Origin of the sequence: Kribbella sancticallisti (assembly GCF_039530625.1) — a bacterium.
GTDB classification, from domain to species: domain Bacteria; phylum Actinomycetota; class Actinomycetes; order Propionibacteriales; family Kribbellaceae; genus Kribbella; species Kribbella sancticallisti.
This window is the reverse complement of record NZ_BAAAOS010000074.1, coordinates 1-40,946: the sequence shown is the minus strand read 5'-3', so window position 1 is coordinate 40,946 and position 40,946 is coordinate 1. Positions and strand designations below refer to the sequence as shown.

Annotated in this window: 36 protein-coding genes and 1 pseudogene; 6 read left to right on the top strand and 31 right to left on the bottom strand. The window is 66.2% G+C overall.

Features of this window, described 5'->3' with window-relative positions:
- Positions 1–201, top strand: a pseudogene (locus ABD255_RS43300) (hypothetical protein); the annotation flags it as partial.
- A gap of 85 nt (positions 202–286) precedes the next feature.
- Here the strand turns inward: ABD255_RS43300 and ABD255_RS43295 are convergent.
- From ABD255_RS43295 to ABD255_RS43255, 9 genes are all read right to left on the bottom strand, one after another.
- A complete protein-coding gene (locus tag ABD255_RS43295; protein ID WP_344222718.1) occupies positions 287–1,189 on the bottom strand; it encodes an alpha/beta hydrolase in 903 nt (300 codons plus the stop codon).
- Between the two features lie 32 nt (positions 1,190–1,221).
- Positions 1,222–1,950, bottom strand: coding sequence for an SDR family NAD(P)-dependent oxidoreductase (locus tag ABD255_RS43290; protein ID WP_344222717.1), 729 nt, complete (start codon positions 1,948–1,950; stop codon positions 1,222–1,224).
- Complete coding sequence (locus ABD255_RS43285; RefSeq protein WP_344222716.1) at positions 1,947–2,669, bottom strand: SDR family NAD(P)-dependent oxidoreductase; 723 nt, start codon at positions 2,667–2,669, stop codon at positions 1,947–1,949. The genes ABD255_RS43290 and ABD255_RS43285 overlap by 4 nt, the downstream gene beginning before the upstream one ends.
- A complete protein-coding gene (locus ABD255_RS43280; protein WP_344222715.1) occupies positions 2,666–3,844 on the bottom strand; it encodes a 2-oxo acid dehydrogenase subunit E2 in 1,179 nt (392 codons plus the stop codon). The genes ABD255_RS43285 and ABD255_RS43280 overlap by 4 nt, the downstream gene beginning before the upstream one ends.
- 2 nt (positions 3,845–3,846) lie before the next feature.
- Positions 3,847–4,854: an alpha-ketoacid dehydrogenase subunit beta gene (locus ABD255_RS43275; protein ID WP_344222714.1), complete on the bottom strand. Its 1,008-nt coding sequence runs from the start codon at positions 4,852–4,854 to the stop codon at positions 3,847–3,849.
- Entirely contained in the window at positions 4,851–5,819 is a 969-nt protein-coding gene (locus tag ABD255_RS43270; protein WP_344222713.1) for a thiamine pyrophosphate-dependent dehydrogenase E1 component subunit alpha, read from the bottom strand. Before ABD255_RS43270 ends, ABD255_RS43275 begins: the two co-directional genes overlap by 4 nt.
- Positions 5,816–7,600 carry a hydantoinase B/oxoprolinase family protein gene (locus ABD255_RS43265; RefSeq protein WP_344222712.1) on the bottom strand — a complete coding sequence of 595 codons (1,785 nt, stop codon included), beginning with the start codon at positions 7,598–7,600 and terminating at the stop codon, positions 5,816–5,818. The genes ABD255_RS43270 and ABD255_RS43265 overlap by 4 nt, the downstream gene beginning before the upstream one ends.
- Positions 7,593–9,650, bottom strand: coding sequence for a hydantoinase/oxoprolinase family protein (locus ABD255_RS43260; RefSeq protein WP_344222711.1), 2,058 nt, complete (start codon positions 9,648–9,650; stop codon positions 7,593–7,595). Before ABD255_RS43260 ends, ABD255_RS43265 begins: the two co-directional genes overlap by 8 nt.
- 104 nt (positions 9,651–9,754) lie before the next feature.
- Positions 9,755–11,146 (bottom strand): aspartate aminotransferase family protein, encoded by a 1,392-nt coding sequence (locus ABD255_RS43255; protein ID WP_344222710.1) that lies wholly within the window; start codon positions 11,144–11,146, stop codon positions 9,755–9,757.
- Between the two features lie 151 nt (positions 11,147–11,297).
- Here ABD255_RS43255 and ABD255_RS43250 point away from each other — a divergent pair, with 151 nt between their 5' ends.
- Positions 11,298–12,098, top strand: coding sequence for an IclR family transcriptional regulator (locus ABD255_RS43250; protein ID WP_344222709.1), 801 nt, complete (start codon positions 11,298–11,300; stop codon positions 12,096–12,098).
- Here ABD255_RS43250 and ABD255_RS43245 read toward each other — a convergent pair.
- The 12 genes from ABD255_RS43245 to ABD255_RS43190 form a co-directional block, all read right to left on the bottom strand.
- Positions 12,095–12,982: a TIGR03619 family F420-dependent LLM class oxidoreductase gene (locus ABD255_RS43245; RefSeq protein WP_344222708.1), complete on the bottom strand. Its 888-nt coding sequence runs from the start codon at positions 12,980–12,982 to the stop codon at positions 12,095–12,097. The genes ABD255_RS43250 and ABD255_RS43245 overlap by 4 nt on opposite strands.
- On the bottom strand, positions 12,979–14,010 hold the full coding sequence (locus ABD255_RS43240) for an ABC transporter permease (protein ID WP_344222707.1): 1,032 nt from the start codon (positions 14,008–14,010) through the stop codon (positions 12,979–12,981). Before ABD255_RS43240 ends, ABD255_RS43245 begins: the two co-directional genes overlap by 4 nt.
- A complete protein-coding gene (locus tag ABD255_RS43235; protein ID WP_344222706.1) occupies positions 14,007–16,520 on the bottom strand; it encodes an ATP-binding cassette domain-containing protein in 2,514 nt (837 codons plus the stop codon). The genes ABD255_RS43240 and ABD255_RS43235 overlap by 4 nt, the downstream gene beginning before the upstream one ends.
- Before the next feature lie 45 nt (positions 16,521–16,565).
- Positions 16,566–17,672 carry a substrate-binding domain-containing protein gene (locus ABD255_RS43230; RefSeq protein WP_344222705.1) on the bottom strand — a complete coding sequence of 369 codons (1,107 nt, stop codon included), beginning with the start codon at positions 17,670–17,672 and terminating at the stop codon, positions 16,566–16,568.
- Between the two features lie 209 nt (positions 17,673–17,881).
- Positions 17,882–18,517 (bottom strand): MSMEG_1061 family FMN-dependent PPOX-type flavoprotein, encoded by a 636-nt coding sequence (locus ABD255_RS43225; protein ID WP_344222704.1) that lies wholly within the window; start codon positions 18,515–18,517, stop codon positions 17,882–17,884.
- Entirely contained in the window at positions 18,510–19,148 is a 639-nt protein-coding gene (locus ABD255_RS43220) for a flavin reductase family protein (RefSeq protein WP_344222703.1), read from the bottom strand. Before ABD255_RS43220 ends, ABD255_RS43225 begins: the two co-directional genes overlap by 8 nt.
- Positions 19,149–19,470: 322 nt before the next feature.
- Entirely contained in the window at positions 19,471–20,625 is a 1,155-nt protein-coding gene (locus tag ABD255_RS43215; protein ID WP_344222702.1) for an alkene reductase, read from the bottom strand.
- A 179-nt stretch (positions 20,626–20,804) separates the two neighbouring features.
- Entirely contained in the window at positions 20,805–21,887 is a 1,083-nt protein-coding gene (locus ABD255_RS43210; protein WP_344222701.1) for a branched-chain amino acid ABC transporter permease, read from the bottom strand.
- 35 nt (positions 21,888–21,922) lie between these two features.
- Positions 21,923–22,807: a branched-chain amino acid ABC transporter permease gene (locus ABD255_RS43205; protein ID WP_344222700.1), complete on the bottom strand. Its 885-nt coding sequence runs from the start codon at positions 22,805–22,807 to the stop codon at positions 21,923–21,925.
- On the bottom strand, positions 22,804–23,559 hold the full coding sequence (locus tag ABD255_RS43200) for an ABC transporter ATP-binding protein (protein ID WP_344222699.1): 756 nt from the start codon (positions 23,557–23,559) through the stop codon (positions 22,804–22,806). Before ABD255_RS43200 ends, ABD255_RS43205 begins: the two co-directional genes overlap by 4 nt.
- Positions 23,556–24,263: an ABC transporter ATP-binding protein gene (locus ABD255_RS43195; RefSeq protein WP_344222698.1), complete on the bottom strand. Its 708-nt coding sequence runs from the start codon at positions 24,261–24,263 to the stop codon at positions 23,556–23,558. The genes ABD255_RS43200 and ABD255_RS43195 overlap by 4 nt, the downstream gene beginning before the upstream one ends.
- 61 nt (positions 24,264–24,324) lie before the next feature.
- Positions 24,325–25,533, bottom strand: a complete 1,209-nt coding sequence (locus ABD255_RS43190) for an ABC transporter substrate-binding protein (RefSeq protein WP_344222697.1) — start codon at positions 25,531–25,533, stop codon at positions 24,325–24,327.
- Positions 25,534–25,944: 411 nt separating this feature from the next.
- Between ABD255_RS43190 and ABD255_RS43185 the strand changes: the two genes are divergently transcribed.
- Complete coding sequence (locus ABD255_RS43185) at positions 25,945–26,835, top strand: 2-oxo acid dehydrogenase subunit E2 (protein ID WP_344222696.1); 891 nt, start codon at positions 25,945–25,947, stop codon at positions 26,833–26,835.
- Between the two features lie 21 nt (positions 26,836–26,856).
- Here the strand turns inward: ABD255_RS43185 and ABD255_RS43180 are convergent, their stop codons facing one another.
- The 7 genes from ABD255_RS43180 to ABD255_RS43150 all read right to left on the bottom strand — a co-directional run bounded on the left by ABD255_RS43180 (position 26,857) and on the right by ABD255_RS43150 (position 35,812).
- Entirely contained in the window at positions 26,857–27,666 is an 810-nt protein-coding gene (locus tag ABD255_RS43180; RefSeq protein WP_344222695.1) for an IclR family transcriptional regulator, read from the bottom strand.
- A 152-nt stretch (positions 27,667–27,818) separates the two neighbouring features.
- A complete protein-coding gene (locus ABD255_RS43175; protein ID WP_344222694.1) occupies positions 27,819–29,576 on the bottom strand; it encodes a hydantoinase B/oxoprolinase family protein in 1,758 nt (585 codons plus the stop codon).
- 2 nt (positions 29,577–29,578) lie between these two features.
- A complete protein-coding gene (locus ABD255_RS43170; protein ID WP_344222693.1) occupies positions 29,579–31,699 on the bottom strand; it encodes a hydantoinase/oxoprolinase family protein in 2,121 nt (706 codons plus the stop codon).
- A gap of 70 nt (positions 31,700–31,769) precedes the next feature.
- Positions 31,770–32,813, bottom strand: coding sequence for an NAD(P)H-dependent amine dehydrogenase family protein (locus tag ABD255_RS43165; protein WP_344222692.1), 1,044 nt, complete (start codon positions 32,811–32,813; stop codon positions 31,770–31,772).
- Positions 32,814–32,900: 87 nt separating this feature from the next.
- Entirely contained in the window at positions 32,901–33,833 is a 933-nt protein-coding gene (locus tag ABD255_RS43160; RefSeq protein WP_344222691.1) for an alpha/beta hydrolase, read from the bottom strand.
- Positions 33,834–33,861: 28 nt separating this feature from the next.
- Positions 33,862–34,839, bottom strand: coding sequence for an alpha-ketoacid dehydrogenase subunit beta (locus tag ABD255_RS43155; RefSeq protein ID WP_344222690.1), 978 nt, complete (start codon positions 34,837–34,839; stop codon positions 33,862–33,864).
- Positions 34,817–35,812: a thiamine pyrophosphate-dependent dehydrogenase E1 component subunit alpha gene (locus tag ABD255_RS43150; RefSeq protein WP_344222689.1), complete on the bottom strand. Its 996-nt coding sequence runs from the start codon at positions 35,810–35,812 to the stop codon at positions 34,817–34,819. The genes ABD255_RS43155 and ABD255_RS43150 overlap by 23 nt, the downstream gene beginning before the upstream one ends.
- A 158-nt stretch (positions 35,813–35,970) precedes the next feature.
- On the opposite strand from ABD255_RS43150, the gene ABD255_RS43145 reads away from it, so the two are divergent.
- Entirely contained in the window at positions 35,971–37,056 is a 1,086-nt protein-coding gene (locus tag ABD255_RS43145; protein ID WP_344222688.1) for a TIGR03619 family F420-dependent LLM class oxidoreductase, read from the top strand.
- Positions 37,057–37,414: 358 nt separating this feature from the next.
- Here ABD255_RS43145 and ABD255_RS43140 read toward each other — a convergent pair whose 3' ends face one another.
- Positions 37,415–38,284, bottom strand: a complete 870-nt coding sequence (locus tag ABD255_RS43140; protein ID WP_344222687.1) for an alpha/beta fold hydrolase — start codon at positions 38,282–38,284, stop codon at positions 37,415–37,417.
- An 84-nt stretch (positions 38,285–38,368) separates the two neighbouring features.
- On the opposite strand from ABD255_RS43140, the gene ABD255_RS43135 reads away from it, so the two are divergent.
- Entirely contained in the window at positions 38,369–38,974 is a 606-nt protein-coding gene (locus ABD255_RS43135) for a CGNR zinc finger domain-containing protein (RefSeq protein WP_344222686.1), read from the top strand.
- Positions 38,975–39,672: 698 nt separating this feature from the next.
- Complete coding sequence (locus tag ABD255_RS43130; RefSeq protein WP_344222685.1) at positions 39,673–39,951, top strand: hypothetical protein; 279 nt, start codon at positions 39,673–39,675, stop codon at positions 39,949–39,951.
- Here the strand turns inward: ABD255_RS43130 and ABD255_RS43990 are convergent.
- Both ABD255_RS43990 and ABD255_RS43125 read right to left on the bottom strand, forming a co-directional pair.
- The gene (locus ABD255_RS43990) at positions 39,948–40,145 is read right to left on the bottom strand and encodes a GNAT family N-acetyltransferase (protein WP_425554650.1); all 198 of its coding nucleotides are present in this window, start codon (positions 40,143–40,145) and stop codon (positions 39,948–39,950) included. The two genes, ABD255_RS43130 and ABD255_RS43990, sit on opposite strands and share 4 nt — an antisense overlap.
- Positions 40,100–40,363, bottom strand: a complete 264-nt coding sequence (locus ABD255_RS43125) for a GNAT family N-acetyltransferase (protein ID WP_344222684.1) — start codon at positions 40,361–40,363, stop codon at positions 40,100–40,102. Before ABD255_RS43125 ends, ABD255_RS43990 begins: the two co-directional genes overlap by 46 nt.
- Positions 40,364–40,946 lie beyond the last annotated feature (583 nt).

Sequence of the window (40,946 nt, the reverse complement as noted above, 5' to 3'; positions counted from 1 at the left end):
GCACCCACGAACCGGCAGCGACCCCGCTCGCCTCACCCAGGCAGCAAACGACTGACACAGCGGCACCTGCCCACGGGCGGGATCGAGATTCATTTTCCGATCGACGGCCGTCCCCAGTTGCTTTGTCCGCTGACCGGTCCGGAGATCGAGGTCATTCCGGCGCACACCACCATCTCGGAGCCCGCCGCGCTCCAGAACTAAACCCCATCCCGCCGGGGCCTGTCTCCCGTCGAGGTCAGCTGCAGGGATCGTCGTCGTACTGTCGTACCTGCCCTCGAACGCCGCCTCACAGATGGCGCAGGAACCAATCACTGCACACCGTGGCTGCCTGCCTCGTCTTCTCCGGATCCCGATAGAGCTGATGGTGGTCGGTGTCCGCGACAACGTGGAGCCGTTTGTCCGGTGTGGGAATCGCCTGATAGGCACGGGTCTCAAGATCTGACCAGGTGAAGTCGTCGTTGTCCGCCAGCACCATGAGTGTCGGCGTGTCGACGAGCTGGCGGATGTGCGGCTCGACGGCGTACTCCATCAATAGCTCAGCGGACGCAACCGTGTTCCGGTTCTCGTAGGCCGGCGCTTCGGTTTCCTTCAGCATCTGAAAGAGCGGCGGGCTACCCGGGAACGGCCAGGTGCACAGCTCGCTCTCTGGTGTCGTGGAGGAATGCTTCATGTAGTCGTGCTCACCGGTCGCATACAGCTTGCGACGACTCTCCAACGTGGCTTGACGCAAACGGCGGAACCCCATCGTGCCGTGCGCACGACGCATGGTCTCGAGACCATCGACGACTGGCACGACCGAAGCGACGGCCCGCACGCGGGAGTCCAGTGCTCCCACGATCAGCGAGTGCCCGCCACTGTAGGAGATGCCCCAGACCCCGATCCGCTGAGCGTCGATGTCGTCGAGAGTCTCGACGAAGCTGATCGCGTTGCGGTAGTCCTGGATCTGCCCCTGGGGATCCAGGTGCTGCCGCACTTCACCGGCGCTGCCCCCGAACCCCCGGTAGTCGAAGATCAGTGAAGCAAAACCCGCTTCGGCGAAGACCCTCGCGTACCGTGGCTGGACGAGTTCCTTGACATAGCACCACCCTCCTGCCATCACGATGACCGGATGCGGGCCAGGGCCGTCCGGACGAAAGAACAACGCCTCGAGCTCCACGTCCTCGCTGGTGAAGTGAACGATCTCCGACACGTCGGAACCCCTTGCTCTAGTGGTGATGGCGGTCAGGCAGTGAGCCAGCCACCGTCGACGGGTAGCACCGCACCCGTGATGTAGGAGGCCTCGTCAGAGGCGAGGAAAGCGACAGCGGACGCCTGCTCCGACGCTCGCCCGAACCGCTTCATGGGTATCTGGGCGGCAAGCGCGCCGGCCTTGTTCAGATCCTCACGGAGGGACAGGTTCATTCCTGTCTCGGTGACTCCGGGCGCGATCGCGTTGACGCGGATACCGCTGGTCGCCAACTCGAGGGCGAAAGACCGGGTCAACATCAGAACCGCTGACTTCGACGTCGTGTAGGCGATGTGGTTCGGCGCGGCTGTGAACGACTCGATCGAGCAGATGTTCACGATGGCTCCCGGTAGCCCCAACCGCAGACGCTGACGGACGAACAGGCTTGCGAGCCGGTAGGGCGCCTCGACGTTCACCGCCATTGTCCTGTCCCAGTCGGCGACACTGTGGTCGATGATCGGGCTGCGGTGCAGGATTCCGGCGGCGTTGACCAGGATGTCGACGGGGCCCAGATCGTCGACGAGTTGATCATCGATCGGTTCACCGAGATCCACCAGAAGCGAGGTCGCCCGATCTCCGGCCTCGACCAGCCACGGGTCCGTGACGACGTTGCGGTCCAGCGCGATGACGCGGGCGTTCTCGGAGAGCAGCCGCTCGCAGACAGCCTGACCGATCCCGGATCCGGCACCCGTGACGAGGGCGACCTTGTCAGTGAAGCGACTCATGGCAGTCGGTACCCTCCGTCGACGTAGACGATTTCGCCGGTCATGTACGACGCGTCGCGGCCGCACAGGAACGAGACCACTCCAGCGACGTCCTCCGGTCGACCGAGCCGGTTTTGGAGAGGCACCTTCTGCATCAGTTCTGCGTCGTTAGGCGGCGCACAGTCGGTGCGGATGATTCCGGGGGCGACCCCGTTGACGCGGATCCCTGAGCCGGCCCAGTCATAGGCCATGGCACGCGTCAGACCCGCGAGCCCGCCCTTGGTCAGGGCATAGCCGGCCTGCGGCGGGTCCTCCCAGGCGACCTCTGACTCGATGGAGCAGATATTGACGATGGTGCCGACCGTTTCAGTGGCCAGCCAGTGCCGGCCCAGGTCGCGCCCGAGGACGAAGGGGGCGGTCAGATTCACCGCCATCAGTTCGCGCAGTGTCTCGGGAGCCAGTTGCCAGCAGGGGCTGTAGGCGATGGCGCCTGCGTTGTTGACGAGAACGTTCACCTGATGGCCGTCGGCCAGGATGCGCTCGACGAGTTCGTCGCGGGTCGAGGCGTCACCGAGATCAGCGCGCAGGTCGAGAAAGCCCGGCCCTCGAAGGCCGGGGCTGCCACTGCGACTGATTCCGATCACCTCATACCCGTCGGCCAGAAGCCGCGCCGCGATGGCTTCACCAAGGCCGCGGCTGGTGCCGGTCACCACGGCGACCCCGCTGGTTCGCTCGGTCATGATCGGCCCCCTACGCCAGGCTCGCCGTCGTCGATGGTCAGGAACAGCTCGGCAAGGGTCGCGAGGAACCTCGCTGCGTCAGCGCCGTCCAGCACCCGATGGTCGGCTACCAGCACCGCGCAAGCGACCGTCTCGCCCCAGCCTGGACGCGTGCGCCCCAGACCCAGCACGGCGACCTGAGGTGGTGTCAGCATCGGCACGACCGCGTCACCGCCCAAGGCACCGACGTTTGATATCGCGAAGGTGCCGCCGGCCAGATCAGACGGCAGCAGCCGGCCGTTGCGAGCCCCTTCGACCACCCGCCGACGCTCGCGTGCCAGATCCTGCCAAAGTAGGCGGTGCGCTTCGCGAATGACGGGCGCGACCACTCCGCCAGGGCTGGCCGCCGCTAGCGCGATCGCGGGCTCGGCATACCTGAAGACGTCGTCGTCGACGAACCGGCTGTTCAGCTCCGGGTGCTGCAGCAACGCTGCGGCAGTGACCCGGAGAACCACATCGGTCAACGTCACCGGATGCCCTTCCGCGCGCAGCCGCTCGACTGTCCTGACGGCTTGCAGCATGGGAAGGTCTCGCTGGACTGCGAACTGCGGAATCCTGGCCGACTCCGTCATGAGTCTTGCAAGCGCGCGACGGTGTCGCGACAGCGGCTCACGCGTCGGAGAAGCGGCAGCCGCGGACGACGCTCCGCCCACAGAGGGGATGCGTGCCATTCGCTTGCGCAGAGGCACCCCGTACAGCTCCCCCGCTGCGGCGAACTGTGACGCGCTGCTCGACAGCTCCTCCGCCTTGCCTCGCGCGGCAGGTGGTGGCACCGGGATCGGCGGCACATTCGCCACCAGGGCTGGTTCCGCAACGGTGGACGCCACAAGGGAGACGACGGAACTGTCGGTCCGCGTTGTGGAGCCAACTGGCCCTCGGTCGGTGTCGTACGATTCTCCGGGCCGCGCGAGTCGTGCCACCAGATCGCCCGCCAGCACAGTGTCTCCGGCTTTGCGGACCTGGACGGCCAGCACCCCCGGGTCCGTGGCCTCGATCTCCATGCTGGCCTTGGCGGTCTCCACCTCGAGTAGCGGCTGGCCCTCCTCGAAGGTGTCCCCTTCCGCCAGGAGCCACTGCGTGACGATCATCTCCTCGTCGTCGCTCATCGCGACCTTGGGCATCAGGAAATCGTCCACGGTCACTCCTCCCACCCGTGGAGCCGGCGGGCGGCTTCCACGACGCCCTCGACGGTGGGAAAGACGAGTCGCTCGAGGTCAGGCGCGTAGGGCGTCGGCACTGGCCGGCTGCCGAGCGACAGGACGGGGGCGCGGAGGACGTCGTGTGCTTCGGTGCCTGCCACCATCGCGATGGTGGCGGCTACGCCGAACAGCGGTGGGTCATCGGCGAGGCAGAGGACGCGCCGCGTGTGACGCGCTGTTGAGGCGATGCCTGCCACGTCGAGCGGCGCCAGACTGTTCAGCCCGAGGACCTCGACTTCGATGCCTTCGGCTGCCAGCACCTTGGCCGCCTGCAGCGCCAGGATCACTCCGTGCCCGTAGGTGACGACGCTGAGGGAAGTACCTTCACGGTGCAAGGTCGAGGTGATGTCGTCCGGCGCCAAGCCGCGCACGAGGGTTCCCTGCTGGCGGTACAGCCTCATGTCCTCGAGGACTACCACGGGGTCATCGTGCACGAGCGCCCAGCGCAACGCGTCATAGGCAGCCTGGACGGTCGCGGGCGCCAGTACGGTCAGGCCGGGGACGGCCGCAAGATAGGCGTGTTGGGTCTGCGAGTGCTGCGCGGCAAAGGAACCAAGTGGGCCTTGTCCGACCCTGACAACCAACGGGATCGAGACCTGGTCGCCACTCATGTAGCGGAGTTTGGCCCCGTTGTTGACAAGCTGATCGAGGCCGAGCAGCAGGAAGCCCGAGAAGTCCACCTCGACCACGGGCCGGATGCCGGCCAGCGCGGCCCCTACCCCGCATCCCATGGTTGCCGCCTCGGAGATCGGGGTGTTGATGACCCGGTCCGGACCGAACTCGTCGACCAGCCCCTTGGTGGCTCCGAAGGGGAACCCCGCGCGGATGTCCTGGCCGAGCAGGACGATCGACGGGTCCAGACGCATCGCATCTTCGTGGGCAGCGCACAGGGCCTCCGCGAAAGTGGTCTGGACCTCTTGCACGGTCGGGGCCGAGACCCTCGTCATGCGCGCACCCCTCTCATCAGTTCGTCCTCGGCCGGTACCGGGCTCTGTACCGCGAAGGCGAGCGCGGCTTCGGCCACGGCCGCGGCCTCGGCGTCGAGCGCTTCGACGGTGGCAGGGTCAAGACCTGCCGCGTCCACGAGCAACGTCAGCGGATCTCGTTGGGTCCACTCGCTGAGCTCGGCCTTGGTGCGGTAGACACCGTGCGGCGGGTCTCCACGCGAATGACCCATGAATCGGTAGGTGAGCGCCTCGATCAGAGCCGGCCGGCCGGCTCGAGCACCGCTGATCAGCCTCGCGGCTGTCTCCTCCACCGCGATGACGTCCTGACCGTCGATGGACTCGGCCTGTACTCCGAAGGCCTTGGCTCGGGCGACGACACCTTCTCCGGCGGTCGACTCGTCGGCCGACGTTGTGATGGCGTAGGAGTTGTTCTCGCAGACGAACACGACCGGCAACGACCACAGTGCTGCAAGGTTCAGGCTCTCGTAGAGAACGCCCTGGTTGACCGCACCGTCTCCGAAGAAGGCGACGCAGACGCTGTCGATGCCCTTGACCTTGTTGGCCAGCGCGACGCCGACCGCAAGGGGCACGGCGCTGCCGACGACCGCCATGGTTCCGAGGAAGCCGTTGGCCACGTCGGTCGAGTGCATCGACCCGCCCTTGCCGCGGGAGACGCCGTCGACGCGGCCGCACAGCTCGGCCATCAACTGGCCCGGGTCCACACCCTTGGCAAGCGCGTGGCCATGACCGCGGTGGTGACTGAGCACGGTGTCTGCTTCACCCATGGCGCCGATCACTCCTACGGCCACAGCCTCTTGTCCGATGCTCACGTGAACGGTTCCGTGGACGTCGCCGCGTTCGTAGGCGCGGTACGCCAGTCGTTCGAATCGGCGGATCACCGCCATTCGGCTGTACAGGTCTCGGGCTGTGTCCGGATCGACGCGGGCCTGGACCTGGGCCGTCACGCTCTGACCTCGCGCTGGACCGGCTGCTGGCCGCGGATGCTTCGCAGCCGCGCGGTCCGGGGCTGATCGACCTGACCGTCGTCGGTGAGCTCCACCAGGTACACGTCCCGCGCTTGGCCGGGCGAGACGTAGCCGTCGCGGACGTCGCAGGCCACCGCCGCAGGGTCCCGCTGGGCCGGGTCGCCCCAGCCCCCGCCGCCCGCGGTCCACTGCGAGATGACCTCACCCGCGCGTAACGGGGCGTCATGGACCTTGCTTCCGAACTCCGGCGCTGCCGGCCTCTCCTGAGCGGTCCCCGGGTTGATCACAAAGGCGGCCGCGCCGCCACTGTGACCGCCGTCCAGCCCCCACGGCGGGATCCTGACCCGATTCGCGACGATGGACAAGGTGGCGTCGTGGCCGAGGACGCGGTGGTCGCGACGGATTCCGAGACCACCCCGGTGGATGCCCGGACCGCCGCTGTCGGTCCGGATCTCGTAACGCTCGACGCGAACCGGGAAGCGCTCCTCGACCACCTCCACCGGCACGTTCCACGTGTTGCCGACGATCGACCAGATCGCGCTCAGCCCGTCACGGTTCCGGTTGCCTCCCCATCCACCCTCGGGGTACTCGTAGATGACGTACCGCCCCTGGGTGCGTGGATCGTGTCCACTGATGATCATGTTGTTCGACGACCCGTGGTCACACGCCATCACGTTCGGCCCACCGTCATCGCCCGGTGGGATGGTGGCCAGCGCCCGGAAAACGGTGTTGTGGATGATGCAGGTGACCTCGTTGCCACCGGTGCAGGCCGCGGGGAACCGCGGGTTCACCACTGTGCCTTCCGGGGCGATGATCTTGATGGCGCGGTAGCAGCCGGCGTTCGGCTGGATATCGGGGTCCGTGGCCGCCTGGAAAACCATGTAGACGCCGGCGTAGGTATAGCCCAGCACACTGTTGAGCGGCCCTTCGACCTGCGGTGAGGAGCCGGTGAAGTCCACCTCGGCCCGGTCGCCGCGGATCCGCACCGTGACCTTGATCGCGCGCGGGACATCGGTCAAGCCGTCGTTGTCGATGTAGTCGGTCGCCTCGTAGTCACCGTCCGGCAGCCGTTCCAGCGCCTCGCGGGTACGGCGCTCCGACTGGTCGAGGATCATCGTCATCGCAGCGTCGATCTCGTCGGGGCCGTAGCGCGCCGCCAGCTCGGTCAACCGCTTGATGGCTGTCCTGTTCGCCGACATCTGCGCTTCCAGGTCGACCCGCAGCTGCGCTGGGAGTCGGGAGTTGCCGATGATGAGGTCGAGCAGATGGCGGTCGAGGATCCCGGCCTTGACGAGTTTCACCGGTGCGATCCGCAGCCCTTCCTGGTAGTTCTCCCGCGCCGCAGCGTAGAAGCTGCCGGCTGCCGTTCCACCGATGTCGAGGTGGTGGGCACGGTTCACCGCGAACCCGAGAAGCGCGCCCTCGAAGAAGATCGGGGCCACCAGTGTGACGTCCGGCAGGTGGGTCCCGCCCAGGAACGGATCGTTGAGGATGACCATATCTCCTGGCTCCAGGCCGTCAGCGGCGAAGGCTGTCGTCACAGCGTCGGTGGCGAAGGCCATCGACCCCAGATGGATGGGCAGGAACTCACCATGACTGACCATTTGACCGCGGGCGTCGAAGACGGCGCAGGAGTAGTCGTTGCCTTCGTTGAAGATGGGCGAGCAGGAGGTCCGCGACAGCGTTACCCCCATCTCGCGCGAGATCGAGGTGAGCGCGTGCCCGATGACCTGCAGGGTGATCTGGTCGATGTCAGCCATGGGCGCGACCTCCCGGTACTTTCGCGATGATCAGGTTCCCCGTCTTGTGCTGCTCAGCGCGCCATCCAGGCGGCACCACAGTGGTGGCGTCCTCCTGGTGGATGACCGCTGGACCCACGAGCGCGGCTCCTGGCTCGAGTGCATCTCGAGCCAGGACAGATGTCTCGACGAAGTCGTCCACGGACTCGAAGTAGACCGGTCGGGTGCCGGCGTCGTCGCGGGTCCGCACGCTCGCCCAGTCCCAGAACACCTCGGGCGCAGCCTGCAGACCCAGGCCGGTCACCCGCAAGGTCACCAGCTCCACCGGTACGTCGTCGAAGGAGTGGCCGTACTGGCGAGCATGGAGGCTCGCGAAGGACTGGCCCAGACGCTCCAGCGATTCGGCCGTGACGACGGCACCTTCGTGGCGGACGGTGAGCTCGTGTGCCTGGCCTTGATAGTGCAGGTTCGCCGAGACTTCGACACTCACCGCCTCCCGGTCGAAGCCCTCAGCGGCAAGCTGTCGGTAGACGTCCTCGGCGAGTGTCCGCACGGTGCTCGAGACCTCGGCCGCGGCGAGGCTCTCGATCGTCTTGCTCACCGACCGCAACGCGTCGCGTCGCGGTCGGGCGAGCGCCGCTCCGAAGGCGGAGGTACATCCCGGGAACGGAGGAACGATGACCGTGTCGACGTCCAGTTCCTCAGCGATGTCCAGCGCGTGAACCGGACCACCACCCCCGAAGGGGACGAGCGCATATCCCCGCGGGTCCCGCCCCCGCTCGACCGAGATCGCGCGCACCGCGTTGACCATGTTGGCGTTGACCAGTCGCAGAATTCCGGCGGCCGCACGCTCGACGCTCAGGCCGAGGGGCTCTGCCACGTCGGCGGCGATCGCCGCTCGTGCGGCCTGGAGATTCAGGTTCAAGGATCCGCCGAGGAGCGTTCCCTCGGCGTAGCGCCCGAGCACCAGGTTGGCGTCGGTGACGGTCGGGTGAATTCCACCGCGCCCGTAACAGGCGGGCCCCGGCGTACTGCCCGCTGAGGCAGGGCCGACCCGCAGTGCGCCACCGGTGTCGATCCAGGCGATCGATCCGCCGCCTGCCCCGATCGTGTGAAGGTCGAAGGTCGGGTACGCGATGTCGAGGCCGCCCAGCGTCATGTCCAGGCGCTCGTCCGGTGCCCCGTCCTGAACCCCCGACACGTCGCAGCTCGTGCCGCCCATGTCGAGAGTCAGCACATTGTCGTACCCCAACTGCCCCGCGAGCCACCTCGCCCCGGAAACTCCGCCCGCGGGCCCCGACAACAGCGTCGGGACGGGTGCGGTAGCTGCCGCTTCGGCAGCAAGAGAGCCGCCCGAATTCGTCATCACCGAGAGACGACCCGGGATGACGCCCCTCGCGTCGAGGGCGTCGGCCAGCTCGGCGACGAAGTTGCGTACCACGGGCGCGACGTAGGCCGCGGTCACGGTCGTGGCGGTCCGCTCGTACTCCCGCAGCACAGGGAGCACCTCGGATGACAGGAAGACGACGTCGGCACCGCCCTCCTCGAGGATGATGTCGCGGGTCCGCCGCTCGTGCTCACCGTTGCGGAACGAGAACAGGTACGCGACGGCCACCGCGGTGACGCCCTCATCACGGAGCTGTCTCCAGGCTCGGCGAACGTCGTCCTCATCGAGGGGGTGCACCACCCGACCGTCGGCGTCGACGCGTTCGAGCACCTCCTTTCGCCAGCGCCGTGGAACCAGCGGCTCGGGGAGCGACTCATCGAGGTCGAACAGCCGGTCGCGGTGGGTCCGGCGGATCTCCAGCACGTCGCGGAATCCGGCGGTGGTGAGCAGACCGGTCGGTGCGCCACGCCTGGTCAGGATCGCGTTCAGCCCGAGCGTCGTACCCAGCTTGACGTGGCTGATGTCGGCGCCATCGACATCCGCGGCGTCGAAGGCCCGGAGGATGCCGTCCGCGGGCTGCCGGTAGTCGGTGGCTGCCTTGAAGCAGCGGGTCCGGCCGCTCGCCTCATCGAGGACGACGACATCGGTGAACGTTCCTCCGACATCGATACCGATTCGCTTCACTCTTCACTCCTCGACTGGCGTGCTGAACGGGGCACCCGTCTCTGCAGGCTGTATCGCTCACCGAGTTGCCATATCGGTAAACGTAACGACCGGACATTCCGCCGTCAAGGCTTTGCCGGTCTCTCGACGACACGCGCAAGTGCGCCATCGACGGCGTGCAGTACCCGATCGATGTCAGCGTCTGTGTGTTCACTCGAAGTCACCGCGGGGTGGATCGGCGGCCACAGGACGCCGTCGGCCACGCACCCGAGCAGTACGTCGGCCGTTTGGCGAAGGTCGCCGCTCAGCACGTCCCGACGGTTGTGCACCTCACTCACGCCCAGGTGCAGCTGCACGATCGACCCGACACCGGTAACAGTGGCCGTGGCGCCGCTCTCGAGAAGCAACTGCCGCAGGCCATCTCGCAACCTCTCCCCCGCCTTGTCCGCTCGGGTCAGCGCGTCCTCGGTCTCGAGGACCGTGAGCGAGGCAGCACCGGCGGCGACCGACAGGGGATTTTCGGTGAACGTCCCCGACTGGAACACCTTCCGAGCGCCGGCAGCGACACCGAGAGTGCCATCCATCAGGTCGGCGCGACCACCGAAGGCTGCGAGGGGAAGGCCGCCGCCAAGAGCTTTGCCGATGCAGACCAGGTCCGGTGTCACCCCGAGGTACGCAGGAGCCCCGGCGAGGCCCAACCTGAGTGCGCACAGGACCTCGTCAAAGATCAGCACGATGCCGTGGGCCGCCGTCGCGGCACGGACGGCGGCGGCGAACTCGGGGCGTGCAGGCACACCGCCGCCGCTCGAGAAGCTGACCGGCTCCATGATGACGGCTGCCAACTCGGAGCCGTGCTCGGCGATGAGGGCGGCTGCGCTCTCGGCGTCGTTGTACGGCAGGACGACGACTTCGTCCAGCAACCGCGGGCTGAGGCCGGCGTAGTCGAGGACGGGCTCGGGGCGCTGCGGCGTTCCCTGCAGGCGTGAGCTGTGGGTGGAAACCAGGAAGGCGTCGTCACTGCCGTGGTAATTGCCCTCGAACTTGGCGATCTTGAGACGGCCGGTCGCTGCTCGAGCGACCCGAACCGCCGATCGCGTCGCCTCAGAACCGGTGTTCGTGAATCTCAGACGTTCGAGGTGCGGCATGTGTGCCTGGAGCCGCTCGGCATACTCGATGGATGCGCGGGTCGGCATCATCGGGTTCACCATGCTCACCGCCTGCTTGCGAACGGCCTCCACAACTGCCGGGTGTCCGTGGCCCAGCAGCAACGGGCCGGCTCCCATCAGCAGGTCGACGTAGTCGCGGCCGCTCACATCGGTCACGTACGCCCCTTGGGCGCTGGTGACGAAGACGGGGTAGGGCGTGAAGAACTTGGCCTGTCCGCTCACCCCTTGTGGAAAGATCCGCTCAGCCCTGGTCCACAGATCCTTACTGGCCGCGGTGGCGGACTCGAAGTGTCGGCGGGCACCTCCGTGATCGTGCGAGTTGCCCGCGGGCAATGGCGTTGTCGTCGACATGGATTCTCTCCTTCAGCACTGTGACCTTGTATCGTTGGGCGAACCCAGGTGATGCGGAACGAAATGTCTGTGAGGCGTCTGCGTCCGAGTTGTGCGTTGCGGCCGGCTCGCGTGAGTCCGGGGCCGGAACGATCTAGTCGAAAGGCGATCGATGACTCTGCCGACTGTCGAACCTGACCCGCGCTACCACCTGGAAGCGGCGGCAAGGACCATCGAGCTGCTGCAGGCGGTAGGGAATGACAGCCCGGTGACCATCGCCGGCCTGAGCGCGCGCCTCGGGTGGACGAAGCCGATGGTGTACCGACTGGTTCGCACGCTGCATTCCTGCGGTGCACTGAAGGTCGGGGACGACGGGTACAGCCTCGGGCCGATGATGATTTCGCTCGGGTACGCCGCACTGCAGTCGGTTCGCCTGGTGGAAGCGGCCCGTCCGTTGTTGAACAGGATTCATGAGCAGACCAATGAGTCGGTCGTGCTGACAGTCCTCGACGGCACGGACATCGTGTACGTTGACTTCCTCGAGACCGATCACCTGCTGGTGTTCCGGGCACGGCTGGGCACCCGCCTGCCGGCCTCCCACACCTCCAGCGGACATGCCCTCCTGCGCTCCCACACCCATGAAGAGCTCGCGACGCTCTACGCCGGATACGAGTTCGAGCCGCCCACCGTGCATGCCGTGTCGTCTCTCGACGTCTTGGAGCGACGTCTGGAGGCTGTGCGAAGGAAGGGCTACGCGCTCGTCGACCAGGAGGTGGCACGGGGTCACCGGTCGGCTGCAGGTTCGATCTTCGACCACACCGGCCGCGTTGTGGCCGCCGTCAGCATCTCGGTCCCGGCGGCCCGGGTGTCCTTGCCTCAACTTCGTCGTATGGCGGAGGCCGTGCTGCTGCCTGCGGTAGCGGAGCTCAACGCCGAGCTCGGCTACGTCCCCGGGCAGGATGCCTCGCTCTAGCGCCATGAGCTGACCAGAAATTCCAGCAGGCCACATGCTTCGTCGACACCTCGTGACCACGGCAACTCGACGATCACTTCGTCGAAATGTAGCTCGGCTGCTTCGGCCAACCGCGTCGGCAACTGCTCGAAAGCAGCTGGCGAGCAGTGCAGCTTCAGGACCTTCCGAGCCGAGCGAACACGTCCGGCGACTGCCGTCTCAGCCTCGAAGAAGGCCACGGACTCCACCATCTTCGACCTGGTCCACGTGTCGACGAATCCGAGAGCGAGCCAGCCGTCCCCGGTTCGAGCCGCGCGCCGGATGGCCGGGGCGCTCATCCCGCCGATCAGCAGGCTGGGCCCGTTCTCCTGCTTCGGCACCGGGCTCAGCAAGAGACCCTCGGGCACGTCAAGCTCGGCACCCCGGAATCCGGTCGTGCGCCCGGACCAGCAGTCGCGCAGGACCGTGATCATTTCATCCAATCTGACTCCGCGCGTGTCGAAGCGGTGACCCAGCACCTCCATCTCCACCTGGTTCCAGCCGGCACCGAGCCCGACCGCAAGTCGCCCCGCGGACAAGTGGTCGATCGTCGCAAGCTCTTTGGCCGTCTGCAGGACGTTGCGTTGCGGAAGCACGAGTACCGCCGTGCCGATCACACAGCGTGCGGTGACTCCGGCGAGAAACGCGCAGGTGCTGAGCGCCTCGAGGTAGGCGTCCGAGGCGTTCCAGGTGATCCGGCCGTCGGCGCTGTAGGGGTAGCCGTCTATCGGGTCACCTTGGATGACGATATGGTCGCTGACCCACAGGCCATGGGCACCGGCGCGTTCCGCGGACCGCGCCATCGCCTCGATTCCCAGCTCCAGCGCCGGAGCACCGCTGTTGGGAAGGTTGCAGGAGATTTTCACGTCCGCCCTTCACTGCGAGTCGCGTACGGGCGCCATGCGGTCAGCCGCATGGACCTCAGCAGGACGGCCAGAACGATGGCGAGGCTCTGGACAAGCAGCTGGGACGACGTCGGCGCGCCCAGTGCCAGAGTGATCTGGACCAGTTGGGTCAGGAAGAGCGCCGCCAGCGCGGTCGCCACCACGCTGCCGCCGCCCCCCTTGAGAGGCGCACCACCTACGATGACGGCGGCGACAGCGGGCAACAGGTACGGGTCCCCGATGTTGAGGGTTGCCGTCCCTGCGTATCCGGCCAGCAGGACGCCGGCCAGGCCTGCGCAGGCGCTCGAGGCCACGTAGGCGGCGGTGACGTGCCGATTCGTCAGGATGCCCGCCGCTCGGGCCGCGGTCGGGGACGCCCCCGCGGCAAGGAAGTTGCGACCGGCAACCAAGCGGGTCTGGAAGGCGGCGAGCACCGCAACGATCGCGAGGGCGATCAGCGCCACCGTGGGCAGTCCGATCGGGGTCCTCCGCACGAACTGAGCCAGTGCGTCCGGGGCGGCCACTGGTAATCCGTCGGACAGCGTCCAGACGACACCCATGACCAGCGCATTGGTGGCGAGCGTGGCGACCAGTGGCGTGATCGCCAAGCGGACGACGAGAAGGCCGTTCAGCAGACCCACAGCGACCACCGCTGCCGTCGCCAGTCCGAGGGTCGCCGTCAGCTCCCGTCCCGTCGCGACGCTGGTGCAGGCGATCATGGCAGTCAGTGACATGGTGCCCGGCACCGAGAGATCGAACCCGCGCTGCTGGACGACCAGGGTCTGACCAGCGGCTGCGATGGCAAGGGCGCCGGCGAGGGGAAGCATGGAGTACAGGCTTGCCACCCGCAGGGTTCCCGGAGCCACCAGCAGGCTGAGGATGACGAGCACGATCAGCGCGGCCCAGATGCCGAGGTGCGGTAGGTGAAATCGCGGTGTGTCCGGGTACAGCTGCCCAAGGTCAGGTGCCTGGAGCTGCTGCGAGTCTTGGACAGGCGCGGGGTGATTCATGTGACCACCGCCAGGTCTCGGCTCTTGCTGTACGCAGCGACCGAGATCAGAAGCGCACCGCCCAGGATGTACCAGTTCCAGGCGGTGTCGAGCTGCACGAAGGCTGTCACAGCGTTGACTTGGCTGAGCAACAGAGCTCCAAGGAGTGCGCCGAGGAACGAGCCCCTGCCGCCGAAGATGCTCGCGCCCCCGACAGCGACAGCAGCGATGCTGCTCAACATGTAGGTCAAGCCCGCCGAGGCGTCCCCGGATCCGATCTGGCTCATCAACGGGATCCCGGCCAGGGCTGCCAGTACCGAGCAGCCGACGTAGGCCAGCAGCCGGTACTTCTTGTCGGAGATCCCGACGGTTCGGGCAGCCTCGGGGTCTGAACCCACCGCTCGCAGTCGGACACCCGTTCGCGTCCACAGCAGCAGCGCCTCGAGGATCAGGGCCAGCACGACGGCGACGATGAACGTCACCGGTATGAATCCGACGCGGGTGGAAATCGTGTCGATGAGCTGCCCCGAGATGAAGCCGCCGGGAACCGGCCGGAGAATCAGGGAGACAGCCTGCAACGCCATGTACGTGGCCAGCGTGGCAATCACCGGTGATAGTCCGCCAAGATCGACCAAGGCCCAGTTGAGCGTCCCGACCGCGACGCCCGTCAGCAGCAGCAACAACCACCCGAACGCCTGATCCGTCGCGGTGGCCCCGTCCACTAGGTAGAACGACTCGAGGACCACGACGAGACCCATGAGTGGTGCTACCGAGAGATCGATGCCTCCGGTGAGCATGACCAGTTGCTGGCCGAAGGCGACCAGTCCGAGAGTCGCGGTCAGGGCCAGGATGCCGCCCAGGTTCACGGCGGACAGGTACCGCGGGTCCGCATAGGTGCCGAGCAGTCCGAGCAGGACGATGCCGATCCCGACCAGGCCGAGTGGCGCGGTGTGGCCGGCAAGCCACTGCCCCAAGCGGCTGGCCCGAGTGCGGTGGCTGACCCGCTCGGTGGTGGCGGTGACGATCGACCGTGCGATGTTCGGCTCGGTGAGGTCGGCGCCCTCGTACGTCGCGGCCACCTTGCCGCGAGAGAAGACATGGACTCGGTCGCAGAGGCCGGACAGCTCTAGGGAGTCCGACGACAACACCACGACGGCAGTACCGGCTTCAGCGTATCTGCGCAGATGTCGGTAGATCTCGGACCTCGTACCGACGTCGACGCCTTGAGTGGGCTCATCGGCGAGAATCACCTTCGGCTTGGTGGCCAGGACACTGGAGAGGACGACCTTCTGCTGGTTGCCGCCCGACAGTGTGCCCACCGCGACATCGAGCGAGGGTGCCTTGACCTTGAACTCGGCGCTGGAACAGCGGGCCTGGTCACGTTCGCGACGCGGCAACAGCACGCCGTACCTGGAATGATCGCCTCGGCTGCGCATCGTGAGATTGGTGCGCACGTCGTACCCCGCGATGATTCCTTCCTGAGAGCGGTCGCCCGGCACATAGGCCACCCCCGCCCGTAAGGAGTCGCGGACGCTCCCCAGCGGCGCAGCGGCTCCGTCCACTGTGACGGAGCCGGACGCTGGAGTCAGACCAGCCAGGGCGCGGAGGAAGGCACGCTGCCCGTTGCCTTCGATGCCCGCCAAGCCGACGATCTCCCCTTTGCGGACGCGAAGGTCCACATCGTCGAAGTGCGCCCCGCAGAGCCCTGTCACCTCGAGGGTCACGCGGCTTTCGGTACCGTCGGACTTGGCTGGGAAGATGGCGTCGAGGGGCCGCCCGGCGATGAGGTTGACGATCTCCTGCTCGCTGAGGTCGCCGGCGTCGAAGGTTCCGCGAGCTCGGCCGTCGCGCAGAACCGTGATCCGGTCCGCGACCGCCCGGACCTCGTGGATCCGGTGCGAGATGTAGACGACCGCGGTCCCGTCCGCGGCGAGACTTCGGATTCGCGCGAGCAACCCGGCCACGTTCGCCGCTCGCAGGTGTTCAGTGGGCTCGTCGAGGACGAGGACCTTCGGCTTCTGTGCCAGGGCTTTGGCGATTTCCACGATGAAGCGTTGTTCTGGAACAAGCGTCTCGACCCGCGCTGTCGGCTCGATCCGAACGTCGTTCCCCGCGGCGCGGAGCAGCGGCTCGGCCCAGGCCCTGGCCCGGCGCGCCGCGCCAGGCGTGGGCTGCGCGATGAGCATGTTCTCCGCGATCGAGAGATCTGCCGCCAGGGCAGGGTGCTGGCGGACGATGGCCAGCCCCAGCGCGCGTGCTGCCTTGACGCTGGGCCTGGCCAGGTCGACGTCGGAAATCATCACCGCCCCCGAGTCGGCTCGGAGGGACCCGGCGGCGATTGCCATCAGCGTCGACTTTCCGGCCCCGTTCTCACCGACCAGAGCATGAATCTCGCCCGGCCTGGCCTCGAAGGTGACGTCATCGAGGGCGAGGACGCCTGGGAATCGCTTGCTCACTCCGACCAGCGACAGCCCTGCGGTGTCTGCCGAGGTGGGCGATGGGTCGTGCGGCGTACTGGTGCTTGACGTCACTAGGGTCTCCTTGTCGTGCGAGTGCTCGTCCGCCGGGGACCGGGCTCAGCGGAAGAGACGAGCCAGCTCCTCCTCGGTCAGGGGTGAGGAGAGGTCGGCGTCGGGCGGCAGGCTCTGCACGCACCGCGGCTCCTGGCCGTTGGCCGAGTCGATGAAGGGCGGCATGCGGAAGATCTCCGACCGGGCGGTGTCGCGATCGTTAGCGGCCGCGACCCCCTTGCGAATCGCCAGTTGGGCCATGTCGTTGGTGGAGTCGACCGAGAACATGGGGAAGTCCTCGCCCTCTCTCGTCAGCTTCTGCCACATGCAGCCCAGCTCGTTGCTGGTGGCCAAGGATGCGATCGCCGGGATCTTCACGTTCGCGTTGGCGAAGGCGTCGATGGCTGCCGCCGCAGTCACGCCGTAGTCGGTGATCACGCCGTCGATCTGGGGATACTTCGCAATCAGGCCACTGACCGCCCGCTGGGCATCGACCTTGTTCCAGTTCGTCGTCACCGGCTCGTCGACCAGTAGCTTGACGTCAGGATGCTGGCGCAGCGCCGCTTTGATTCCGGTTAGCAGCTGTGCGCTCGTCGGAGCCCCGGGGTTACCACCGAGGAACACGATGTTTCCCTTGCCGATGGTCTTGGCGGTCCAGCTGCCGAGGTCCTGTCCTCCCGTCTCGGCACCCATGACGACCTTGGCTGTGTAGTCCTCCCCCGGCGTTCCGCCGGGGTCTCCGTCGTACGGAATCACGATCACGCCGGCACGAGCGGCGGCGCGCAGCGCGGGAAGCTGCGCAGGCCCGAAGTCCGGGTAGACGATCAGCACGTCCACACCCTGGCTCACCAGGCCGTTGATGTCACCCGTTGCCTTCTGCGGGTCGCCGTTGGCGTTGGTGTAGAGGATGTTGCCGTCTACGGCAGGGCACTTGGCGACCTCCTTGCGGATGACCTCGAGCGAGATCTTTCGCCAGGCGTTGCCTCCGAAGCCGTCGGAAAGCCCGACCTTCAGCGGCTTGTCGCCGCACCAGTCCGCGGCGTCGACGTCACGCGCGACCGAGACCGTTGCGGCCTGGCTGGGACTCGTCGAGTCTTGAGAGGCGCTCTGTGATGTGCAGGCTGAGAGGGAGAGGAATCCCATCACAGCCGCGGTTGCGGTAAAGACCTTCATGGTGACCCTCCATGCTGACGTGCCGGGTAACCGCCGACGGGCTGTCGGTGTCGTGCCGCTCGCCCCCGGTTGCAGGGATACAAGCTGCTTGGCGTAACGTCTGTCAATACAGTGGTTCGGTCAGCGATACGCGTGGAACGGGTGTTCAGCTGATGGCGCAGCGCAGCCCGGCTGACGGCTGTACTGGTCCCGGCCCGCATCCGGCGTACTCACAGTTCGTTGGTGTATCCCTCGCGCAATAACTCGCGAACGATGGCCGCGTTCACGTCCGCCTTCGGTCGCTCGGCGTTTTCCAGCGCGAAGACATCCCGCCCGAGAGTGGCAGCGGCTGTCAGCATCTCGTGTGTCTCCCACAGGCCCGAGCGAATGATCGACTTTCCGCAATGGAAGAAGACCTCTTCGACGCCAACCACCAGTGCGAGCCGGACCGGTCGGGCAGTGGGCTCGAAACGAGCGAGCACCCCGGGGTCGTCGGTGACGATGCCCTGCCCGTTCACGCGCAAGGTTTCGCTGAGACCCGGAACGAAGAAGAGCAGTCCCAGCTGAGGACGCTGTGCCACGTTCCTGAACGTGTCAGCGAGGTTGTTACCTGCCCGATCCGGTAGGGCCAGCGCCTTCTCGGTCAGCACTTTGGCGAATCCCGGTCCGTCCCCACGGGGGCTGCAGTCGGCACCTTGTGAGGAGGCCGAGGCGACGCACGCGAACGGCGAGTGAGCCAGGAACCGACGGGCCGTCAGCCCGATTTCCGAGGAGATCTTGGCCTTGGCCAGGTGCTCTGGCGGTTCCAGTTCTGCCTCGAGGTCGTCGAGGCTCAGACGACGGAGGGACTCCAGTGACTCAAACATCCAGCACCAGTGCCTCCCCGGACGCACTGCGGCTGACGCAGGTCAGCATCAGATCGTCCGTGTCATGCTGTTGCGGCGTCAGGACATCGTCTCGATGCTCGACCTGTCCGCTCAGCACCGGCACGGCGCACGCGCCACACAGACCGTTACGGCACCCCGACGCGACGGCCACGCCCGCCCGTTCGAGTGCCGTCAGCAGACTGAGCTCAGCGGGCACCTCCAAGGTCAGCTGCGAGCGCCTGGCTTCAACCCTCATCGGACGCGGCGGTGACAGCTTCTTGTCGCGCGGCTTGAATCGCTCCACGTGCACCAGTTGAGGAATCCCCACCGCGGCAGCCGCGGCTTCCACCCCGGCCACCATGTCGGCCGGGCCACAGCAGTAGATCTCCACGCCCTTGGGAACCCGCGCCAGGACCGCGGCGATGTCCATCCGCTTCCCGGCGTCGCGGGGGTAGAGATGCACACGGTCGGCGTACCTGTTCAGTTCCTCGCGCAACGCCATCGCGCTCAGGCTTCGGCCTGCGTAGTGGACGACGGTGCCGCGCTGGGCCGCCCTGGCCTCGCGGACCATCGAGGAGATCGGGGTCACGCCGATCCCACCCGTGATGAACACGTACTGCGAAGCGCCCACGAGTGCGAAGTGGTTCCTGGGCCCACGAATGGTCAGGAACTGTCCTGGCCGGAGGAACATATGGATGTACTCACTGCCGCCTCGACTCGCGTTGTCGCGGTTCACAGCGACCTGGTACCACGACAAGTCCTCAGCGGCAGCTATGAGTGAGTACTGCCTGGTCAACCCGTTCGGTAGAACCACATCGATGTGTGCACCAGCTGACCAGGATGGCAGCGGCGTGTCGCCCACCGCTCTCAGTTTGACCGCCACGACCGTTTCGGCGAGGTGAGTCAGCTCGGCGACCTGCACGGAGAGGGGGGTGGGAGCTGTGCCGACCACGTCATTTCCCAACCGTGGTAGCAGACCCCAGGAATGGGTAGTCGGTATAGCCGATGTGGTCGCCGCCGTACCACGTGGACCGGTCGCTGGGCGCGATCGGCAGGCCCTCGCCGATCCTCGCGACGAGGTCCGGGTTCGCGATGAAGGGCCGTCCGAACGCCACGGCATCCGCCTCGCCGCCGGCCAACGCACGGGAAGCCCGCTCTTCGTTGTAATCGTGAGCAAGGATGACCGAGCCGTGGAACACGCGCCGGATCTCAGCCTTGAAAGCTGAGTCCACCAGGTGCGTGGGGCTGGAGCTCGCCCCCAGGTAGTTGGCGTTGTTCGACTCGACCAGATGGACGTAGGCGACGCACTGGGTCTCGAGGTCTTCGACCGCTCGCAGGGTCGTCTCCAAGATCTCCGGGTCGAGCGTGTCACCGAAGTCGACATCGGGCGAGAGCCGGACACCGACGCGGCTCGGACCGGTCACCGCCACGACGGCTTGGACGACTTCGCGCAAGAATCGGATGCGTTCAGGAATTCCGCCACCGTAAGCGTCGGACCGGCGATTGGTGGTGGAGCGCAGGAACTGGTCGATGAGATAGCCGTTGGCCGCGTGGATCTCCACACCGTCCATCCCGGAGTCGAGGGCCCGGCGGGCTGCCTCCTTGTACTGCGTGACGACTTCGTCGATGTCCTCCTGCGACATTTCTCTGGGCGGTGAGCACGGAATGTTCCCCTGCCAGCCGTCGGCACGCTGATACCAGACTTTGGCGGTCGGAGACACGACCGCGGACGGGGCGATCGGCCGGCCGCCGGCGATCTGGTCGTTGGAGATGCGCCCGACATGCCACAGCTGCATGAAAATGCGGCTTCCCTCCAGGCGGTGCACCGCTTCGCTGACCGCCGACCAGCGTTCGATCTGCTCGGATGAGTAGATCCCCGGTGTGAGTGAGTATCCCTTGCCAAGAGGGCTGATCACCGTGCCTTCGGTGACGACCAGTCCCGCCGATGCACGTTGCTGGTAGTAGGTCGGCGCCATCACCGATGGAAGGTCTCCGGGCTCCTCGGCGCGCGATCGCGTCATCGGTGCCATGACGATCCGGTTGCTCAGACTCAGCCCGCCTCTGAGGACTAGCGGGTCGAGCAGCCTGGGAGCTTCGGGATGAGTCACTGGGGATCCTTTCGGTTGTTGCTCATGGCAGGCCCCTGGACGCCTTGTGGGGTGCGTGCACCCAAGGGCAGGCCGGACCGATGATTCGGATGCGTGGCTCGGCGCGAGGCGCCGGCTGAGCCGGTGTCGTGTTCTCGGTGAAGTCCTGGCACGTCGTGGTCCGCGCCCGCGACGATGTCCTAGGGATGGATGGGGACTTGGTCTCTCACCTGCGGTTCCTCCGGCGGTCCCGCCGCCGAGCTGTGGTGCCGCCGCTCGGGTCCGCCCAGCATCAACTCGCGGTGTCCCAACAGACCTTCCGGTCGCCACCTCAAGGCGGCGATCAGCGCGGCGCCCATGACTGCCGAGGAGACTCCTGCCGGCAGGTCCACGGTTGCACCGAATACCGAGACTCCACCCTCGAGCCTGCGCAAGACCTCGTTGAGCGCAGTGATGAGCGCGGCACCGCAGAGTGCACCGGTGACGCTGCTGATGCCGCCGATGATCGCCATAGTGACGACCAGGACAGTCTGGGCGAGGTAGAACGACCCCGGGGAGAACGCCGTCAGCAGTTCGGCGTACAGCGCACCGGCGAGACCGGTGATGAACGCTGAGACAACGAATGCGATGGTCCTGGCACGGACAACGGAAATGCCCGCGGCGGCTGCCGCAATCGGCTGGTCGCGCACGGCCCGGGCACTTCGACCCTGCTTCGACCATTTGTACAGTGAGCTCAGCGCCACGCTGACCGCCAGGCAGACGAAGACGCCGGCGAAGGTGGTCGTCTTGGGTACTCCGAAGAACGCCTGAGGGCCGCGGGTGATGGGGGTGGCCTGCGCGATCACGTTGTTCACGATCACAAGCAACCCCAGGGTGGCAATGGAGGCGGCGGCACCAGTGAGCCTCATGAGCGCGGGTCCGGCGATCGTCGCCAAGGCGGCGGCGACGAGCCCGCCGATGAGCAACGACAAAGGAGTTCCCACGTCCCAGCTTGCGAGCAGTGACGGCATGTCCGGCAGGAACACTGCCTTATCGGCTACTGGCATCGCCGCAATGCCGCCGGCATAGGCGCCTACGGCCATGAAACTGACATGGCCGAACGACACGATGCCGGTGGACCCGGCGAAAGCCTGGTAACCGATCGCCAAAATGGCGTTGATCCCGAAGAGCAGGACGATCACCGACATACTGGGAACGCTCCACACGACTGCCGCGGCAACGGTCAACAGCAAGCTTGTCAGCACCGCACCGGCGACAGCGCCGCTGGGGCCGGCCGCGTTCACCGGATGGTCCCGCCTGAGGGCAACGACTCGCCTCATCACGCCTCCGCCTCCTTTCCGCCCGCAAGCCCTTGGGGCCTGAACAGCAGAATCCCGATCACGACGGCAAAGACGATCGCGGGAGTGAACGGGACTGCCGGAGACGGGAGCACCGAACTCATGGTGACTTCGACGATCCCCAAGGCCAGGCCACCCGCGACAGCGCCGGAGATCCGTCCCAGACCGCCGAGCACGAGCGCGATGAACGCCTTCAAGGTCGGCTCGAGATCCGATCTCGGGGTCACCGCTCCGATCTTGGTGAACCACAGGACACCGACGACGCCGGCGAGGACCCCGCTGATCGCGAAGGCGATCATGAGGACCCGATTGGGTCTGATCCCCATCAGCCTGGCGACATCGGGCAACTCGGCCGCAGCGCGCAACTGCGCGCCGAAGGACGTCTTGCCGAGAAGGAGGTAGAAGGCTGCCAGGGTGACAAGGGCTGCCGCGATGGTCATCAGTTGAAGGACTGGGACGCGCAGGTCGCCCAGTTGCAGGACGTGGTTGAGGATCTCGGGTGCTTGAAGAACCCGAGGGCTCTCGCCAAAGATCAGGATGGCAACGTACTGAACCACGAGCAGTACACCGAAGGAGGTGATGAGCAACGTGCTTGACGGGGCACCGATGAACGGCTTGAAGGCGAGGAACCCCATTCCGAGGGACAGCGCGGTGACGAACACGATGACGATGAGTACCGCAGCAACGAAGTCGACACCCGACCCGGTCAGCACGATCACCCCGTAGCCGGCCCCGATGAGGAGAAAACCGTAGGCGAAGTTGATCAGGTTCATGACGCTGAAGACCAACGTCAGCCCCAGTGCCAGCAGTGCGTACATAGATCCGATGCTGAGGGCATCCAGGCCGCCCTGGATCAGAGCGGTCATGACGCCACCGCGGTGTTGATACCGAAGTACGCCTGGATCAGCCGGTCGTCCTCGCCGGCTTCGGCAGAAGTTACATCGAGAGCCTTGCGGCCCAGCTTGAGCACACAGGCGCGATCGGCGAAAGCGAGAGCACGTCGGGAGGACTCCTCGACCACGATGACTCCGCGCTCGGCATCGCTGAGTGAGACCAGGGCCTCGTACATCTCGCCGGCCACCTTCGGGGCCAGCCCCAGGCATGGTTCATCGAGCAGGAGCAGTGACGGGCGGGCCATCAACGCCCTGCCGATGGCAAGCATCTGCTGCTGGCCACCAGACAGGTTGCAGCCCTTGTCCGAGCGCCGCTTGGCGAGTACGGGGAAGGCGTTGTAAACCTGGTCGAGGCCATCGAGCATCATCCGGCGGCCCTGCCCTCGGCCGAACCGGCGACGAACCGCCAGGGCCCCCATTTGCAGGTTCTCCTCGATGGACAAGGTCGCGAAGATGCCTCGCCCTTCGGGCGCCAGCGCGATGCCGAGTGACGACCGGTCCTCGGCTGACAGTCGGGTGATGTCCTCGCCGCGGAAGTGCACCGCGCCGTCCCACGGCCGAAGCAGGCCTGCTATCACCTTCATCATCGTGGTCTTCCCGGCGCCGTTGGCACCGAGTAGCGCCAACGAGGATCCGTTCTCGAGGTCCAGGGAGACGTCCTTGAGCACCGCCGTCGCGCGGTACCCCACGGTGACGTCTCGGAGGCTGAGCAGGGGTGTGTTCATGAGGCACCTAGGTAGGCGTCGACGACATCCTTCTGCTGGAAGGCGTCGCTGGGTGAACCCTCGAAAAGGGTCTTGCCTTCGTCGAGGACCTGGATCCGGTCACTGATGGTGGTCACCAGTTCCATGTCGTGGTCGATCAGGATCACGCTGCAGTCGAGGTCCGCCCGGATCCGCAAGATGAGTTCCCGCAGCGTCTGCGTCTCGTCGTCATTCAGCCCGGCGGCAGGCTCGTCGAGAAGCAGGACGCGAGGCCTGCCGGCCAGCGCCCTGGCGAGCTCGACGCGCCGCTGGTATCCGTAGGGCAGAGACTTGACGACCTCTCTGCTCACCTCGCCAAGGGTGAGCAGGTCGAGAAGCTCATGCAGATGCGCCAGGGATCCACGCGTGGACGATGCGTTCTCACCGACGCGCACGTTCTCCCAGACCGTCATCTCTGCGAAAAGCTTCAGGTTCTGGAAGGTCCGGCCGAGGCCGTACCGGGCCCGCACTCTGCTGGAAGCACCGGTCACATCGCGCCCCTCCAGAATGATGGAACCGCCGTTCAACCGGTGAACGCCCGAAATGCAGTTCATCAGCGTTGTCTTTCCCGACCCGTTGGGGCCGATGAGCCCGAGTACTTCACCACCGGTGAGCCGCAGGTCGACGCCATCCAGCGCGGCCACCCCGGCGAAACGCTTGACCGCAGCGCGGACGTCGAGCCGCACAGCCGGTACGGCCGAATCGTCGTCCAGGGCAAGGGTGTCGGCATCGATGTCGAGCATGGTGTCACTTCGCCTTCTCGCGCGCCTTGTACGTCGCCTCCACGCTCCACTTTCCGCGGTCGAGCTTGACCATGGTCGGGTCCCACACGGCGTAGCCGTCCTGCCAGCGGCTGAGCGTGCCCCCGGCGACAGGCAGACCGGTCTGCTGGCGGATCGCGGCGGCGGCCGACCTCGCGTCGACGACATCCTTCTGTTGCAGGGCCTGATTGACGGCCATGAAGGTCTGGTAGGCCCCCGGAGCGTTGGCCTGCTCAGGGAACGTCCCGAATCGGCGTTTGTAGCTGTCCACGAACTTCAGGATGCCGGGATCGGTCTTGGCGTCGATGCCTGCGCCGTCGAAGTAGACCTGCGCGGCGTAGTGGATGTCGTTCGACTGGTTCACTCCCACGAGCTGGGGGAGCTCACGTGTCTGTAGTGTGATGTTGCCCAGCACGGGAGCCTTGACCCCCGCGGCCCGCAGTTGCTTCACGAATGTTCCGACCGACGGATACACTGCCAGCGCCTGGACAACGTCGGGATTCGCGGCCTTGACCGCCGAGATCACCGAACTGAAGTCAGCCTGACCTCCGAGCGAGTCGACGCGTTCAGTGCCGACGACCTTCCCGCCCTTGCCCTCGTAGAGCTTTCGGTACGCCTGATCCTGTTCGGTGAAGTAGGCAAGCCCTGTGTCGATCACCTGGAAGGTGCTCTTCCAACCGCGATCTACCGCGAGCTGGGCCTGCGCGTCTCCTAGCTCCGTGGTCGTGATGCCGCCGCTGAAGAACAGGTCGCCGACCGCCTTGCCGAAGACCGTCGAGGAGGCCGCCAGCGACAGCGTCAGCACACCCGCGTTCTGGCCGACCCGGGCGGCCGCGACACCGCTGTCGAAGTCATCGGCTACGACCAGGATCTGAGCGCCGTCATCGATCAGCGTACGAGCGACCTGAGCACCCACGGCGGGATCGGACTTGGTGTCTCGCGCGTCGACCTTGAGCGGACATCCCTTCACCCCGCCGGCAGCGTTGATCTCGTCGACGGCGACCTCGAGCCCGCGCCGGCCGGCGACGTCGAAGAACGAGGCGAAGCCGCTCTCGGCCTTTGCGACGCCGATCAGGATCTTGCCGTCTCGGCACTCCAGGGAGCCTGACCCCTGGCTCGCACCCGGCTGACCACCGTCGGCGCCGCACCCCACTGCGCCCGCTGCGACGCACAGCCCGATCACGGTGGCCTTCATCCAGTTCCTTGAAAGCTCTAGCACCATTTCCTCCAGGTTCGGGATGCGAGCGACCGCTCGAAACGTGATTTGAAGTTACGACTTCCCTCCAGCGGAGTCAAGCAATTGGGTCACCCACGTCTGACGACAGGCGATCCGCACCCGGGGCCCGGCCGCCCGCCTGGACCGACAGGCCCCACTTCGCCCCGCCATCGAGGAGCGCGGACAACTGCAGCTTTGGTATTGCGCATTATGAGCGATTGCTCATATAGTGAGCAGTCTGCAAGACTATCCCTCCGCCATGCCGAGAAGCCGAGATAGCGAGATCGAACCCGCATGTCCATCGAAGTGCGCCCTCTTGCGCCGGGTGAACCCGTCCCCGAAGGAACCATGACATCGGCTCCTGCCATCCGGCCCCGGCACACTCGGTTGGTGCGGACGCTCGCGAAGGAGCTCCGCGTAGATCTCGACACGGTCACCGGAACCGGTACTGCGGGGAGGGTTCGGAAGCAGGATGTCCTCGCTGCGGCGACTGACTCCAGCCATCTCAGTTCACCTGCTGTTGGAACGCCCGAGTCGACTCCCACAACCTCATTGGGCGGGCACTCCGAATTGGTCGGGCGCGCCGAGAAGCTCTCGCCGCTGCGCAAAACGATCGCCAAGAGGATGGTCGAATCCCTACGGACGAGCGCCCAGGTCACCCAGGTCGTCGAGGTCGATGTCACCAAGCTGTCGCGCCTGTTGGAGTCGGTCCGGGCCGACTTCGCCGTCACCGCGGGCGTCGAGCTGACCTGTTTCTCTTTGGTCGCCAAGGCCACCATCGATGCACTCGGGGCACATCCGTCAGTGAACGCGACGATCGATACCGACAAGGGTGAGGTGACATACGCCGATGCCGAACACCTCTCGATCGCTGTTGATACACCTCGCGGCCTGCTCAACCCCGTGATCAAGGACGCGGGAGACCTGAGCCTGGCCGGCCTGGCCCGCAAGATCGCCGACCTGACCGACCGCGGCCGCAACAACAGGATCGCCCCCGCCGAACTGTCCGGCGGCACGTTCACGATCACGAACAACGGAAGTGCCGGTGGGCTGTTCGACACGCCGATCCTGAACCACCCGCAGGTCGCCATCCTCGGAACCGGGGCGGTGGTCAAGCGGCCGGTGGTCATCGACGACCCGAAGCTCGGAGAAACGATTGCGGTCCGGCAGATGGTCTACCTGTCCCTGACCTACGACAACCGACTGGTCGACAGCGCGGACGCTGCCCGGTTCATGACCGACCTCAGGCAGCGTCTCGAAACCGGGCGGCTCGAGGCCTGAAACCCTCACCAAGGGGCGCTTTCAGCGGCCGAACCGGTCGATCTGCTTGGCCCGCTCACCGATGTCCGCCGCCGCCGCCAGTAGCCGTGGCGCCAGATTGGACTCGACCTCACCCGGCTGGATGGGCCGGGCGATGGACAGGTTGACCGCCGCGATCGGCATCGAGTCAGCGCCGATCACCGGCGCGGCAACCCCTCGTACTCCCACCACGATCTCCTGGTCGTTGAAGGCGTAGCCACGGTCTCGAGTCTTTTGCAGTTCGTCAGCCAGCTTCTTCCGATCGGTGATGGTGTTGGGGGTCATCTTCTGGAAGTCGCTGCGTTCCATGATCTCGACCACGCGCTCTTCCGGCATGAATGCGAGCATGGCGCGACCCAACGACGAGTTGACCATCGGCAACCGGCTCCCCACCACCAGCCGCAAAGCCAGCAGGTCGTCATTGAGCAGCCTGACGACGTAGACGACTTCGGCGCCGTCAGGCATCGCGAAGTTCACCGTCTCACCCGTGTCGTGGCGAAGGGCCTGCAAGGTCGGCATGGCCATGTCAACGAGACCGATGCCGCCGAGCACTGCCTGCGCCAGGGACAGCACCTTGAGCCCAGGCCGGAACGTGCTCTGCCGTATCTCTTCGAGATATCCAAGTCGGCGGAGGGTCTGGCAGAAGCGATAGGCGGTCCCACGGTTCAGACCGGTCAGCTCAGCCACCTGATTGGTGTTCAGGGAGGAGCGCCGTTCGTCGAAGAGCTCCAAGATGGACAGGGCGCGAGCCACGGACTGGATGCCGCCGTCGGCACCGCCACTTTTCGAACCATTGTTCGCTTCGTGAGCCACGAGTTCAGGATACCCAGACAGCGAGGCGCCAAGCGCGGTTGACGGCCGTGTCGAACACCCGGTGGAGTCCGCACACCTCGCAGGCCCTGTGGATGCCCATCTGGTGCCCACGCGGTCGCCCGGAAGAGCCGCGATTGCTCCTGCCGGAACCGTCAGGCCATGGCATCGACCAAGGAGGCCCGCAGCGCCTGTGTCCCCTCGACATCGATTCCTCCGTCCCGGCTCAGCAGGACGCCATAGATCTCAGCCGCGCGTTCGACGGAGATCCAGTGCTCTGCAACGTCTCGGCGGACCTGCTCGGCGGGTCGCTCCCGCGGCTCCCCGTAGCCGCCTCCGCCGGCGGTGATGGACACGATCGTTTCTCCGTCCTGCAGCTCGATCAGCCCCTGGGAGCCGAGTGGCGTGAGCTCGCCGTCGATCCCACGGCGGAAGTGTTGGCTCAGTCCGCCGGGCAGGCCGCCCCGGACGCCGAGGGCAGGGTGGAGAGCACCGTCGGTCCCGTAGGCCACAGACAAGGTCGTCCCCACCGGCCCGTACTCGACACGGGCGGAGGGAGCTCCTCGATAGCAGCCCGCCCCCTCAGTGTCCGCCACGAGCTTCTGGGTGTGGATGCGCACGGGGTGCGCCATCTCGGCTCCCTCGATACTGTCGCGTCGCAACATGCCGCCACAGCCGACGTGGAACATGGTGAGCCAGGCGTCGGTCCACGGGGTACCGGCGCCGCCGGTGACCGCGAGAAATATCTGGTTCACGAAGTTGTTGCCGGACCGAGGGTCTCGTCCCGAGATGACGGCGGCTGCGGCGGGGATCACCGCGCCGCACTCGGCCATGCCTGCATTCTCCGCGACCGCGGCGAACGAACGCTGAACCAGGTTCGACACCCGGTCTGCCAGGTTCGTCGTGGCGGCCGAGCAGCTGTACGGGTGCTGCGGTATCCCGACCGCACAGTTCTTTCGCAGCTCTACCTCGATGCGACGCAGACTTCCCGCATTGGGTGGCACCCCGTCACCGATCGAGTTGAACACACCGAGCATGGCGGCGGTCCGAGCTGTCGACTCGGTGAGATTGAGCCCGTTGGGAAGACAGTCCACGTTGTCGCGCAGATCGATGCGAATGCGGCCCTCGCTCGGCTGAACGAGGATGTCGACGTTGATCTCGACGCCCTCCGGAGCGCCCGGGTATGGGTCGTGGTGGGTGGTGTCCCGGAAACCACCGGCAGGAAGACCAGAGATGGCGGCAGCCATCAGGTTCTCGCTGTAATCGAACCATTCGCCCACGAACTCGTCGAGCAGGTCCCAGCCGACCTCGCCGCCCAGGTCGAGCATCCGTCGCTCTCCCAGTCGGACCGCTCCCAGGAGGGCCAGGTAGTCACCCCACCACTGGTCCGGGACCCGAATCCGGGCCTTGAGCATCCGGATGATGTCTTCGTTGTCCTGATAGTCCTGCTGCACCCGGCAGGCGTCGAAGATCAGGGCGCCCTCCTCGTAGACGTCGCGAGCGTTCGCCATGTACGTGGTCGGCTGAGAGTTACCGCAGTCGGCCTGGTGGGCCTTGGCCAAAACCGTGAACCTGTGAACGCCCTCATCGTCGATGACCGGAACGACCATGCAGTGGTCGGCAGCATGAGAGTTTCCGTTGTAGGGCGAGTTGTGCAGGAAGGCGTCGCCTCGTCGAACCTCGGGGTAGGCCTCGCTGACCGCACGTGCGATGAGGTCCGGACCGCTCATCATGTGGATGGGCAAACTCTCCGCCCCCATGACGAGCTCGTGGCCTGCGCTGACGATGCAGCACGAGAAGTCGTGTGCAGCGTTGAGCACACCCGAACGACTGGATCGGAAGATCGTGTTCATCATTGCTTCGACGATGACATTCAGCCTGCTGCTGATCACCGCCATCCGGACGCCGTCCATGATCACACCGTCCCTTCGGTTGTGCTGCCGTGAGCCCACGTCCGCGCCTGCGCCGGTCCGGCCGCGCCCGCCGGCACGACGTGCAGCGTGCCGGACGCCTTCCGAGTGAACCTGGCGCCCTCCTCCATCAGTACTGCTGTCGTCGAGGTCTCGACAACGGCCGGCCCGTGGTTGACGGAGTCGACCGGGATGTCGGCCAAGCGCCAGACGTCGGCGGCCCTCCACCCCTTGCCGGGCAGATAGATCTGCCGCTCCGCGGGCTTGCCGTCCTCGGCTTCCATCACCGGCGGCTGGGGGTCGCTCAGCTGGCAGCGTGCCCGTGCGTGCCAGCTCTCGATCTCGATGGGCGCGTGATGATCTGCCACGGCGAACGTCTCGAGGTGAGCGGAGTGGAACGCCTTGACCAGTTGCGCGACACCCTCGGCAGTCGTCGTCAGGGCTTCGTCAATGGGAACCTCCAAGGTCCAAACCTGGTTGGGGTAACGGGCTTCCATCGAGAACTCGATGCCGCTGGAGATGATGGATGGACCCGCCGCCCCGATGAACTCCTCGGCACGACCACGGATCTCGGCGATCAGCTCAGCGACACGTGCGAAGTCGAACGCGTCCGAGGACGTCTTTCCGTTGACCTCGAAACCCCGGGCCAGCTCGGAGATCAAGGCCCCCGCGGCGCTGAGGGCCGGACCCATCACCGGGACGATCACCTCCGGACAACTGAGCCGACGACCGATCGCGACGGTGTTGAACCCGGCCGCGCCACCACCGCCCACGAGGACCGCGCGAGACGGGTCGATGCCTTGGTGGCTGGTGATCTCCTCGATCGCGCCGACCATGTGCTCCGTCGCGAGCTCGTAGATTGCTGCCGCTGCCTCGTGCACGCGGATACCGAGGGGGTCGGCGACGTGCTCGGAGATGGCTCGCTGTGCTGCTTCGAGATCAAGACGCGTTCGACCGCCCAGGAAGTAGTCAGGGTCCAGATAACCGAGCACCAGGCAGGCGTCGGTCATCGTAGGCCGTTGCCCTCCCAGGCCGTAACAGGCAGGTCCTGGCACTGCGCCGGCGCTCTCGGGACCGACGTGCAACATGCCGCCGGTGTCGACACGAGCCAGGCTGCCGCCTCCAGCGCCGACGCTGCGCACATCGATCGAAGGGAACCCCGTCATATGGCCCAGGAACGGCTGCCCGATCCACGACTCGCGCGTCCACGGAATCCGCCCATCCCTGACGACGCTGACGTCATAGCTGGTACCACCCGTGTCGGCCACGATCGCCATCTCGGAGACGGCGTCGTGGTTGGCGAAGAAGCGGCCGGCCACCGGAGCCATCGACGGACCCGAGTTCAGCGAGTGAATGGGGGCCTCGGCCACGTCGGATGCGTCGAGAGCCCCGCCGGAGGAAGTCATCATCAGCAGGCGCCCGGCAAATCCGGCCTCGGCAAGACGAGCGCGCGCACCAGCGATGTACTCGGTCATCAGCGGCTTGAGCGACGCGTCGATGGCGGCAGACGAAGCCCGCCGGTACTCGCGCAGAGCAGGGTTGAGCTGGTGCGACAAGGTGACCGGAACGCCGGGAAGTTCTTCCGCCAGCACCTCCCCCACCAGCAGCTCGTGTGCGGGGTTGATGATCGACCACAGCAGGCAGACTGCCACCGCCTCGACCTCGTGCTCACGCAACGTGCGCGCGACCTCAACAACGTGCCGGCGATCGAGGGCGCGGACCACTTCTCCCTGTGCGCCGATCCGCTCCCCTACCTCGAAGGTTAGGGACCGGGGAATGTACGGATCCGGGTAGGCACGACGCTGGTTGAAGATGCCCGTCCGGCCACCCTCGCGCAGCACCAGAACATCGGGATGCCCCTCAGTAGTGACCAACGCGGTCTTGGCGACGTTGCCGGTCAGCACCGCATTCAACCCTCGGGTGGTGCCGTGGAACAACATCTCGCCACCGGCCAGCAGAGCACGTCGATCGCAGCCGAGGTCGCCGGCCGCCACCTGAAAGGCGTCGAGAATCCCTCGGACCGGGTCCAGCGGGGTCGTCGGGCTCTTGTAGATGCTCAGCTGACCATCGGCATCTTCGATCACCAGGTCGGTGAACGTTCCACCGGTGTCTACAGCGAATCTCATAGCGCGCTCCCTCTGGGAGCCCGAACGGGTGGACCGGCGGGGGCTCGTTCCGTGCCAGGTGGAATGGTGTTCATCGCCACATGGTCCGCTCGAGGCTGGTCCATGCGCTGGCGGACGGCAGATCCTTCACCGTCTTCAGGCCCGCGGCCGCGTTGAGGACGCCCGGGATGCTGTTGACCAGCTGAGCGGAGGTAGCTGGGATCGCGTCCATGCCGGGCCTGAGAGTGACCGAGACCGGGTGTGACCCGTGGATCGTGAAGGAGTCGCTCGCCTCCATTCCCGCTTCGGCGGGACGAAGGTGCAAGACGAGCTCGAACGCGATCATCTCGGCACCGTTCACAGTGCCGCTCGCCCGCTGGACGAACCCTTCTGTGAGTCCGGCGGCCAGATCTCCGTAGGTGGTGTGCACAGGCGTCTCTGCCACGAAGGGGTCGAAGACCTCCTTGACAGGAGTGTCCAAGGTGAGCCCCAGGCGTTCCGCGACCAGCTGGACCGACTCGGGGAAGCCGACGTGCCCGGCGATGGTGCCCTGCCGGTGGCCGGCCTCGAACTCCTCGGGGGTGTAACCGATGCCGAGGCGGCGATGGATGTTCTGGCCGAATCCCGCCACGTCCACGACGCGGCGTCCGGTGATCGACTCCACGTCCCAGCTGCACCCGGAGGCGGCGATGAGGAACGTGTCGAAGATGAATCCGGGATTGACGCCGGTGCCCAGCACCGTGACGCCCCTGGACCTGGCGGCAGCGTCGATCCTTGCCGAGGCGTCGGCGTCGCGCAGGAAGGGAAACGCGAGCTCTTCGCACGGGCTCACGACGTTGACGCCGGCACTCGTGCAGGCGATGACGTCATCGGCCGTCTCCTTCAGGAACGATCCCGTGGCGTAAACGACGATGTCCGGCTGGAGGGCCAGCAGCTCGTCCAGCTCGCTGCCCACGACGATGTCGGAGGCGCGCGACGAGCCGACGACCTCCCCCAGCGTGTGACCGATGTCTTCGGGAGCCTTGGTGATGGCACCGACCAATGAGAAGCCGCTGCGGTGGTCGATCAGCAGGCGAGCAGCTGCTTTGCCGATGCTGCCCAGCCCGCACAGTCCGATCTTGATGTCTCGGGACATGAGGTCCAACCTCGTTCGCTCAGTGGATTTCTTGTCTTGAACAGCCGTCGATGGTTCTGTAGGCGGGCACCTGTCGGCAGCCCGGTGTCATGAGTCGAGGGCAGCCCGGAAGAAGTCTGCAACCTTTCGAGCCACCGCGTTCTGCCGGTCTCGATCCGCGTAGAGCGTGAGATGGTCTGCGTTCGCGACGATCATCGCTTCCTTCGCCGTCCCTGGGATGCCTTCGAACGCCTTCAGCGCCAAATCCCAGTGGGTGTGGTCGTCGCCCTCGGCAATAATGAGCAGACTCGGCTTGGCCAGCAGTCGCGGCAGGTACGGGAAGACGCTGTAGCCCAGCAACAGGTCAGAGGACTCCGCGGTCGACTCGCCGCGGTACGCGGGCGCCTCACGTTCCTGGAGGGCGGCGAAGGTCTCCTTGCTCTTGGGGAAGGGCCACGTCGCGAGGGCGCCTTCCTCGGCAGGCTGATGCGGGAAGTAGGTAACTTCGCCGGTACGGTGCTTGTGGCGGCGCGCCTCGAGGATGCGCTCCTGGAATCGCCGAAACCCCAGCGTTCCGTGCGCGAGCCTCATGTTGCTGTAGCCGTCGGTCACGGGCACGATGCCGCACAGTGCACGGACCCGGGAGTCGATTGCCCCCAGGATCAGGGCGTGTCCCCCGCTGTAGGAAATTCCCCAGACACCCAGTCGGTTGGCGTCGACCTCGCCACGCGACTCGACGTAGTCGAGAGCGTTACGGTAGTCGGCGATCTGCTGGGCGGGGTCGATATGCTGACGCGGCTGCCCCTCGCTGCCACCGAAGTTGCGGTAATCGAAGACCAGCGCCGCGATCCCGGCTGCTGCGAGCGCGGCCGCGTACGTGGGCTGCGCAAGCTCTTTGACGTAGCACCAACCTCCGGCCATCACCACGCATGGGAACGGCCCGGCGCCGGCAGGGCGGAAGTACAGGCCTTCGAGGGTCAAGCCGTCGGAGTCGAAGGTCACCGTGGTCGGAGTGATCTCAGTGCCGCTGTCGCTGCTCATGGATTGTCCTTCTTCTAGTACTTCGCTTCTAGTACTTCGCGAGCTCGAGGACTGACTGGTGGATGCTGGCCGGGGTGGGCACGACAGCTTCCTCGAGGGGCACGCCGACCGGGATGGGGACGCGATGCGAACCCACGCGGGTGACGGGGCCGTCGAGGTCCATGAAGTGCTCCGCCGCGGCCCAGCTCGCGATCTCCGACCCCCAGCCGCCGTACTCCACGGCCTCATACACGACAGCCAGCTTCGACGTCTTCTCGAGGGAGCGCGCCACCGTGTCCAGATCGAGAGGCCATAGGTACCGCATGTCGATGACCTCGCAGGAGTAGCCGTCTTGGGCAAGCATGTCGGCAGCCTCCAGGCTCATGCCGACCATGCGCCCGGCGGAGACGATGGTGACATCTGCGCCTTCTCGGCGCACCGCCGCGCCGAGCCCGCGGAACCCTTCGGTGGGGTCGATCTCCTCCGCGAGACGGAAGTAGAGGTTCTTGTTCTCGAAGAACATGACAGGATCGTCGAGGCGAATCGACTCACGCATCATCCAGTACGCGTCGGAGGGGGTGCTGGGCATCGCGACGACGAGGCCCGGGGTCTGCGCGAACCAGCTTTCCAGGCTCTGCGAGTGCTGGGGGCCGTGGTTGGTCCCGGCCCCGCCCGGCAACCGAACGACCATGGGCACGGAGAACTGCCCGTTGCTCATGTAGTGGATCTTCGCCGCGAAGTTGATGAGCTGATCCATGGCCAGCATGACGAAGTCGGAGAACATGATCTCGACAACCGGGCGTACACCTTCGGTTGCGGCTCCAGCCGCGAAGCCGGCCAGCGCACCCTCGGAGATGGGCGAGTCCATGACGCGGTCGGGACCGTACTTGTCGATCAGGTCCTTGGTGACGGTGAACACGCCACCGAGCGCCCCGACCTCCTCGCCCATCAGGACGACCGAGTCGTCGGCGGCCATCTCGTCGTCGAGCGCCGCCCGAATGGCTTCAGCGAACTTGAACTTGGCCATGCCATTCCAACCCTTCACTGGCATACACGGTCTTGAACGCGTCCTCCGGAGTCGGGGACTGTCCGGCCTCCGCCCGAGCCACCGCTTCCGCAACGATGCGCGTGACGTCGTCGTCAACGGCGGCAGCATGCCCCGCCATGAGCTCGTCCAGCTTGTGCCGCACCGCCGCGATCGGGTCGTTGGAGTCGAGCCAATCGGCGCCGTCGGTCTTGCCGCGATAACGGTAGTCGGCGTCGTTGATACTGTGAGCGCGAACCCTGTAGACGACGCATTCCAGGAACGCCGGCTGTCCACCGCGGACGTGCGTTACGAGTTCCTGGGTGGCTTCGTAAACAGCGGCGACATCCCGGCCGTCGACACACTCGGCGCGTACGCCCATCGCCCGTACGACTTCGGTGATACTGCCGGGCGGGCCGAAGATCCGCTCCACCGGCATCGAGTGGGCCCAGCCGTTGTTTTCACACACGAACAGACAGGGCGCCTCCCAGAACTTCGCCAACCGGATGGTCTCGGCGAACGTACCGTTGGCGAACGCACCATCTCCTCCGAAGGAGACCGCTATGTCATCGCTGCCGGTTCGCTTCTTTGCCCAAGCCACGCCAGCAGCCCACGGCACACCGCCAGCAACGATCGCCGTCTCGCCGTAGAAGCCAGAGGCGCGGTCGTGCAGGTGCATCGAGGCACCGCGTCCTCCACTGGTGCCATGAGTCCTCTTGTACAGCTCTGCTATGACAGCGGCGGCAGAGACACCCTTGCTGAGCGCGTGCCCGTGCCCACGGTGGTTGCTGGTCACCACATCCGAGGGACGAAGCGCAGCGCAGACACCGGCAGCACAGCTCTCCTGCCCTAGCGACGAGTGGAAGGAGCCGGCGATGCGGCCCGCTCGATGGGCGCGTTCGATCGCCGTCTCCACGGACCTTGTCAGGACCATGAGCCGGTAGAGCTCGAGAAGCTGCTGAGGGGTGGTGCTCATCTACCCGTCCCTGACAAGCCGCCGCGAGGGTGCGTCGTCAACGAACCATCCTCTCTGCTCGCATTTCGTGCATGTGCTCGTATTGTGCACACCTTCGACCTCGCAGCGCAAGCGGGCGAGCAAATGGCTTTTCGCCCTGCAGGATCGATCGAACGCCGATGCCACGGCGCACGAATCACTTGACGCGTATCCCTCTCGAGAGCATGATACGAGCACCTGCTCGAATACCGAACACCGAAGGGCTGGCGGTCGTGCACTTCTCGATGTGGCTGTGGCCCTACGGTCGCTGGGGCGGATTCGACGGCATCGGGCGAGCCGCAAAGCGCATCGAGGAGCTGGGCTTCGACAGCATCACCGTTTCCGACCACACCGTCTGCCCGACCGGCCCGGAGGGTGACGGCTTGATGCCTGATTGGCCGGACTGGGCTGTCACATCGGCCTACCTTTCGACGATCACGACGCGTCTGCGAATCGTCGCGTGCGTCGCCATCCCGTACCGCAGTCCCCTGGTGACGGCCAAGCAGGTAGCAACGATCGACGACCTGTCCCGTGGCCGCCTGACACTCGCTGCCTGCGTCGGTTGGTGGGAGCGCGAGTTCGACATGCTCAACGTCCCGTACGCCCGGCGAGGCGCAGTCATGGATGAGTATCTCGAGGCGATGCGGGTCATGTGGACCGAGGAACGGCCACGATTCGACGGAGAGTTCGTGTCACTGTGCGACTTGGTGTTCGAACCCCGGTGCTACCAAAGACCGCACGTCCCGATCTGGATCGCTGGTGGCGCCGGGCGGAAGTCGCTTGAACGGCTGTGGCGCGTAGGCGACGGCTGGATGCCCATGGGGGACGACCGTCCGGCGCTTCTCGGGGAGACCATCGCACGGATCAAGGACGGCGCGGAACAGCGCGGCCGCGATTCCCGGAGGCTCTCCTTTCGCTACACGATCGGTCTCGGGGAGGCGGAGTCCGCTCTTGGACTGTTGAGCAGCGCCATCGCCGGAGCCAACGGCGGCATCGTGGCGGACGAGCCCAGTTCCACGGCGAGTTTCGCCGGAAACGCGGACCAGGTCGTCGACGCCATCCACCAGTACGCAGAGGCTGGGTTCACCGAGCTTGCGATCAACCCTTCCGGCCGAAGCTACGCAGCCTGCATGGAGCGCGTCGAGTGGTTCGCAGCCGAAGTACTACCACTGCTCGAGGCCGGCCTTCGGGATGTCCGGTGTGGATCCCCTGACCGACCAGCCTGATCTGATGCGCTCGTTCGCTCCCTCCCTTACATCTATATGAGTCACCCGGTGGCATCGTTCGGGCGTCCACATGGCTCGCCAGCTCGGCCTCCTGGCCGACACCGACCAGGACGGCCACTGGACGGCATCCAAAAGTCACCGCCTGCGACGCGGTCTCGAACAGGATCATCAGGCTCCGGGCTGCCACGGTCCCGCCGACGGTGGCGCCCGCGAACAACCCGAACAGGACACAGCATCGGACGTGTGCCCCGCCCGGAGCCGCTGGGAGTTCGCGCAGCTTGTTCGCCGGCCATCCGACGTCCGGGATGTGCCGCGCCCGCATGCGAGCGAACTGCCCAACGGCTCGCCGGACCGAGGATCAGCCCGGAACAGCCGTCTCATCAAGGAAGTCGGCAATCAGCGGAGCGATCTGAGGCACGTGATCCTCCAGAGCGAAGTGACCCGTGTCAAACAGGTGAAGTGCGGCATCCGGCACGTCGCGTAAGTACGCCTTGGCGCCGGCCTCGGTGAAGAACGGGTCGTTGACACCCCAGATGATCAATGTAGGAGGGCGGTATTCGCGCAACCATGCCTGCCACTCTGGGTAGAGCTCGACGTTGCGCTTGTAGTCGTAAGCCAACGCGAGCTGCGCCTGTTTGCGGCCCGGGCGGTCCAAGAAGAACTGGTCGAGCAACCACCCCTCCGGGGCTATCAGCTCCGGATCGGAAGTGCCGCCCTCGTACTGGGCGCGGGTCGCTTCGAGGGTGAACAAGTCCAGGATCGTCTGCTCGGCTCCGGGAGAGTCGGGCGTCAAGGAGATGAACTCGCGCGCCGCCTCCGACAGCCCCTCGGCGTAGGCGTTGCCGTTCTGGACAATCAGCCCGGCGACACGCTCCGGGTGACGCAATGCCAGCCGGAAGCCGATCGGTGCGCCGAAATCGAACATGTACATCGCAAACCGGGTCAGGCCCAACTGGCCGACAAGAGCGTCGATGACATCGGCGAGATCGTCGAACGAATACCTGAACCCGTCCGGAGCTCTGGTGTGCCCGAAGCCCGGGTAGTCGGGCGCGATGAGCCGGTACCGCCCGCCAAGGGAGTCCATGAGTCTGCGGTACTGGTGCGAGGCCGAAGGAAAACCGTGTAGCAGCAGAAGCACCGGGGCATCGGGCCGATCCGGGAGCGACTCCCGGTAGAAGACCTTCACACCGTTGACCACGACGCGGCGATGCGCGATCCGAGGGAACACACCACACCCCTTTCTGGACTGATGATGCATTAGTTATAGCAGCAGCTATCTAACTTATCAATCCACCCTGGTAGCGTTAGCAGCATGCGCGACCCGATCGATGTCAGTCCGCTGGTCGGCGAGCTGCTGGGGCTGGACCTGGTGAACACTCGCCCACTGGGGGCGGATGGCCGAGCAGACCTGCTCGGGACTACCGAGCAGTTGAGTGCCTGGCTGGCGCTTGAGCCTGTACTCGACTCAAACTTGCGAGGTGCTGTGCCGACATCGGCGGACCTTGCCTTCGTCCACGCCGTACGGGAACACACCGAAGCCGCCGTCCGGGCGTTGCTGAAAGGAAGCCGACCGCCGACGAGCGTCCTCCGTGGCCTGACAGAGGCGCAACGTGCGGCACCGGCTGTGCGGAACCTGCACTGGGACGGCACGGCCGTTGTCGCCACATATCAACGCACCGGCCGGCTCGGCGTCCGGCTGGCGGCCATGCTCGCCGAGGCCGCCGCTGATCTGCTCACCAGCCCTGCGATCGTGAGTCTCAAGGAATGTGAGGCCGACGACTGCATCATGCTGTTCATCCCTTCCCATCCCCGCAGGCGCTGGTGCTCGCCAACCCGCTGCGGCAACCGCGCCCGCGTCGCGCGTTACTACGAACGCCACAGGGCGAGCGCGCGGGAAACCGTTCGGCAGCGAGACTGAACCGTTCGAGTCTCCAGCCTGTGCACCTCAGGAATGACCGGAGGTGGACGGTTCCCGCTCCGACCATCGAGCTGACCGGCAACCTGGGTGCGACCCGGGCGTAGCCCGGTCGCCGTAGTACGTCGAAGAAGGCACACGCGACGATCGCATCACGCGGCGCCGGAGACCGCTGTCAACCGTCCCGATGACGCGGGTGACAACCTCGAAGGGGCTCTCGACCTCCGAGGCGACGCCCACGATCTCGCCAGGCGCATACTGCGCGAGGGCAAGGTCTCCTGGCAGACCACCACGACCGGGAAGTCCTCCAACGACCGGACTTCATCACCAAGATGCATCGGATCCTGGCCCTCTACGAAACCCCGCCGGACCGACGGCCGGGTGGTGTGCGTGGACGAGTTCGGGCCACTGAATCTCTGCCCCGCAAGGGCAAGTCGTGGCGTTCACTGCGCCGGCTGCGGGCCACCTACAACCGCTACGACGGGGTGATGCACATGCTCGCCGCCCTCGACCTGGCCACCGGCCAGACGTATATCGCATCCGGCCGCGCAAACGCTGGCGCGAGTTCCTGTCCCTACTCAAGGCGCTGCGTGCCCGCTGGCCCAGGGAGAATCTGTACGTCGTGCTCGACAACTTTTCCCCCGCACAAGCACCCGAAAATCCGCGCCTGGGTGGAGGCCAACGACGTCCAGGTGGTCTTAATGCCAACCTACGGCTCGTGGCTGAACTGGATCGAGTCCGAGTTCGCCGCCCTGAGCTACTTCGCCCTCAACGGCACCGACCACCGCAGCCACGGCGAACAGAACGCCGCCATCGTCGCCGACATCCGCTGGCACAACGCCCGAGCCCAGCCGAAGGCCGCCTTCGCCCCCGACTCCCCCTCCGGAACTGGACCCGCTACCCGGCCGGGGTTGCTTGACCGACTGCCTACCGCTGCGGCCCCGAGCCAGGGGTCCGCTCACGCCTGCGCGCTGAGCTAGGACCTGACGGGCGGGTCTAATCGACGTGCCAGCATGCGAGTGGTGCTGCCGTCGTCCTCAGCTATGTCCCGGACGCGCTCGAAGCCGATTTTGCCCAGCAGAGTCAGCGAGGCACTGTTCGGCGCGGCCACAGTGGCGTATACCTCGGTCAGCCCGAGAGTGTCGAAGCCGTAGGCGACAATCGCTTCGGCCACCTCTTCCCCAGACCGGATCCCCACACGTCGGGAGCCAGCGCGTAGATGATCTGGTAGCCCTGTACTACGTCGGTCGGTTTGATCTCGGCGTGCCCGATCAGGAGACCATCCCGACGAACGGCCCAGACATCGAACAGGTTATGGGCATAGGCCTTCGTGAAGATCCGCCGGAACAGGGCCCGGTCTTCCGCCTCGAAGCGGGGCCGTCGCCCATCCACCGCGACACCCTGCCGTCCTGGAACAGGGCGACGAAGCCCTCTTCGTCCCCCGGAATGTACGGGTCCAGGAGCAGGCGCTCACTGCACAGAGGCGGGTCACGAACGGCGACGCTACCCAAGTGACCCCAGCCGAGCAAACACTTTCGCCACCACGAATCCGGCCCGCGGCCACAGCACCTGCGATCGCCACCCCGGCGCGCTGAAGCCGAACCCACCGTATGAAGCCATTACACGGCGAACCATCCGAGACAAGCCACTAGATGCGCCGACAGTACACGGTCCATCAACCACGAGTGCCTTGGCGCGAGCACTTGACCTGGCGACAGGCAGCGTCTCGCACATGTGACGGTGCTTCAGGCGGCCTGCCTGGTAGCCCCGCCTCGGAAGCCGGCGCCGATGTCGACGGCGCTTGAAAGTTGGTCGGTTTCGCCGTGAGCGCCACTGGAAGCTGGTCACCCGGGCATGGGTTGGTCCGCGAGCCCATTCCACGGGAACCCAGCGGGCGAGGCAGCGTCGCGGTCCGAGCATTCCAAGCGGCTGGGCGCACTGGTTTCCTTGCGACGGGTGGCGAGGTTGGCGCAGG

What these genes read in the sequence shown, in the direction of transcription:
- ABD255_RS43290 (WP_344222717.1), bottom strand. Translation starts at nt 1,950, where the DNA reads ATGAGTCGCTTCACTGACAAGGTCGCCCTCGTCACGGGTGCCGGATCC.
- ABD255_RS43285 (WP_344222716.1), bottom strand. Translation starts at nt 2,669, where the DNA reads ATGACCGAGCGAACCAGCGGGGTCGCCGTGGTGACCGGCACCAGCCGC.
- ABD255_RS43275 (WP_344222714.1), bottom strand. Translation starts at nt 4,854, where the DNA reads ATGACGAGGGTCTCGGCCCCGACCGTGCAAGAGGTCCAGACCACTTTC.
- ABD255_RS43265 (WP_344222712.1), bottom strand. Translation starts at nt 7,600, where the DNA reads ATGGCTGACATCGACCAGATCACCCTGCAGGTCATCGGGCACGCGCTC.
- ABD255_RS43255 (WP_344222710.1), bottom strand. Translation starts at nt 11,146, where the DNA reads ATGTCGACGACAACGCCATTGCCCGCGGGCAACTCGCACGATCACGGA.
- ABD255_RS43250 (WP_344222709.1), top strand. Translation starts at nt 11,298, where the DNA reads ATGACTCTGCCGACTGTCGAACCTGACCCGCGCTACCACCTGGAAGCG.
- ABD255_RS43240 (WP_344222707.1), bottom strand. Translation starts at nt 14,010, where the DNA reads ATGAATCACCCCGCGCCTGTCCAAGACTCGCAGCAGCTCCAGGCACCT.
- ABD255_RS43230 (WP_344222705.1), bottom strand. Translation starts at nt 17,672, where the DNA reads ATGAAGGTCTTTACCGCAACCGCGGCTGTGATGGGATTCCTCTCCCTC.
- ABD255_RS43225 (WP_344222704.1), bottom strand. Translation starts at nt 18,517, where the DNA reads ATGTTTGAGTCACTGGAGTCCCTCCGTCGTCTGAGCCTCGACGACCTC.
- ABD255_RS43205 (WP_344222700.1), bottom strand. Translation starts at nt 22,807, where the DNA reads ATGACCGCTCTGATCCAGGGCGGCCTGGATGCCCTCAGCATCGGATCT.
- ABD255_RS43200 (WP_344222699.1), bottom strand. Translation starts at nt 23,559, where the DNA reads ATGAACACACCCCTGCTCAGCCTCCGAGACGTCACCGTGGGGTACCGC.
- ABD255_RS43190 (WP_344222697.1), bottom strand. Translation starts at nt 25,533, where the DNA reads ATGAAGGCCACCGTGATCGGGCTGTGCGTCGCAGCGGGCGCAGTGGGG.
- ABD255_RS43175 (WP_344222694.1), bottom strand. Translation starts at nt 29,576, where the DNA reads ATGGACGGCGTCCGGATGGCGGTGATCAGCAGCAGGCTGAATGTCATC.
- ABD255_RS43170 (WP_344222693.1), bottom strand. Translation starts at nt 31,699, where the DNA reads ATGAGATTCGCTGTAGACACCGGTGGAACGTTCACCGACCTGGTGATC.
- ABD255_RS43165 (WP_344222692.1), bottom strand. Translation starts at nt 32,813, where the DNA reads ATGTCCCGAGACATCAAGATCGGACTGTGCGGGCTGGGCAGCATCGGC.
- ABD255_RS43160 (WP_344222691.1), bottom strand. Translation starts at nt 33,833, where the DNA reads ATGAGCAGCGACAGCGGCACTGAGATCACTCCGACCACGGTGACCTTC.
- ABD255_RS43155 (WP_344222690.1), bottom strand. Translation starts at nt 34,839, where the DNA reads ATGGCCAAGTTCAAGTTCGCTGAAGCCATTCGGGCGGCGCTCGACGAC.
- ABD255_RS43150 (WP_344222689.1), bottom strand. Translation starts at nt 35,812, where the DNA reads ATGAGCACCACCCCTCAGCAGCTTCTCGAGCTCTACCGGCTCATGGTC.
- ABD255_RS43145 (WP_344222688.1), top strand. Translation starts at nt 35,971, where the DNA reads ATGCCACGGCGCACGAATCACTTGACGCGTATCCCTCTCGAGAGCATG.
- ABD255_RS43135 (WP_344222686.1), top strand. Translation starts at nt 38,369, where the DNA reads ATGCGCGACCCGATCGATGTCAGTCCGCTGGTCGGCGAGCTGCTGGGG.
- ABD255_RS43130 (WP_344222685.1), top strand. Translation starts at nt 39,673, where the DNA reads ATGCCAACCTACGGCTCGTGGCTGAACTGGATCGAGTCCGAGTTCGCC.